At 72.2% G+C, this 56,339-nt stretch carries 50 protein-coding genes (1 of these 50 running past the window's edge); 22 read left to right on the top strand and 28 right to left on the bottom strand.

What is annotated here, in order from left to right:
* Positions 1-383, bottom strand: partial view of a hypothetical protein gene (locus tag ACFWI4_RS30165; protein ID WP_387202557.1) — the 5' portion only. 157 nt of this gene lie to the left of the window's left edge; only the first 383 of its 540 coding nucleotides appear in the window; its start codon is at positions 381-383; its stop codon lies beyond the left edge, outside the window.
* A gap of 458 nt (positions 384-841) precedes the next feature.
* On the opposite strand from ACFWI4_RS30165, the gene ACFWI4_RS30160 reads away from it, so the two are divergent.
* A complete protein-coding gene (locus ACFWI4_RS30160; RefSeq protein WP_385404578.1) occupies positions 842-1,492 on the top strand; it encodes a DUF4360 domain-containing protein in 651 nt (216 codons plus the stop codon).
* A gap of 89 nt (positions 1,493-1,581) precedes the next feature.
* Here the strand turns inward: ACFWI4_RS30160 and ACFWI4_RS30155 are convergent, their stop codons facing one another.
* Positions 1,582-1,788, bottom strand: a complete 207-nt coding sequence (locus ACFWI4_RS30155; protein WP_387202553.1) for a hypothetical protein — start codon at positions 1,786-1,788, stop codon at positions 1,582-1,584.
* A gap of 196 nt (positions 1,789-1,984) precedes the next feature.
* Between ACFWI4_RS30155 and ACFWI4_RS30150 the strand changes: the two genes are divergently transcribed.
* From ACFWI4_RS30150 to ACFWI4_RS30135, 4 genes are all read left to right on the top strand, one after another.
* Positions 1,985-2,221 carry a chaplin gene (locus ACFWI4_RS30150; protein ID WP_385404574.1) on the top strand — a complete coding sequence of 79 codons (237 nt, stop codon included), beginning with the start codon at positions 1,985-1,987 and terminating at the stop codon, positions 2,219-2,221.
* 301 nt (positions 2,222-2,522) lie between these two features.
* A complete protein-coding gene (locus ACFWI4_RS30145; protein ID WP_339127506.1) occupies positions 2,523-2,774 on the top strand; it encodes a hypothetical protein in 252 nt (83 codons plus the stop codon).
* 11 nt (positions 2,775-2,785) lie between these two features.
* A complete protein-coding gene (locus tag ACFWI4_RS30140) occupies positions 2,786-3,979 on the top strand; it encodes an SPFH domain-containing protein (RefSeq protein ID WP_385404571.1) in 1,194 nt (397 codons plus the stop codon).
* Positions 3,980-4,155: 176 nt separating this feature from the next.
* Positions 4,156-5,631 (top strand): FAD-binding protein, encoded by a 1,476-nt coding sequence (locus ACFWI4_RS30135; protein WP_387202549.1) that lies wholly within the window; start codon positions 4,156-4,158, stop codon positions 5,629-5,631.
* An 81-nt stretch (positions 5,632-5,712) separates the two neighbouring features.
* Here ACFWI4_RS30135 and ACFWI4_RS30130 read toward each other — a convergent pair whose 3' ends face one another.
* The 3 genes from ACFWI4_RS30130 to ACFWI4_RS30120 all read right to left on the bottom strand — a co-directional run bounded on the left by ACFWI4_RS30130 (position 5,713) and on the right by ACFWI4_RS30120 (position 7,823).
* Entirely contained in the window at positions 5,713-6,660 is a 948-nt protein-coding gene (locus ACFWI4_RS30130) for a TauD/TfdA dioxygenase family protein (RefSeq protein ID WP_387202546.1), read from the bottom strand.
* A gap of 318 nt (positions 6,661-6,978) precedes the next feature.
* A complete protein-coding gene (locus tag ACFWI4_RS30125) occupies positions 6,979-7,446 on the bottom strand; it encodes a peroxiredoxin (protein ID WP_387202544.1) in 468 nt (155 codons plus the stop codon).
* Positions 7,443-7,823, bottom strand: a complete 381-nt coding sequence (locus ACFWI4_RS30120) for a DoxX family protein (RefSeq protein WP_387202541.1) — start codon at positions 7,821-7,823, stop codon at positions 7,443-7,445. Before ACFWI4_RS30120 ends, ACFWI4_RS30125 begins: the two co-directional genes overlap by 4 nt.
* 214 nt (positions 7,824-8,037) lie before the next feature.
* Between ACFWI4_RS30120 and ACFWI4_RS30115 the strand changes: the two genes are divergently transcribed.
* Positions 8,038-8,493 carry an ATP-binding protein gene (locus tag ACFWI4_RS30115; protein WP_387202538.1) on the top strand — a complete coding sequence of 152 codons (456 nt, stop codon included), beginning with the start codon at positions 8,038-8,040 and terminating at the stop codon, positions 8,491-8,493.
* A gap of 63 nt (positions 8,494-8,556) precedes the next feature.
* On the opposite strand, the gene ACFWI4_RS30110 is transcribed toward ACFWI4_RS30115, so the two are convergent.
* From ACFWI4_RS30110 to ACFWI4_RS30095, 4 genes are all read right to left on the bottom strand, one after another.
* Positions 8,557-8,979, bottom strand: a complete 423-nt coding sequence (locus tag ACFWI4_RS30110; protein WP_387202590.1) for a hypothetical protein — start codon at positions 8,977-8,979, stop codon at positions 8,557-8,559.
* Between the two features lie 169 nt (positions 8,980-9,148).
* Positions 9,149-9,487, bottom strand: coding sequence for a hypothetical protein (locus ACFWI4_RS30105; protein ID WP_387202535.1), 339 nt, complete (start codon positions 9,485-9,487; stop codon positions 9,149-9,151).
* Positions 9,488-9,605: 118 nt separating this feature from the next.
* A complete protein-coding gene (locus tag ACFWI4_RS30100) occupies positions 9,606-10,040 on the bottom strand; it encodes an ATP-binding protein (protein ID WP_387202532.1) in 435 nt (144 codons plus the stop codon).
* 111 nt (positions 10,041-10,151) lie between these two features.
* Positions 10,152-10,412, bottom strand: coding sequence for a WhiB family transcriptional regulator (locus tag ACFWI4_RS30095; RefSeq protein ID WP_387202529.1), 261 nt, complete (start codon positions 10,410-10,412; stop codon positions 10,152-10,154).
* Between the two features lie 263 nt (positions 10,413-10,675).
* Here ACFWI4_RS30095 and ACFWI4_RS30090 point away from each other — a divergent pair, with 263 nt between their 5' ends.
* Entirely contained in the window at positions 10,676-11,380 is a 705-nt protein-coding gene (locus ACFWI4_RS30090) for a GAF and ANTAR domain-containing protein (RefSeq protein WP_387202526.1), read from the top strand.
* A 36-nt stretch (positions 11,381-11,416) separates the two neighbouring features.
* Here the strand turns inward: ACFWI4_RS30090 and ACFWI4_RS30085 are convergent, their stop codons facing one another.
* Entirely contained in the window at positions 11,417-12,631 is a 1,215-nt protein-coding gene (locus tag ACFWI4_RS30085) for a phosphatidylserine/phosphatidylglycerophosphate/cardiolipin synthase family protein (protein ID WP_387202523.1), read from the bottom strand.
* Positions 12,632-13,062: 431 nt separating this feature from the next.
* Here ACFWI4_RS30085 and ACFWI4_RS30080 point away from each other — a divergent pair, with 431 nt between their 5' ends.
* A complete protein-coding gene (locus tag ACFWI4_RS30080; RefSeq protein WP_385404546.1) occupies positions 13,063-13,473 on the top strand; it encodes an ATP-binding protein in 411 nt (136 codons plus the stop codon).
* A gap of 280 nt (positions 13,474-13,753) precedes the next feature.
* A complete protein-coding gene (locus ACFWI4_RS30075) occupies positions 13,754-14,221 on the top strand; it encodes a MarR family winged helix-turn-helix transcriptional regulator (protein WP_387202520.1) in 468 nt (155 codons plus the stop codon).
* 50 nt (positions 14,222-14,271) lie between these two features.
* Here ACFWI4_RS30075 and ACFWI4_RS30070 read toward each other — a convergent pair whose 3' ends face one another.
* The 6 genes from ACFWI4_RS30070 to ACFWI4_RS30045 form a co-directional block, all read right to left on the bottom strand.
* Positions 14,272-16,053, bottom strand: coding sequence for a PP2C family protein-serine/threonine phosphatase (locus tag ACFWI4_RS30070; protein WP_387202517.1), 1,782 nt, complete (start codon positions 16,051-16,053; stop codon positions 14,272-14,274).
* Complete coding sequence (locus ACFWI4_RS30065; protein WP_387202514.1) at positions 16,050-17,123, bottom strand: SpoIIE family protein phosphatase; 1,074 nt, start codon at positions 17,121-17,123, stop codon at positions 16,050-16,052. The genes ACFWI4_RS30070 and ACFWI4_RS30065 overlap by 4 nt, the downstream gene beginning before the upstream one ends.
* Positions 17,120-17,515 (bottom strand): anti-sigma regulatory factor, encoded by a 396-nt coding sequence (locus tag ACFWI4_RS30060; RefSeq protein WP_387202587.1) that lies wholly within the window; start codon positions 17,513-17,515, stop codon positions 17,120-17,122. Before ACFWI4_RS30060 ends, ACFWI4_RS30065 begins: the two co-directional genes overlap by 4 nt.
* A 47-nt stretch (positions 17,516-17,562) precedes the next feature.
* Positions 17,563-17,982 (bottom strand): STAS domain-containing protein, encoded by a 420-nt coding sequence (locus ACFWI4_RS30055; protein WP_387202512.1) that lies wholly within the window; start codon positions 17,980-17,982, stop codon positions 17,563-17,565.
* Positions 17,979-18,878 (bottom strand): STAS domain-containing protein, encoded by a 900-nt coding sequence (locus ACFWI4_RS30050; protein WP_387202509.1) that lies wholly within the window; start codon positions 18,876-18,878, stop codon positions 17,979-17,981. The genes ACFWI4_RS30055 and ACFWI4_RS30050 overlap by 4 nt, the downstream gene beginning before the upstream one ends.
* A 186-nt stretch (positions 18,879-19,064) precedes the next feature.
* The gene (locus ACFWI4_RS30045; RefSeq protein ID WP_387202506.1) at positions 19,065-20,234 is read right to left on the bottom strand and encodes a PP2C family protein-serine/threonine phosphatase; all 1,170 of its coding nucleotides are present in this window, start codon (positions 20,232-20,234) and stop codon (positions 19,065-19,067) included.
* Between the two features lie 198 nt (positions 20,235-20,432).
* Here ACFWI4_RS30045 and ACFWI4_RS30040 point away from each other — a divergent pair, with 198 nt between their 5' ends.
* Positions 20,433-20,864: a MarR family winged helix-turn-helix transcriptional regulator gene (locus tag ACFWI4_RS30040; protein ID WP_385404530.1), complete on the top strand. Its 432-nt coding sequence runs from the start codon at positions 20,433-20,435 to the stop codon at positions 20,862-20,864.
* A gap of 241 nt (positions 20,865-21,105) precedes the next feature.
* Here ACFWI4_RS30040 and ACFWI4_RS30035 read toward each other — a convergent pair whose 3' ends face one another.
* On the bottom strand, positions 21,106-21,483 hold the full coding sequence (locus tag ACFWI4_RS30035) for an STAS domain-containing protein (RefSeq protein ID WP_387202503.1): 378 nt from the start codon (positions 21,481-21,483) through the stop codon (positions 21,106-21,108).
* Between the two features lie 171 nt (positions 21,484-21,654).
* On the opposite strand from ACFWI4_RS30035, the gene ACFWI4_RS30030 reads away from it, so the two are divergent.
* The 3 genes from ACFWI4_RS30030 to ACFWI4_RS30020 are packed head-to-tail and all read left to right on the top strand — an operon-like array spanning position 21,655 to position 23,913.
* On the top strand, positions 21,655-22,116 hold the full coding sequence (locus ACFWI4_RS30030; RefSeq protein WP_387202501.1) for a MarR family winged helix-turn-helix transcriptional regulator: 462 nt from the start codon (positions 21,655-21,657) through the stop codon (positions 22,114-22,116).
* Positions 22,117-22,136: 20 nt separating this feature from the next.
* Positions 22,137-23,093: an ABC transporter ATP-binding protein gene (locus ACFWI4_RS30025; RefSeq protein ID WP_387202498.1), complete on the top strand. Its 957-nt coding sequence runs from the start codon at positions 22,137-22,139 to the stop codon at positions 23,091-23,093.
* Positions 23,053-23,913: an ABC transporter permease gene (locus tag ACFWI4_RS30020; protein WP_339127476.1), complete on the top strand. Its 861-nt coding sequence runs from the start codon at positions 23,053-23,055 to the stop codon at positions 23,911-23,913. The genes ACFWI4_RS30025 and ACFWI4_RS30020 overlap by 41 nt, the downstream gene beginning before the upstream one ends.
* 8 nt (positions 23,914-23,921) lie before the next feature.
* Here ACFWI4_RS30020 and ACFWI4_RS30015 read toward each other — a convergent pair whose 3' ends face one another.
* The gene (locus ACFWI4_RS30015) at positions 23,922-24,806 is read right to left on the bottom strand and encodes a hypothetical protein (protein WP_387202495.1); all 885 of its coding nucleotides are present in this window, start codon (positions 24,804-24,806) and stop codon (positions 23,922-23,924) included.
* Positions 24,807-24,937: 131 nt separating this feature from the next.
* On the opposite strand from ACFWI4_RS30015, the gene ACFWI4_RS30010 reads away from it, so the two are divergent.
* Positions 24,938-26,944 carry a trypsin-like serine protease gene (locus tag ACFWI4_RS30010; protein ID WP_387202492.1) on the top strand — a complete coding sequence of 669 codons (2,007 nt, stop codon included), beginning with the start codon at positions 24,938-24,940 and terminating at the stop codon, positions 26,942-26,944.
* Positions 26,945-27,072: 128 nt separating this feature from the next.
* Here ACFWI4_RS30010 and ACFWI4_RS30005 read toward each other — a convergent pair whose 3' ends face one another.
* Positions 27,073-27,642 carry a DinB family protein gene (locus ACFWI4_RS30005; protein WP_387202489.1) on the bottom strand — a complete coding sequence of 190 codons (570 nt, stop codon included), beginning with the start codon at positions 27,640-27,642 and terminating at the stop codon, positions 27,073-27,075.
* 269 nt (positions 27,643-27,911) lie between these two features.
* Here ACFWI4_RS30005 and ACFWI4_RS30000 point away from each other — a divergent pair, with 269 nt between their 5' ends.
* Entirely contained in the window at positions 27,912-29,537 is a 1,626-nt protein-coding gene (locus tag ACFWI4_RS30000) for an MFS transporter (RefSeq protein WP_387202486.1), read from the top strand.
* A gap of 83 nt (positions 29,538-29,620) precedes the next feature.
* Here ACFWI4_RS30000 and ACFWI4_RS29995 read toward each other — a convergent pair whose 3' ends face one another.
* Positions 29,621-32,353 (bottom strand): SpoIIE family protein phosphatase, encoded by a 2,733-nt coding sequence (locus ACFWI4_RS29995; RefSeq protein WP_387202483.1) that lies wholly within the window; start codon positions 32,351-32,353, stop codon positions 29,621-29,623.
* 214 nt (positions 32,354-32,567) lie between these two features.
* Between ACFWI4_RS29995 and ACFWI4_RS29990 the strand changes: the two genes are divergently transcribed.
* The gene (locus ACFWI4_RS29990) at positions 32,568-32,804 is read left to right on the top strand and encodes a DUF6296 family protein (RefSeq protein WP_385404509.1); all 237 of its coding nucleotides are present in this window, start codon (positions 32,568-32,570) and stop codon (positions 32,802-32,804) included.
* Here ACFWI4_RS29990 and ACFWI4_RS29985 read toward each other — a convergent pair.
* Together ACFWI4_RS29985 and ACFWI4_RS29980 are read right to left on the bottom strand one after the other, a co-directional pair.
* Positions 32,765-33,346, bottom strand: coding sequence for a GNAT family N-acetyltransferase (locus tag ACFWI4_RS29985; protein WP_387202480.1), 582 nt, complete (start codon positions 33,344-33,346; stop codon positions 32,765-32,767). The two genes, ACFWI4_RS29990 and ACFWI4_RS29985, sit on opposite strands and share 40 nt — an antisense overlap.
* Before the next feature lie 84 nt (positions 33,347-33,430).
* The gene (locus ACFWI4_RS29980; protein WP_387202477.1) at positions 33,431-35,674 is read right to left on the bottom strand and encodes an MMPL family transporter; all 2,244 of its coding nucleotides are present in this window, start codon (positions 35,672-35,674) and stop codon (positions 33,431-33,433) included.
* 764 nt (positions 35,675-36,438) lie between these two features.
* Between ACFWI4_RS29980 and ACFWI4_RS29975 the strand changes: the two genes are divergently transcribed.
* Complete coding sequence (locus ACFWI4_RS29975; RefSeq protein ID WP_387202584.1) at positions 36,439-38,793, top strand: M4 family metallopeptidase; 2,355 nt, start codon at positions 36,439-36,441, stop codon at positions 38,791-38,793.
* 68 nt (positions 38,794-38,861) lie between these two features.
* Here ACFWI4_RS29975 and ACFWI4_RS29970 read toward each other — a convergent pair whose 3' ends face one another.
* Both ACFWI4_RS29970 and ACFWI4_RS29965 read right to left on the bottom strand, forming a co-directional pair.
* Entirely contained in the window at positions 38,862-39,617 is a 756-nt protein-coding gene (locus ACFWI4_RS29970; RefSeq protein ID WP_387202474.1) for a dienelactone hydrolase family protein, read from the bottom strand.
* Positions 39,618-39,720: 103 nt separating this feature from the next.
* A complete protein-coding gene (locus ACFWI4_RS29965; protein ID WP_387202471.1) occupies positions 39,721-40,341 on the bottom strand; it encodes an L-threonylcarbamoyladenylate synthase in 621 nt (206 codons plus the stop codon).
* Positions 40,342-40,524: 183 nt separating this feature from the next.
* On the opposite strand from ACFWI4_RS29965, the gene ACFWI4_RS29960 reads away from it, so the two are divergent.
* Both ACFWI4_RS29960 and ACFWI4_RS29955 read left to right on the top strand, forming a co-directional pair.
* Positions 40,525-41,598 (top strand): dihydrodipicolinate reductase, encoded by a 1,074-nt coding sequence (locus tag ACFWI4_RS29960; protein WP_387202468.1) that lies wholly within the window; start codon positions 40,525-40,527, stop codon positions 41,596-41,598.
* A 9-nt stretch (positions 41,599-41,607) separates the two neighbouring features.
* The gene (locus ACFWI4_RS29955) at positions 41,608-42,087 is read left to right on the top strand and encodes a carboxymuconolactone decarboxylase family protein (RefSeq protein WP_385404602.1); all 480 of its coding nucleotides are present in this window, start codon (positions 41,608-41,610) and stop codon (positions 42,085-42,087) included.
* Positions 42,088-42,115: 28 nt separating this feature from the next.
* Here ACFWI4_RS29955 and ACFWI4_RS29950 read toward each other — a convergent pair whose 3' ends face one another.
* Positions 42,116-43,759, bottom strand: a complete 1,644-nt coding sequence (locus ACFWI4_RS29950) for a GMC oxidoreductase (RefSeq protein ID WP_387202465.1) — start codon at positions 43,757-43,759, stop codon at positions 42,116-42,118.
* 250 nt (positions 43,760-44,009) lie between these two features.
* Between ACFWI4_RS29950 and kstD the strand changes: the two genes are divergently transcribed.
* Positions 44,010-45,812, top strand: a complete 1,803-nt coding sequence (gene kstD, locus ACFWI4_RS29945) for a 3-oxosteroid 1-dehydrogenase (RefSeq protein ID WP_387202462.1) — start codon at positions 44,010-44,012, stop codon at positions 45,810-45,812.
* A 10-nt stretch (positions 45,813-45,822) separates the two neighbouring features.
* Here the strand turns inward: kstD and ACFWI4_RS29940 are convergent, their stop codons facing one another.
* Entirely contained in the window at positions 45,823-47,019 is a 1,197-nt protein-coding gene (locus ACFWI4_RS29940) for a PP2C family protein-serine/threonine phosphatase (RefSeq protein ID WP_387202459.1), read from the bottom strand.
* A 291-nt stretch (positions 47,020-47,310) separates the two neighbouring features.
* Between ACFWI4_RS29940 and ACFWI4_RS29935 the strand changes: the two genes are divergently transcribed.
* Entirely contained in the window at positions 47,311-48,168 is an 858-nt protein-coding gene (locus ACFWI4_RS29935; protein ID WP_387202456.1) for a DMT family transporter, read from the top strand.
* 60 nt (positions 48,169-48,228) lie between these two features.
* The gene (locus ACFWI4_RS29930; RefSeq protein ID WP_387202453.1) at positions 48,229-48,960 is read left to right on the top strand and encodes an HAD family hydrolase; all 732 of its coding nucleotides are present in this window, start codon (positions 48,229-48,231) and stop codon (positions 48,958-48,960) included.
* Positions 48,961-49,141: 181 nt separating this feature from the next.
* Here the strand turns inward: ACFWI4_RS29930 and ACFWI4_RS29925 are convergent, their stop codons facing one another.
* Both ACFWI4_RS29925 and ACFWI4_RS29920 read right to left on the bottom strand, forming a co-directional pair.
* Positions 49,142-51,559 carry a SpoIIE family protein phosphatase gene (locus ACFWI4_RS29925; RefSeq protein WP_387202450.1) on the bottom strand — a complete coding sequence of 806 codons (2,418 nt, stop codon included), beginning with the start codon at positions 51,557-51,559 and terminating at the stop codon, positions 49,142-49,144.
* Positions 51,560-51,652: 93 nt separating this feature from the next.
* Entirely contained in the window at positions 51,653-55,930 is a 4,278-nt protein-coding gene (locus ACFWI4_RS29920; RefSeq protein ID WP_387202447.1) for a HAMP domain-containing protein, read from the bottom strand.
* Between the last annotated feature and the right edge of the window lie 409 nt (positions 55,931-56,339).

Raw genomic sequence — 56,339 nt, 5'->3', positions numbered from 1 at the left:
GCCAGCGCGTCGGCCGCGAGGAGCCGCAGGTCCTCGGAGAGGTCGTCGTCCGCCGCGGCCCGGTACGCCTCCAGGCGCACGGCGGCGAGGGCGGAGGGCGAGGGGGCGGGCTGCGTCGGCTGGGCGTAGCCGCTCACCGCTATGACCACGCAGAAGGTGGCGACGTCCCGGCGGCTCTCCGACTGGCCCTTGGCGATGGCCGGCGCCAGCCAGTGGGGGGCCCGCCAGTGCGAGACCGCGGTGGCGAGGACGAGGGCAACGGCCAGCAGTGCGAAGGGGATCCAGCCACCGAAGAACCAGGCGATCGGCCCGAGGACCAGGAAACAGACAGCACCGCTCATCCATATCCGGCGGCGGCCGAGTCTCAGGTGTCGTGGATCCATGTGTCTCAGTGTCGCAGGGGTGTCCGGGACGCGCTGAGGGGGCGGGTGATTCGCACGGACCCGACGCCTCCCGGCCCGCCCGGGGGCAGGGGGAGGACCTCCCGGAGACACCCGGGTGCCCGCCTGTGGACGAGGGTCCGCAGTCGGCGTGAACCGTGGTGAACGGGGCCCGTGACCGGGGAGGCGGGTGTGAACGGCGCGTATCGAATGGCCGGAGATGGCCCTGTCCGCCGCGACCGCCGGTACGTACGATTTCGTCGCTCCCGGCCTTCACAGCTCATTCACAACCGGGAGCGGCTCGCGCTGCGCATTTGTCATGGGCATGTACAAGCGAGCCGCACGTGATCCACGCACAGGTCAGCGACGGTTCCCCGCCCGAGCGGGGAACCGCACCCCCCATTCACGGCGGCGCGCCCGTGTGCCGCCGCCGGAACACCGACGCAACGGATTGGAGCACCATGGCCGGTGGCCTGTTCATGGGCGGCGCGATCGCCGCTCTGTTCGCCACAGCGCTTCCCCTGTCGAGCCCGTCCTCCGGTATCCAGGACCCGCCCCCGGACAAGATCGTCATCAGTGTCGCCACGGTCAACGGGTCCGGCTGCCCCCAGGGCACCGCGGCCGTCGCCGTCTCCCCGGACAACACCGCCTTCACGGTCACCTACAGCGACTACCTCGCCCAGGTCGGCGGCAACGCCGACCCCACCGCGTTCCGCAAGAACTGCCAGCTCAACCTGATCGTGCATGTTCCGCAGGGCTTCACCTACGCCATCGCCCAGGCGGACTACCGGGGCTTCGCCTCGCTCCAGTCCGGCGCCACCAGCACCGAGAAGGCCTCGTACTACTTCCAGGGATCCTCGAACACGGCCGCCATCACCCACCCCTTCCGCGGCCCGTACGGCGACGACTGGCAGGCCACGGACACCACGGACTGGGCCCAACTGGTCTGGGCTCCCTGTGGTGTCCAGCGCAACTTCAACATCAACACCGAGCTCCGCGTCAACGCGGGCACCTCGGCGCCCGGCAGCTCCAGCTTCATGACCATGGACTCGACGGACGGTGACATCAGCACCGTCTACCACCTGGCATGGAAGGAGTGCCCCGCCTCCTGACCCGCCCCCTCGCGCGCAGGCCCCCGGGCCGGCTCCACCGCATCGGAGCCGGCCCGGGGGCCTTCCTGCCGCGGCGTCCCGGACAGGCCCTAGGGCAGCAGTTTGTCCACCGCCGCCGAGCCCTCGTCCTTGAGCTTGCGCTCGGCCCAGGCGAGATTCTGCGGTGTGACGTCGCGACCCGCGGCGAGAACCAGGTCCTCGGCCGTCACCGGGCCCTCGGTCCCGGTGTGCAGCAGTGTGTCGGGGGTCGCCCTGTCATCGGAGGGCACGGACGCGTCGGGCTGGCTCGTTGTCATGGTTTCTCCCTGTTCCACCGGGTCTGTATTCACGCTACGGGCATTCCGTACGCCCCGCGCGACGCGCCCCGGACCCGGCCCGCTCCCCGGGTGCCCCGGAGGGCGAACCCCCGTTCGGCTGCTCTGGAATGTCGTCATGTGTTCGCAAAGGTGATGGTGGAGGAGCTCGCACCACTGCGAATGAACGGAGCTTGGAATGCGTATTCGTCTGATGGCCGCCGCCGGACTTGCCAGCGTCGCCCTGCTGGCCACCGCCGGGACCGCCGCCGCCGACCCCGTACCGGTGGTCGGTGCAGCTGCGAACAGTCCCGGAGTCCTGTCCGGCAACGTCATCCAGATCCCCGTCACCATCCCCGTGAACCTGTGTGGCAACACGGTCAACGTGGTGGCGCTGCTGAACCCGACCGCCGGGAACACCTGCACCAACAACTGACGGTCGACGGTTCGCGGGTCCGGGCGGTCACCGCCCGGACCCCCGCGGCCCGCTCCGAGCCCGGCGGCACACTCACCCTCCCGAGTGATCCGCCGGGCTCACGCGTGTCACCGGACGGCAACGTTGTCGTCCCGGCCGGCGGCAAGACCTATCGCTTCACCCGTGTTGAGCCCACACTTCTCCTGAGACACCCGGCGCGCCCCCCTGTCGAGGGGCCGTCGAAGGACGGGGGGCGTACCTGCCCCGGAACGGCTGGGTCTAAGGTCAGAGGCAGATTCAGAGTGATGGGGGGTGGCCGGCTGTGGTGCAGGACGAAGCCGTGATCGGCTGCACGGGGGAACTGCTCATCGGCACCCGGGGAACCGCCGGTCCCGGCGAGATCCTGGTGCGTGTGAGAGGCGGATCCGAGACCTTCCACGCCTGGTCCCGGGAACCCCTGCCCAAGGGGGCGACCGTGCTGGTGATCGAGTCCAGGGGATGCCGTGAGGTCGACGTCATCGAGTGGGCCGATCCGCTGGACGCGCTCGACGGCGACGCCGTCGGCGCCGGTTGAGAAGGAGAAGCATGTTCGGTTATCGCGTACCCGCTCCCGATGAGGCGATGTTGATCTCGGGTGGCAGGCGGGGACTGGGGGGCGCGCCGTTCCGAGTGGTGACGGGGCACGGCAAGTTCGTGCTGCCCGTCTTCCGTAAGACCCGCTTCCTGACGCTGTCCATGTGCGAGGCGGAGGTCACCGAGACCTGTGTCACGAAGCAGGGCATCTCGCTGCACGTCCGTGCCGTGATCGCGTTCAAGGTCGGCAACGACACCGAGAGCATCATCAACGCGGGACAGCGCTTCCTGTCCGACCAGGACCAGATGTCGGTCTTGACGGGCCGGATCTTCGCCGGCCACCTGCGGTCCATCATCGGTTCGATGACGGTCGAGGAGATCGTCACCGAGCGGCAGAAGCTCGCCGCCGAGGTGCTCGACACCTCGAAGCTGGAGATGGCGAAGATCGGCCTGATAGTCGACTCGCTCCAGATCCAGTCGATCGACGACGGCGACACCGGCTACATCGACGCGATGTCCGCCCCGCACAAGGCGGCCATCCAGCGACAGGCCCAGATCGCCCAGGCGCAGGCCACGCAGGCCTCCGTCGAGGCGCAGCAGGTGGCGGCGCGCAACCAGGCCGAGTACGCCCGGCAGACGGCCATCGTGCAGGCGGAGTACTCGGCCGAGGTGGACCGCGCCCAGGCGCAGGCCGCCCAGGCGGGCCCGCTCGCCCAGGCCCACGCGCAGCAGGAGGTCCTCGCGGCGCAGACCGAACTCGCCCAGCGGGCGGCTCAGTTGCGTCAGCAGCAGCTGGTCGCCGAGGTCGTCAAGCCGGCCGAGGCCGAGGCCGCGCGGATCAAGGTCCTCGCCATCGCCGACGCCGAGCGCATGAAGATCCAGGCCGAGGCGGCCGCCTCGCACGACCGGGTCGCGCTCGACCGCATGCTGATCGACCAGCTGCCGCTGATCGTGAAGGAGGCGGCCGGCGGTCTCGCGGGCGCGAACGTCAACGTCCTCAACGGCGCCGACGGTCTCGGCGAGATCGCGGCCGGGCTGGTCGCGCAGGGTCTGACCATCCTCGACTCGGTCCGCCAGAACCTCGGCGGGCAGAACAGCGAGGGCGGCTCCGCGAAGGCGAACGCTCCGCTGGAGCTCTCGGGGTACAGCCGTACGCCGGTCGACGTCGACGGCGACGAGCCGAAGGGCGCGTCGACGGCCAACTGACCGTCCCCGGAAAGCGGTTCACCGCGTCCGCCGTCCCTCCCGGGGCGGCGGACGCGGCCGTTTCGGGGGGCAGTGGCGTCCCGGCACGCGCGTTCGGATCAACCGGCCCCGGGGACTCTCAAGTCCCTTACACTCGGCCCCAGTTGATCTCGAAGCGGCCGCACCTGGAGGAGCGCATGCCCCGGACACCCTCGCGACGTACCGCACTTCAGGGCCTGGCCGCCGCCGGCGCCGCGGTCGTCGGATTCGATCCCTTCACCCGCAGCTGGGCCGCCTCCACCACCGGCGCGAACGGCCGCCCGCTCGCCGGTCTCCCGCGGCTCGACGGCACCGTGCACACCGACGACGCCTCCCTCACCGCGGACGCCGACGACTTCGGCCACATCGTCCACCGGCGTCCGGCCGCGGTCCTGCGGCCCGGCTCGGTCCGCGACATCGTCGCCATGGTGCGCTTCTGCAACAAGCACGGGGTGTCCGTCGCACCGCGCGGCCAGGGCCACGCCACCCAGGGACAGGCACAGGTGGACGGTGGCCTGATCATCGAGACCGCGCCCCTCGCGTCCATAGGCCCGGTCGGACCGGACAGCACCACGGTCACCGTCGGCGCGGGGGCCCGCTGGAGCCAGGTCGCCCGGGCCGCCCTGGCCCACGGACTCACCCCGCCCACCTTCACCGACTATCTCGAACTCTCCGTCGGCGGCACCCTCTCGGTCGGCGGGATCGGCGGCCAGACCCACCGGCAGGGCGCCCAGGTCGACAACGTCACGGAACTCCAGGTCGTCACCGGCGCGGGCGACCTCGTCCGCTGCTCCCCGGACCGCCGCCCCGACCTGTTCCACGCCGTGCTCGCCGGACTCGGCCAGTGCGCGGTCATCGTCGGCGCCACCCTGCGCCTGGTCCCCGCGCCCGCGACCGTACGCCACTACCTCCTCCCGTACGACGACCTGCGCACCTTCCTCGACGACCAGCGCCTGCTCGTCGAGGAGGGCCGGTTCGGCTATGTCGAGGGCCAGGTGAGCGCCGACGCCGACGGGGCCTTCCGCGGCTATGTCATCGAGGCCGTCGCCTACGGACCGCCCGTCGGGCCCGCCCCCGACGACACGGCGCTGCTGCGCGGGCTGCGCCACGACCCCGCGGGCGCCCAGGTGAGCGACCTCGGCTACTACGACTTCCTCGACCGGCTCGCGGCCTCGGTCGCCGCCCTCCAGGAAGCGGGCCTGTGGGCCTTCGCGCACCCCTGGCTGAACCTGCTGCTGCCGGGCCGCTCCGCGGCGGCGCTGGCCGAATCGCTGCTGGCGGACCTCACCCCGGCCGACCTCGGGCCCGGTGTCGTGCTGCTGTACCCGGTGCTGCGCGCGAAGCTGCACGCCCCGCTGCTGCGCGTCCCCGACGACCGGGTGTCCTATCTGCTGGCCGTCCTGCGCACGACCCCGCCCGAGGACACCGCGACCGTCGACCGGCTCCTGGCGGCCAACCGGGCCGCCTACGACACCGTCCACGCGGCGGGCGGCACCCACTACCCGGTGGGCTCGGTGCCCTTCGACGCGGCGGACTGGCGCGAGCACTTCGGCCCCGCCTACCGGCGGCTCGCCGCCGCCCGGCACACCTACGACCCGCGGGGGATCCTGGTCCCCGGGCAGGGCGTCTTTTGACGGCGGCCCGCGCCCCGGGCACGTGCGGCCCGGCAGCGCGGAGACCGGGCCCATGGCGGTCCGGCCCCCCGGCGGCCGGGTTCACCAGCGGCCGGGCTCGCTGCCCGTGACCGGTGTCGACGGCTCACCGTCCACCCCGACCGGCACGTCGCCGGTCAGCATCACCCGGTGCATGATCCGGGGGTGGTCGAGGTGGGCGGTGTCGCTCGGTGCCAGATGGATGGTGGCCCGGTTGTCCCAGAAGGCCACACTGCCCGGCTCCCACCGGAAGCGGACCGTGTACTCGGGCCGGGTCGCCTGCTCCAGCAGCAGGTCGAGCAGCGCCCGGCTCTCCGGACGGGACACCTGGAGGATCTGCTCGACGTAGTAGCCGTTGACGAACAGGATCCGCTCGCCCGGCTCCGGGTGCACCCGCACCAGCGGGTGCTCGGTGGCGATCTGACGGTCCAGCAGATGACGGACGTACGCGTCCTCGCCCGGCCTGCTCTGGTATCCGACCCCGAGCCGGTGCTCGGCCCGCAGGGTGTCGGCGAAGGCCCGCACGGGCGCCGAGAGACCCGCGTAGGCGGCGGCCAGGTTCGACCAGGTCGTGTCCCCGCCGTACGGGGGGACGGTCTCGGCGCGCAGGATCGTCGCGGCCGGGGGATCGACCCGGGCGCCGTGGTCGCAGTGCCAGCCCCGCAGCAGCGAGTGGCGGCGCCTGCGCAGCCACTCCTCGTGGTCCATGCCGTAGCGGCCGCCCAGTTCGAGCCGGTCGGCCGTCGTCTCCACCTCGGGGAAGTCCCCGGGCGACGCGCCGCCCCGCGACCGGAGGCGGACCGGGGTCCCGAACCGGCGGGCGAAGGCGAGGTGCGAGGCGTGGTCGAGTCGCTGGCCGCGGAAGAACAGGACCTTCCAGCGCAGCAGCGCCGCCCGGATCGTGCCCACGGCCTCGTCCGTCAGCGGCTCCGCCAGGTCGACTCCCGTGACCTCGGCGCCGATGTGTCCCGCCGCCGGCTTCACTTCGAGGGATGCGACCTGGTCCGTCATGGGGCCTCCGTGGTCCGTGGGTCCGTCGTGTCGGCTCCAGCATGACCGTTCGGCCGGGTGCCCGACAGCCCGCCTCGCGGGCGCCGGCGGGGCCCCGCCGGGCGGGGGAGGGGCGCGTACGGGAGGGGGCGCACACGGGAGGCGCGCGGCGCGCACGGGGTGTGTCCGGTGTCCCCACGCCACCCGGTCGCACTCCCTGTCGGAGGGCGGGGACCGCGCCGAGAATGGGCGCAGTGAACGGGGCCCGCCCTCCATCCGCATAGGGGCGGGGCCCGTTCACTTCGTCGTGCGGGGCGTCCGCGAACACCCCCGGGCGTCTCAGCCCTTGTGCTCGCGCAGCGCGGCGAGGGCGCGGTCGGCGTGGGCGCTCATGCGCAGCTCGCTGCGGACCACTTCGAGTACGGTGCGGTCCTCCGCGATGACGAAGGTGACCCGCTTCGTGGGGGCCAGGCTGAAGCCCCGCTTCACCCCGAACCGCTCCCGGACGGTGCCGTCGGCGTCGGACAGCAGCGGGAAGCCGAGCGTGTGCCGGTCGGCGAACTCCTGCTGCCGGTCGACCGCGTCACCGCTGATCCCGACCGGGCGCGCGCCGGCGGCCGTGAACTCGGCGGCCAGATCCCGGAAGTGGCAGGCCTCGGCGGTGCAGCCGGCGGTGAGGGCCGCGGGGTAGAAGAAGAGCACCACCGGCCCCTCGGACAGCAGCTCCGACAGGCTCCGCGCCGTCCCGGTCTCGTCCGGCAGCGTGAAGTCCTCGACCTGGTCGCCCACGTTCACCTGAGATGTCATGACTGTCCCTTTCCGGACCGGGCGACTCCGCGCGCCCACAGTACGAGCGGCACCTGGAGCGGGAGCCGCGCGAGAGCCGCCGCCCTGAGCGGCGCCGGACGGCGGCGCCAGTCCACCGCCATCTGGACGTTGGCGGGGAAGACCCCGACGAAGAACGCGGCGGTGGTCAGGGCCGCGACCCGGCGTGTGCGGGGGAGCGCCACCCCCGCCGCCAGGGCGAGCTCGACGACACCGCTCGCGTACGTCCACGTCCGGGGTGCCCCCGGGAGAACGCGCGGGACGATGGCGTCGAACTGCCGCGGTGCGGCGAAGTGCGCGGCGCCCGCGGTGGCCAGCAGGCCTGCGAGCAGCAAGGGCGAACGTTCGGGCCGTGGCACGGTTCCTCCTCCGGGGACTGCCGCGGATATTACTTGACGGTAAGTGCCGTTGATACGGGCGGGACGCGTCGGACGGAGACGTTCGCGCGTTGTTCGTGTGCCGTCGACGGCCGGGACGGTGGTGGTGACGTCCGGTGGGTGCGCGAACGTCCAGGTTTGGGGGGACGCATCACGGTCAGCCGTAGAGACATCGGCCAGGAACGGAGCGTGGGGAATGTGCAGGCAGGGACACAGGTCCGCCGTCGACACGGTGGCGGACGCGGATCACGCGGTCCCGACGGGCCCCGGGAGTCCCGCGGACGTGCGGCAGGCCGTCAGGCGCGCCTTGGCGGGCCGGTCCGGCGGGCTCACCCGTGACGCCGAGGACGCGGCCGGTGACGTCCTGCTCGTGGCCTCCGAGCTGGTGACCAACGCGATGCTCCACGGGGGCGGGGTCACCGGGTTCGACGTGACCCGCACCGAGCGGGCGGTGCGGCTGTCCGTGAGCGACCGCAGCGACCGGCTGCCCGTGGCCGTCGACCAGTTCGACGAGGTCGGCCGGATGCGGGTGGGCGGCCGGGGATGGATGATCGTCTGCACCCTGGCCAGCGACGTCGTCGTCTCCCGGCTGCGGGCCGGGGGCAAGCGCATCACCGCGGAGGTGCCGCTCCTGCCCGGCCCGAGGGTCTGAGCCGGTACGGGGTGTCCGTCCTCCTGCCCCGCCCGGCCGCGCATCCGCCGGTCGCGGGTGGGATCAGGCCGTCAGGGCATGCCGGAACGGGAAGGCCTCCCTCACCTCGACCAGACGGCTCGCCCCGGTCCTGCCGGTGGCCTCGCCGCGCGCCGCGCCGCCCCGGTCGGCCGCCTCGGTCCGCCCGGTGACGGTCGTACGGGCCGCCGCCCGCACCGTGTACGTGGTCTTCGCGGGATCGACGAGCGGATCGCCGAGCACGATCAGGCCCGCCGCGTGCAGCGCGTCGCACTCGCCGGTGGGCAGCGCGACGTAACAGCCGCCGCGCCCGGTCGCCGGGTCCAGCGGAAGCCAGTAGCCGTACCGCCGACGGCCGTTCGCGTGCACGGTGAGACGGACGGGGAACCGGCGCTGGGTGATCAGACGCAGGACCTCGGCACCCTCGGTGCCGAGCGGGGCGCGCGTGCCCGACAGCGGCCGCAGCATGGTCACCGGCCTCCGATCGGCGCTCGCGGCACGGCACGGAGGTGCGAGGTCGGCGTCATGTGCGGGCGGCCTTTCGACGGACGGACGGAATCACACGCCACCGGTACGGTGCCGCTCTTGCTGATCAGCATTGTTCCGTAAAGCACTGACAATGCGGAGGGGTTGACGCTCAGTCGTGTCGCACCGATGTGCGTACGCGGTGGGAGCGGGCGGCCAGCTGGCCCTGGACGAAGGGGTCGGTCCCGGGGTCGTACGAGCCGGCGTGGTCGGCCAGGGCGTCGGTGATCCGCTGCCACTCGTCCGCCTCCGTCCGCGCGTCGCGCGCCTTCGTGCCGTCGGCCGGACCCTCCCCGGCCGCCTCCTCGCCCTCCGCCTCCCGCTCGGCCGCCTTCCGTGCCTCGCCGAGGGCGGCCTTCGCCCGGTGGTGGTTCATCCCGGTGGCGGCGCGCCGCACCCGGTCCCACACGGCGTGCTCGCGCTCGGTCGGTTCCCGCTCCTCCGGACTCAACGCTCCCCCTCGGTCGTGCGACGGCGTCACAACAGCTTCCTTCACCGCACCCGTGTGCCCGGGCAGGCGCGAACGACACCTCCACGTCCGTACGACGGCTCGGTGCCGGCGTGCGCCGTCACCAGGGCAGGAACGCGTGCACGTCCTTGCCGTCGGGCCGCACGATCACGCTGACCTGGTCGGACAGCGCGTGGATCAGATGCCAGCCGATGCCGCCCCCGCCCTGTGCGGGGCGGAAGCGGCGCGGCGCGGGCGCGGTGGTGCTGCTGTCGTGGAGCGTCACGTGCACACCGCCGGTGGTGGGGCGCATCTGGAGCTCGAAGGGGCCGGGGGCGTACTGGACCGTGTTCGCCGCGAGTTCGGTGACCACCAGCAGGATGTCGTCCCAGTGCTCGGGCGCCGAGGGCGGTGTCGCCCGCGCCAGGGCGCGCAGATAGCCGTCCGCGGCCAGCCGCGCGTCCGTGACGCTGCGCAGCTCGCCGCCGAACGCGCTGGTGAGCGCCCCCAGCGCCTCGTAGGACGATTTCCTGTTCCGGCTCGGATCGCTCTGCATCGTGCCCTTCGTTCGGGTCTGGGGGCGGGGATTTCTCCCGCGGTGTCCCGACCCGGTCAGCTGCGCCGAACCCGGCCCCTGGGCGAGGCCCGGTGCTGCCCGCCTCCCGCTCTAGGCGGGTGTGTTCCGGGACCGCTGGCGCGAGCGGCGACGCGTCAGCGCACGTCGTTCCGCCTCGCTCGTGCCGCCCCAGACGCCGACGGTCTGGCCCGTGTCCAGGGCCCAGCGCAGGCACTGCTCACGGACCGGACAGCCCGCGCAGACGGCCTTCGCCTCCTCGATCTGGAGCACCGCCGGGCCGGTGCTCCCGATGGGGAAGAACAGATCGGGGTCGACGGTGCGGCAGGACGCGCCTTCGCGCCAGTTCTCCATGTGAACCTCCTGATCGGGTCGGGCGTGTTCTCCGGAATCGGTCTCTTCCCGGGTCACCCTTGATCCGCCGGATGAAACGGGCGGCGCATGCAAAGATCCCGTGGATATGGGGTGCCCGCACGGGGTGGTCGCGTCGTTCGGCCGGATTTCCGGCGGCCCGGCGGACCCGTGTCACCCGGCCGCCCTCGGCGCGGCGGTCGCGGGTGGCAAAATGGAACCCCAGGTGAAGGCTGGTTTCGTTCCGACGGATGAACGGATGTCCCATGGCGCAGGAGTCGGGCGAGGTCTGGGAGAAGTTCGCGGTCGCTCTGGCGGACATGGCACGGGACCTGCTGGCCCAGGACTCGGTACAGGCCACCCTGGACCGGATCGTGGAGCACGCCACGGTGCTGATCAACGGCTGCGACGAGGCCGGCATCCTCACGGTCCGCCGCGGTGAGGTCAGCGCGCTGGCCGCGACCAGCGACGTCGTGCGCATGGCGGACCGGATCCAGCAGGACCTGCGGGAGGGCCCGTGCTTCGACGCGGTGACCGAGCGGGAACAGCTCTACGCCATCGAGGACCTGCGCAGGCCGCACCCGAAGTGGGCCCGCCTGGCGCCCGAGCTGAGGAAGCTGGGCATGGGCAGCATGATGGGCTTCCTGCTGTTCACCGACGACGACGAACTCGGCGCCCTGAACGTGTACTCGCGCCGGCCGAGCATGTTCGACGAGTCGGCCCGGAGCGCGGGCTGGGTGCTGGCCTCGCACGCCGCGGTGGCCCTGTCCTCGGCCCGTAAGCACCAGCAGCTCGGGCACGCCCTGGAGACCCGCCACGAGATCGGCGAGGCGATGGGCATCCTCATGGAGCGCCACGGTCTCGGCGAGGACGAGGCCTTCGCCGTGCTGAAGAAGGCCTCCCAGGACCACAACATCAAACTCCGGGACATCGCCCGCAAGGTCTGCGAGACCGGCGAGCGGCCCCGCTGACCGCGTCCCCGGACCCGTCCCGCCCCGTCCGCCGTCCTAGAGGAAGCGGCGTACGGGGGCGACGGCCAGTTCCTTGGCGCGCTGGAGCGGTGACCTGCGCCGCCAGCGGCCCGGATCGATGTCCACGGCGTTCTCCCGGTCCTCGTCGAAGTCCCGGTCGAGGGCCGCGGTGAACGACTCGTCGAGGACGGCCAGCATGACCTCCTCGTCGTGCTCCATGGAGCGGCGGTTGAAGTTGGTGGACCCGATGAGCGAAGCCACCCCGTCCACCGTCATGATCTTGGTGTGGAGCATGGTCGGCCGGTACTGGCGTATCTCGACACCGGCGGCCAGCAGCGCGCCGTAGTGGTTCTGGCCGGCCAGCTGACAGGCCCGCTGGTCGGTGTGCGGACCGGGCAGCAGGATCTCCACCCGGACACCGCGTCGCGCCGTCGCGCACAGCAGGTCCACGAAGTAGGTGTCCGGGGCGAAGTAGGCGGTCGCGAGCCGGAAGCGTTCCTCGGCCGAGGTGAGCATCACCCGGATCAGGGTCTGCATGTCCTGCCAGCCGAAACTGGCGGAGCCCCGCACCACCTGCACGGTCGCGGAACCCGGCCGGCCGTGCCCGGTGAAGCGGTCCCGGTCGTCGAAGAGCTCGTCGTGGCACTCGGCCCAGTTCTGCGCGAACGCCGCCGCGATGCCGTCCACGGCGGGGCCGCGCACCTGCACATGGGTGTCCCGCCACTCGGAGGGGCCGCGGGCGTCTCCGCACCACTCCTCGGCGATGCCCACGCCACCGGTGAACGCGGTGTGCTCGTCGACGACGAGCGCCTTGCGGTGACAGCGGTGGTTCTGCTTCAGGGGCGAGAGCCACAGCGGTTTGCGGAACCAGGCGACCTGTACGCCGGCGGTGGTCATGGACCGCAGCAGGTCCTCCTCGATCCGCTTCGCGCCGAAGCCGTCCAGCAGCAGGCGTACGCGGACACCCGCGCGGGCCCGCTCGGACAGGGCGGCCGCGAACTCACGGGCTATCTCCCCGCGCCAGTAGACGAACGTCATCATGTCGACGGTGTGCTCGGCCGAGCGCACCGCGGCGAGCATCGCGGCGAAGATCCGGTCGCCGTTGCGCAGGGGAACCAGTTCGTTCCCCTCGGTGGCCGCGATGCCGATGAGCCGCTCCAGGCGTCTGCGGAACCGCTGCTTGCGGCGCCGGGCCTCCTCCGGGTCCACCGTCCTGTCCGCCTCGACCCGTGCCGTGGTGGTTCGGGACATCCGTCGTCTCCTGTCGTCCGTGTCGGGTTCCGCCTGCTCGCCCCGGGCGGGGGAGGCGCTGCGCCGGGGTGGTGGTCCCGCCCGCCCCTGCCGGTCGAGGGCCACCACCCCGGCCGCTCGACCGCGGTGGTCCCGGGGTCGCCCGGCCCCGTACGACCACCGCGGGAGCGATGTCGCCGAACCACCCTGGGGCGTCCGGGACGCGTGCCTTGTGCCCCCGATCCACGGCGTCAGTCCCCCGCCGTCAGCACGGGTGCCGTGCCCACCCCGCCCGGTTCCCGTGTGACCACGGTGTGAAGGTGGGGAAACCCGTGACATGCGCCGGGACGCTCCGGGAAGAAGGGGGAACAGCCCGCCCGGCACACCGGATCGACACGGAGGGCGCCGCAGCGCGGCGTAGGGGCGGGACGTACGGCAAGGGAGGCGAAGGCATGACCACCGTCGAACCGCCCTGCGACCTCGGCCCGGGGCTCGGGGCGAGGCTGGAGAGGGATCCGCAGGCCGCAGTGAACGCCCGGCGCATGGTCAGAACGTTCCTCGGCGGGCTGCCGCGCACGGTGCCGCGGGAGGTGGCCGAGGCCGTCCTGATCGTGGTCTCGGAACTGGTGACGAACGTGGTGCGGCACGCGCGCGGCCGGCTGTGCCGCCTGGACCTGCGGGACATGGGCGATGGAGTCGGCATCTCGGTCTCCGACGACGATCCCGAGCCGCCGCGGCCCCGGCGGCTCGACCTGACCGGGCAGGGCGGCTTCGGCTGGCCGCTGGTGCGCAGGCTGTCCGCCGAACTCACCGTGCTGTCCCGCCCGGACGGCAAGACCGTCCGCGCCGTCGTGCTCTTCTGACGGCCGCCGCCGCGCGCTTCCCGCTCCCCACGACTCCGAGGAACGAGCATCATCCGCGACACACCCGCCACCCCAGGCCGCGACGGAACCCTCCGTCCGGACGGCAGGGTTCCTCGCCCGCCGGGACCGGGCCGTCCACCGAGCGGCGAAGCGCCCGGCCCGGACGAGGAGTCCGGCCTCGACGGAGCGCGTGGCCCGGACGGAGTGTCGGGCCCGGGCGCGGTTCGTGGAGAGCTGGGCCCCGGGGAACGCGTGATGACCCGTGGGGGATGAGGCCGACGTGGACCCCGTGGGGGCCGGACCTCCGCCCGAGGTGGTCGCCGGACGGCTCGCGGACGCCGTCGAGGAACTGGTGGACCTGTGGACCCCGGCCGTCCGGCCGGGCGGCACGAGGCTGTCCGCACAGCAGTTGAGGGCACTGAACGCCGTCGCGCGCCGTCCCGCGCCCACCCTCACCGACCTGGCCGAGAGCGTCGGCACCACCCTGCCGACCGCGAGCCGTCTCTGCGACCGGCTGGAGGCCGCCGGCCTGCTCCAGCGGATTCCGCACCCCCAGGACCGGCGTGCCCTGAGCCTGCTGCTCACGCCGACGGGCGGCCGGCTGCTCGCGGAGATCGGCGCGCGGCGGACCCTGGACCTGGCCGCGGTCCTCGCGGCGATGACCCCGCCCCAGCGGTCGTCCCTGGAGAACGGACTCCGAGCGTTCCAGGCGGCTCGGCAGGCCACCGCCCGCCGCACGGGGGAGTGACCGGCGCGGACGGAACCCGGCCGCGCGGCGGGGCGCCGGTCCGCCGCAGGTCAGGCGGACGTCCGCCCGGGGCCGCCGTCCGCGTCCGTGGCGCCGAGGTGGACGAGCAGCAGACACACGTCGTCGTCGCGCCGGGAGTCGCGCAGCAGCGGGTCGAGGATCCGGTCGGCGGCGCCCTCCAGATCATGGTCCAGACCGGCGGCGCGCTCGGCGGAGAGCGCCCCGGCCAGCCGCCGGATGCCCGGGTCGATGCCCTCCCTCCGCCGTTCCACGAGTCCGTCCGTGTACAGGGCGAGCGTGGATCCCGGCGGGATCAGCGCCGTGTGGTCGCGGATCTCCTGGTGCAGCGGAATGCCGAGCATCGCTCCGGGCCGGGCGTCCAGGACGCGCACCTCGCCGTCCGGGCCGCGCAGCACCGGCGGCGGATGTCCGGCGGCGGCCCAGGTGACCTCGGGCTCGTCCGGGTGGAACCGGGCGATGACCGCGGTGGCGTACAGATCGGGCTGGAGATGGTGCAGGAACGCGTGCAGGCGGGTGAGGAGCCGTCCGGGCGTGCCGCCGTCGACGGCGTACGCCCGCAGCGCGGTGCGCAGCTGGCTCATCATGACGGCAGCGCGCAGCCCGTGGCCGGTGACGTCGCCGACGACCGTGACCAGCGCCCCGTCGGGCTGACGGAACGCGTCGTACCAGTCGCCGCCGATGTTCAGCCCGTGGGTGGCGGGAAGGTAGCGCGCCGCCAGGTTCAGGCCGGGGGTGGCGGGGAGCTCGGTGAGCAGGGCGCGTTGCAGGGTCTCGGCGATGTCGCGGTTGTGCTCGAAGCGCTGCGCGTGGTCGATCGCGACGCCCGCCCTGCGCGCCAGTTCGACGAGCATCACCGCGTCGTCCGCGCTCCACCGCTCCCGCGGCGGCGTCAGGGTCACGACGCCGAGGGGCGTGTGCCGGCTCGGCAGCGGGATGCACAGCAGCGGCTGCCGCGGGTCGAGTGCGGAGGGCGGCAGGTCGTCGACTCCGGGCAGCCCGCCCGGATGGTCGGCGGCGTAGTGCGGGCGGCCGGTGCGGGCGGCGGCGACGGCTGCCGCCGGGCGGGCGGTGCGCCCGCGGGCCCTGTCGTCGGCGGCGAAGAGCCAGACGTCGACGCTCCGCGCGTAGTCCGGCACGAGGAGCCGGGGCAGATGGCCGAGGATCTCCTCGTGGTTGAGGGAGGCGGTCAGCGCCGCGCTGGCGTCGGCGAGGAAGGTCAGTCTGCGCCGGGCGCTCTCGGCCTCGGTACGGGCCCGGCGTTCGGCGTCGAAGAGCTCCCGCTGGACCCGGCCGGCCGTGTCGAGTTCGGCGTGCAGCGCGAGCACACCCTGGTTGGTCTGGTGGAGTTCCTCTCGATGGAAGGCGACCAGCCGTTCCTGCTCGGTCAGTTTGCCGAGGAGCCGGGAGGTGTCCTCGTCGGCGCCGAGCAGGGCGTCGGCCAGGGCCGCCCGGGTGTGCGGCACCCGTGCCGGTACGTTCCTGTCGCCGGTGCCGCCCCCGGTGCCGTCCCCGCCGGGACCGGCGGTGTCCAGGCCCGCCCGCCAACTCGGGCCGCCCTCCGCCCCGTTCGTCTCGGCGTCGAGGGAGACGGTCAGCCGTCCGCGGCCCGGCTCCCTCGTCGGCCCGGAGGTCCGCAGGGTCAGCCGCCAGCCGCCCCCTTTGAGAAGGCACTGCCGCAGCTGCGCGCTCAGGGCGGTGACGAGGCGGGTGCGTTCCACCGTGGAGGCGCCGTGCGCCGCCGCGGCGCGGGCCACGGCGATGCGGGCGCGGGCGGCGTCGTCGACGGTGGTGATCTGCCAGGTGCGGGTCATGGTCGCTGATCCTGCGGAGTGGGGGCCAGTACGGCCACGGTGGTGTCGTCCCGCGCCGGCCGGGCGGCGCTGCTGGAGTCGCGCGTGATCACGGCGGCGGTGACCGCGGGGTCCCAGCTGGTGAGACGGGAGAGGGGCGGGGGGACCCAGCGGCTGGGCAGGCCGTCGCTGTGGAGCACGAGCAGGCTGTCGCGGGTCCACGGCAGACTGCTCTGCGGCAGCCGCGCCGGGCGGTGGGCACCGACGATCCCGGGACGCGACAGCAAGGGGCGCCAGGTGTCGCCGGAGCACAGCCGCGCCCCGATGTTGCCGATCCCCGCGAAGTCGAGGCGCAGGGACACCAGGTCGAGCCGGGCCACCGCGACGGCGGCTCCCCGGGTGTCGTGCAGGGCCGGGTGCAGCGCGTCGAGCAGTTCGGCCGGCGGCAGATGCGCGAGTTCGCGCAGTCGCCCGACGGCGGCCCCGGACGCCTTCGCGGCCGCGGGGCCGTGGCCGAGACCGTCGGCGAGCAGCAGGGTGACCACGTCCCCGGAGCGGACGCACGCCCAGGCGTCGCCGGAGTGCTCGGCGGCCGCGAGCGGGATGTTGATTCCTCCCACGCGCACCGGGGCCCCGTCGTCGGGGGAGCGGTGTCCGGGCCGGTCCCGGCGGGCCGCGTGGATCCGGGCCAGGGCGACGGTGCCGCGGCCCGGCACGGTGTGCACCTCGAAGTGGTCCGAGACGCGCCGGCAGGTGCCGAGGCCGGCGCCGAGCGAGGCCGTGGTCGAGAACCCGTCGAGCGAGGCGGCCGCGAGGTCGGCGATTCCCGGGCCGTGGTCGATCGCGGCCAGCTGGAGGGCGGGGCCGCGCCCGGTGCCGGGGGGCCCGAGGTCGTCGTGCACGGTCTCGACGAGCATCCGGCCGCCGCCGCCGTGCTTGAGCAGGTTGGTGGCCAGTTCGGTGGCGACGAGCGTGGCCGCGGCGCCGCGGTCGCGGCCGAGGCCCGTGTGCTCGGCGGCGGCCTCGGCCGCGACCCGGACGTCCCGGACGCGGGTCGAGTCGTGGACGGGTACGTCCCAGACGCGTGTCATCGGCTCTCCTCGCGCGGCCGCGGAGGGCCCGCGGTCCAGCAGACGACGGTCACGGCCGTGCCCTCGCCCGGGCGGGAGTCGATCGAGAACTCGTGCACCAGACGGCGCGCTCCGCCCAGGCCGAGACCCAGACCGCCGCCGGAGGTGTAGCCGTCGCCGAGGGCCCGTTCGACGTCAGGGATGCCGGGACCCCCGTCGGAGAACGTCAGACGCAGCCCGGGGGCGGCCCCTGCCCCGAGGACGGTGGACTCCATCAGGCCGCCTCCGCCGTGCACCAGCGTGTTGCGCGCGAGTTCGCTGGCCGCGGTGACGAGCTTGGTCTGGTCCACGAGTCCGAATCCGAGTCCGGCGGCCGCCTGGCGCACATGCTGGCGCACCCATGCGAGATCCATGTCGGTACGGATCGGCAGAGAGGTGGTGACACTGCCGGAGGTGTCCGTCACGGGCTCTCCTGGCGTACGGGGCTCTGGTGGAGGGGAGTGGACGCGGGGGCGAGCAGCCGCAGCGCCTCGTCGGTGTCGAGCGCGGTGCGCAGCCCGGGCAGTGTGAGGCCCAGTTCGACCAGGGTGATGGCGACGGCGGGGCGCATGCCCGCGACGACCGTCTCCGCGGCGAGCAGCTTCGCGTGCGCGGCCACCTCGGCGAACACCCGTCCCAGGAAGGAGTCGACGATCTCGACCCCGGAGATGTCGATGACCACACCCCCGGCCGAACTCGCCGCGATGGCCTCGCCGATGTCGCGCTGCAACTCCTCGGCGGCCTCGTCGTGCAGGTCGCCGTGCAGCGTGACCAGGAGGATGTCACCGATCCTCAGGACGGGGACTCGCGGGCCGGAGGAGCCGGGGACCGGGCCGCTCACCGTGCGCTCTGGCCGGTACGGTCCCGGTCGACGACGGAGATGCCCTGCCGGTGCAGCGCGTACTCGAGGGCGTCGGCGAGGCTGGCGCGGGTGACCACGGATCCCAGGTCGATGCCGAGGTGGACGATGGTCTGCGCGATCGCGGGCCGGATGCCGGAGACGACGCACTCCGCTCCCATCAGACGGGCCGCGGCCACGGTCTTCATCAGATGCTGGGCGACCAGGGAGTCGACGGTCGGCACACCGGTGATGTCCAGGATGGCGAACCGCGCCTGCTGGCTGACGACGGCGTCGAGCAGGCTCTCCATCACCACCTGGCTGCGCGCGCTGTCGAGGGTGCCGATCAGCGGGACGGCGACCACGCCGGTCCACAGCTTGATCACGGGCGTGGCCACTTCGAGGAGCTGGAGGCGCTGCCGGTCGATGAGTTCCTGTCCGGCGCTGAGCGCGGTCTCCAGGACGACCAGGCGGAGGGTTCCCAGCAGCGCGGTGAGCGTGACCGCGCAGGCCTCGGCGAAGGAGCGGGGGACGTCGGCGAGGTCGGCGCCCAGCAGCTCGTAGGCCGCCGGGCGCAGCGCCGCCACCTCGTCGGCTATCTGGGCGGAGGTGGCACCCGTGCGCGCCCGGGAGGCGGCCATGCGCCCCAGCTGTTCACGCACGGTGGCGAATCCGGCCGCCCCCAGGTCCTCGGTCCGGTCCGCGGCCGCGACCGCGGCCAGCGCCTCCACGACGGCCCGGCCCGCCTCCACGGCCTCGTCCCGCGAGATCGTGAACACGGTACGGAACAGCGCCTCGTCGGCCCAGCGCTGGGCGATCTGTTCGCGGCGCCGCAGCAGGAACGCGCCGACCTCCTGCGCAGGCGACGCCTGCTGTGCCGCTGTCTGTCGGTCCGCCACGTGTGCTTCTCCTCGGTCCGTGCGTCCGTGCGTCCATGCGGGTCCGCCGCACGGCACGGTTTCTTGTCGTACGACAACTGTAGTCATGGTCCTGGGACGCGCGGCACCCGCTCTCCGCGCGGAGGCCGTCACGCGGAACCGGCCCGGACGTCCCGGGCACCCCGGGGGCGGTCGGTTCCGCTGCGGTCACTCGGCCGACGGGCCGTGCCAGTCCAGGCACACCACCAGGGCGTCGTCCTCGGGCCTGGGCCTGCCCCGGTGGCCGGTGAGCTCGCGCAGCACGGCGCGGGGCACCTCCGTCGCCGGCAGCAACCGCGTCGAGGTGATCGCCATGGCCAGGGCCTTCTCCCCGTACGTCTCCCCGCCCGGCCCGGCGACGGCGTGCACGCCGTCGCTCACGAAGAGGAGGCGGTCGCCGGGTTCCACCCGGAACTCCTGGACGAGGTAGTCGGTCTCCTCGAACATGCCGAGCGGCAGCTGGGCCTCGAAGTCCACGCGCTCGACCGTCCGGCCCCGCAGGCGCAGCATCTGGGGCGACCCCGCGTCGATCACCTGCATCCGGCCGGTGGCCAGCTCGAAGTCGAGCATGAGCACGGACAGATAGGACTCGCCCCGGTACTGGGCGTAGATCGCCTGGTCGGCCAGCGCCGCCTGGTCGTGCAGGGGGATCCCGGCCCGGCGCGCGTTGCGCAGGGCGTTGATGCCGAGATTCGTCAGCAGGGAGGCCTCGATGCCCTCGCCCATGCCGTTCGTCACGTAGAGGGACAGCCGGGAGGCGTCGGCCGACCAGTCGAAGTTGTCGCCGAAGATGGCGTAGGCGGGCTCCAGCTGGGCGCCGAGCTCGTACTCGGGCCGGGAGCAGGAGCGTCCGGGCAGCAGCTGCCACTGCATCTCGGCGGCCAGCGTCAGCCGGTCCTTGCGGCGCGCCTGGAGATAGAGGTCGGTGTCCCGTTCGGCCACGAGCACCTCGTGACCGAGGACCTCCGCGATGTCGGCGAGCTCGGTGAGCGTCTCGCCGTCGCAGGCCGCCGAGGGCAGCGTCACGGACAGGACGCCGAGCCGGTCGCCGCGCACGGTCACCGGGAGATGGGCGCGTACGACCCCTTCGCCCGGTTCCTCGACGAACGGCTCCTGCGCCCCGAAGGCGCGGCCCTCGGGGCTGGTGTGCACCGGAATGGGCTCCAGGGTGTGCGGCAGCACCGAGACGGGCTGGAGCACCGTGAGTCCGTAGTCGGCCATGAAGAGCTCGACGGAGTCGGCGGCGTAGTGATCGCACAGCACGTCACGTACGGCGTCTAGCAACTGGTGGGGTGCCGCGGTGCGCAGGGCGCGCTCCGCGACCACGAATCTGTTCACGATGTCGGGTAGGCCATTCTTCGACTAGTACGATTCCGGATCCACCCTCCGGGTGGGCCGGTCCGTCGTACGTGGGTGCTGGTATCTATTCTTGTGTCCCTGTTGTCGCTTCCGCAGGCTGACAGCGCCAGAGAAGACTGGGAGAGTTAGACGGTGACTTCTTCCGGCCCGCGTCCGCACCCCAGCGAGGTGGCTCGGGTGACCGCCGAGGCGGCCGAGCTGCTGGAGATCCTCTGGGGGCGCGCCTCGACGGCGCCCGTCTCCGCCTCCCAGCTGCGGGTCATGTTCATCCTGGAACACGACGAGGGGATCAACCTGCGGACCCTCGCCGACGCGCTCGGCTCCACGCCTCCCTCGACCAGCCGGCTCTGTGACCGGCTCCAGGCCGTCGGGTACGTCGAGCGGACGCCGAGCGACGTCAGCCGCCGGGAGCTCCGGCTGTTCCTCAGCCCGAGGGGCCGCACGTTCCTCACGGAGCTGCGCGAGCGCCGCGAACGCGCCGTGGAGGCGGTCCTCGACCAGATGCCGGCCGCCGGGCGGGCGGCGCTGGTGGAGGGGCTGTCGGCCTTCTGCGCGGCCGCGGCCGCGCAGCTCCACGAGGGCGACACGGTCGACGTCCGCTCGGCCTGACCCGCGCGGCGGCCCCGACCGGGAACCGGTCGTCGCGGGGGCGTGCGGCGCGGTCGCCCCGCGGGGGCGGCCGGTCCGGTCCTGTACGTCATCCCGGCTCCCTTCCGTGGTCCTGGGCGATCACCCTCCTTGTCCGAGGCGATCACTCTGTTGTCTCACGCTTATAGTTGTCAAATGGCAACTGTCACTCCTGCGCTCCCGGACCGGGTCCCCGTTCGTGGGGGTGCCGGGTGCGGGCGCCCTAGTGCCGGGCCGCCTTCCCTCCTATCAGGGCCAGCGCCGTGCCGACGTCGTCCGTGGACGGGATGGCGAGGCTGACGCCGGTGATGTCCAGCACGCGCCGGACGGCCTGGGCCGGGGACACCAGGCACACACCGCCTCCGGCGCGCCCCGCGACGTCGTGCGCCTTGAGCAGCGCGTTGATGCCGGAGGAGTCCATGAAGGGGACCGCGGACAGATCGAGCAGCAGGTGCCGCCGGCCCCCGCGGACCTGGTCGGCCAGTCGGTCCTTCAGCTCGGGGGCTGTCTCGACGTCCAGTTCCCCGGCGACGGTGACCAGGGCGATGCCCTCGCCGTACGCCGTCGCGTCGATGGACACAGGAGCCTCTTCGGCCGGCACGGTTACCTCCACGTTGGAACTGACCCGCAGGGATCCACCCGGCGCCGGGCGCGCCGGTGAGCAGGTCAACGGTTACCCGCCGAACCGGGACGCACACCTTCGGTCCAGGCGGGCCGGTCTCTTGACCTTCCCTTTCCTGAATTACCTCTGACACAGAGGTAATCTCGAAGGGTGAAGGCGGATCCGGAGAACTTCCCCGAGAGCCTGGCGGACGCCCTGGCCGGGCTCCAGCGGCTGATCAGACGGCGGCTGCGCGCGGGCACGACGGGACCGAGCCTGCGCGGTGCCGAGGTCGACCTGCTGCGGCTGGTCGTCGACCGGCCGGGCATCCGTGTCTCGGAGGCGGCCAAGGAGCTCTACCTGGCGGGCAATTCGGTCTCGACGCTGGTCAACCGGCTGGCGGGGGAGGGCTTTCTGATCCGCGAGACGGACCCGGCCGACCGGCGCGCCGCGCGACTGCTGTCCACGCCCGCGGCGGACGCCCGGCTGCGCGACTGGCGGCAGCGGCGCGGGGTGCTCGTACGCGGCCAGGTGGCCCGTCTCGACGCGGCCGACCGTGCCGCGCTGGAGGCGGCCCTGCCGGCCCTGCGCAAACTGGCGGCGAACCTGCACGAGGAGGCCGAGGACTCATGACACGGCACGGGAGGGGACGCATGGAACCCGCACGGCAGGAGAGTCCCGGACCTGGAGCCGGAGCCGGAGGCGAACCCGGTTCGGCACCAGGACGCGAACGCGGACCGGAACATGAGCCGGGACCGGACCCCGTCCTCAAGGACGACGGGCCCGTCGCGGCCGTGTCCTGTGCCGGACTCGTCTACACCTTCGGCGAGATGACCGCCGTCGACGGTCTGGACCTCTCGGTCCGCGACGGCGAGGTGTTCGGCCTGCTCGGCCCCAACGGCGCCGGGAAGACGACGGCACTGAGGTGCATCACCACGCTGCTGCCGGTCCCTTCGGGCAAGGTCCGTGTCTTCGGGCACGACGCCACCCGTGAACGCATGGCCGTGCGACGCCTGTTGGGCTACGTGCCCCAGCAACTGTCCGCCGACTCCGGACTCACCGGCCGGGAGAACGTGGCCCTGTTCGCCCGCGTCTTCGACGTGTCCCGGCGCGAACGCGCCGCCCGTGTCGCCCAGGCGCTCGACGCGGTCGGCCTCGGCGACGCCGCCGACCGGCTCGCCAAGACGTACTCCGGAGGAATGGTCCGCCGGCTGGAACTCGCGCAGGCACTGGTCAGCGCTCCCCGGCTGCTGATCCTGGACGAGCCGACCATCGGCCTCGACCCGATCGCCCGCACCAGCGTGTGGGAGCACATCAACGCCGTACGGGCCGTCACCGGCATGACCGTCCTCGTGACGACCCACTACATGGACGAGGCCGACCAGTACTGCGACCGGGTCGCCCTGATGCACCGCGGACGCGTCCGCGCGCTCGGCACGCCGGACGAGCTCAGGGCGGGCCTCGGTGAGCGCCGCGGGATCACCGGCGGCGGAGAACCGCCCACCCTGGAGGACGTCTTCCGCGACGTGGCCGGCAGTGGACTCGACGACCGATCAGGAGACTTCAGCGATGTCCGAAGCACCCGCCGTACCGCTTCCCGCGTCGGCTGAGCACGTCCGCCCCGGGAGTCTCGACCTGCTCGTGATCCCGCCGAAGGCCCGCACGGGCTGGCGCGTGCTGCCCGCCCGGGTGGCCGCGATGTGCGCGGTCGAGCTCCAGAAGCTCCGCCACGACCGCACCGAGCTGTACACCCGCGCGGTCCAGCCCGCGCTCTGGCTGCTGATCTTCGGTGAGACGTTCACCCGGATCCACGCCATCCCGACCGGCGGAATCCCCTACCTCGACTATCTGGCGCCCGGCATCATCGCCCAGTCCGCCATGTTCATCGCCATCTTCTACGGCATCATGATCATTTGGGAGCGGGACGCGGGGATCCTCACCAAGCTCCTGGTCACCCCCACGCCCCGCTCGGCGCTGATCACCGGCAAGGCGTTCGCCGCCGGGGTGAAGGCGCTGATCCAGGCCGTGGTGGTCGTCGTCATCGCCGCGCTGCTCGGGGTGGCGATGACCTGGAACCCGCTGCGGCTCCTCGGCGTGGCCGTGGCCGTCGTGCTCGGTTCGGCGTTCTTCTCCTGCCTGTCCATGACGATCGCGGGCATCGTGCTCACCCGGGACCGCCTGATGGGCATCGGGCAGGCCATCACCATGCCGCTGTTCTTCGGCTCCAACGCCCTCTACCCGGTGGCGATCATGCCCGGCTGGCTCCAGGCCGTCAGTCTGGTCAATCCGCTCAGCTACCAAGTCGACGCCCTGCGCGGCCTGTTGCTCGGCACGCCCGCGCATCTGCCCCTCGACTACGGCGTCCTGGCCGTCGCCGCCGCCCTCGGCATCTGGTCCGCTTCCTCGCTCCTGGGCCGACTGGCGAGGTGAGAGCGCGCTCAGGCGGAGCGTGCGCGGCGGGAGTTGGCCCACCGAAGCAGTCCGGCGGCGGCCGCGGCGGCGAGGAGTACGCCACCGGCGGCCCAGGCCACCACGTCGGTACGGGATGCGGCGGCTGAGTCCTTGGCGGCCTGCTGATCGGCGCAGGCCCTTCCGTGTCCGGCGGGGGTGATCCGCAGCCTGGCCCATGGTTCGCCGGGGCCGGTCCGGTCCGCGTCGTGCCGGTAGACGACGTAGATGCCGGGTGCGGAGTCGCAGGTCAGGGTGGTGGTCGCGGTCAGGACGGCTTTGGCGCCGCGCAGGACGGGGCGGCCGGTGAAGGCGCGGGAGACGAGGGTGATGTCTCCGTCCGATCCCTCGTCGTCGTTGTCCGTGATCGTGATGCGGCTGCCGGCCCGGAAGGTCCGCACGTCCCATGCCGACTGGGGCCACGTCCTGTCCGGAGCCCAGCGCTCCTCCAGCCTGGGCGGTGCCAGTTTCCCGACCTTGCTCCGGCAGGCGCCGCGTGCCGCCGCGTCGGCGGGTTCCACGCGCACCCGTGCCCATCTGAACGGATGCTCGTCCGGGCCCTCGTCTCCGGCGCCGCGTCGCGTCACCGGGTAGGTGCCGGGCCGGGCGTCGCAGGCGATGGTGACGGTGGTGGTCAGCACCGGATCCATCATGCGCAGCTTCCCCGCCGCGACGAACGCGGGGGAGTTGATCGTCGCGAGATACGTGGCATCACTGGCGGCGGTTTCGACCGTCAGCGTGTCGCCGGGATGCACCGAGCGGACACTTCCGAACGGGAGCGAGGGCCCGGGCGGTGAGGCCGAGGCCGGCGCTGCCGCCGCGAAGGAGAGCAGGAGAGGGAGTGTCGCCCACGCGGTCCTGCGGAGTCGGGTCATCGCCTCGCTCGTCTCTTATTTGGCGATATGTCAGTTAATGATCGATAGTACTGTGCCATTGAACCCGTGTACGACAAAGGGGAGTTCGGGGCTCGCTCACCGTACGACCCCTTGCAAGACGGAAAGGCACCTTGTTGCGTTCCAGACACAGATGGATCCGCGTCCTGGCGCTGGGCGTGGGCGTCGGCGTTCTCGGTACCGGGACGGCATCCGCCGCGACGGGCCGTCCGGCGCCCGCGTCCTCCGCGCCGCCGACGGTCTCCACCGCACCGGCGGCTCCCGGCATCGGACATCGGGCACTGCCGAAGCCGCCGCCTCCCTCGGCGCCGTCGACGGTCGCGGGGGCCGTCGAGCCGACCGACTCCGCCACGCCCTCGGCGCCGTCCGCCGAGCCGACCTCTTCCCCCTTCCCTTCGGACGGGCCGAGTCTGAGCGAGGAGGAGAAGTACTGGACGGCGGACCGCATGGACAACGCGGTCCCCCTCGACTCCCCGCCGGTCCCCGCTTCCGCCGCGGCGAAGCACGGGATCAGGGCAGGCGCCGCCGCGCACCGGCCGCCGCCGGCGGGCACTCCCGCCCCTGAGCACTTCCTCGGCCACCCGATGGTGGGCACGTTCTTCTTCGACGGTCAGCCGCTCGGCGGCCCGAAGACGTACTGCACCGGCAGCGTCGTGCACACGGCCGCCAAGGACATCGTCCTGACCGCCGGACACTGCGGGCTCGGCCTGAAGTCGGCCACCCACCGCATCTTCGTGCCGCGCTACCGCACCGGCCGGCCCGCCGCCGGGCAACCGGACGGCGTGTTCCCTGTGTCCCAGCTCTACATCGACCCGCGCTACGAGCGGAACAGCAAGAAGGCGGTCTCCGACCTCGACCTGGCCTTCGCGCAGGTCGGCCCCAACGGCCGGGGCAAGGTGGAGGATGTCACGGGAGCCCTGACCTTCACGCCCACCAGCGGCTACCGCCACAAGGTCACCGTCATCGGCTATCCCGGCGACGCCGGGGTCAACCCCGACCACGTGCCGGTCCGCTGCCCCGTCAGCACCTCCCAACTGCCGGGCTTCCGGCAGATGCGCATGACCTGCACCGGCTTCTACGGTGGTGTCTCCGGCGGTCCCTGGATCGAGGACTACAACAGCACCGACGGCACCGGCAAGGTGATCGGCAACACCGGCGGGTACAACGGCGGCGGCAACGACGCCAACGACGACTGGGTGACCTACGCGCCGGTCTACGGCAAGGACGCCCAGGACCTGTTCGCCGACGCCGCCGCGCACCGGAAGGTGGCGGACGACAAGCCGCCGTACCGGCCGTCCGGGGACCCCTGGCTCCCCGGCACCGCCGCCACCTGGAAGAACGCCGGTTTGATGGCTTCGGGCGACTTCCGCCGGACCGGTCACAGCGACATGATCGTGGTCTGGTCCGACGGCGAGGTCACGCTGTATCCCGGCGACGGACACGGCGGCTACGATCCCGAACGGCAACTGCTGCCCGGCAACTCCACGTGGAAGAACGCCAAGACCATCACGGCGGGCGACTTCACCGGTTCCGACCAGTTCGACCTGCTGGTCCGCTGGGTCGACGGCGAGGTGACCCTGTACGGAGACGTGGGCTCCAACGGACTGGACCGGCCCGGAACCCAGATGATCAAGCCCAACGACCTCTGGAAGAACGCGACGCAGATCGTCGCGGGCCGCTTCGCCGCCGCGCGGTACGTCACCGACCTCGTCGTGCGCTGGTCCGACGGTGAGCTGACCCTCTACACGGGCGTCGGCGCGGGCACCTTCGGGCAGGAGCACCAGCTCAAGCCGAAGAACGACACCTGGCGGAACGCCACACTCCTGACGGCCGGTGAGTTCTCCGGCGACCAGAAATGGGACCTCATGGTGCGCTGGGTCGACGGCGAGCTCGACGACTACGCCGGTACGACGACCTCGGGACTCGGCGGCGAGCATCGGATCCTGGACCCCAACGGGCTCTGGAAGCACGACGCGGCCATGACGACCGGCGACTTCACCGGCAACGGCCGCACCGACGACCTCGTCATCCGCTGGTCGGACGGCGAGACCACCATGTACACCGACACCCTCGCCGACCAGCTGGGAGCCGAACACACGCTCGTCGCCCCGACCTCCTGAGCAACTCACCGGTGACATCAGCACGAAGCCCCGGGCCAACACGCCCGGGGCTTCGTGCTGCCGCGCACCTTGGAGGTCGACCCTGCCCCGAGGCCGGAGCGGACGCCGAACGCTGGGGGCGCCGTCCGCTAGCCCATCGTCTTCGCGCCGTCCAGGGATTCGCGGACGATGTCGGCGTGGCCCGCGTGCTGCGTGGTTTCGGCGATGATGTGCAGCAGCACCCGGCGGGCCGACCAGCGTCCGCCCGGTTCCGACCACGGGGCCTCCGGGAGCGGTCGTGTGGCGTCCAGGTCGGGCAGGGTCGCGACCAACTCGTCGGTCCGGACGGCTGCTTCGGCGTAGTCGGCCAGCACGCCGGCAAGCGTCTCGCCGGGCAGCATCCGGAATTCGTCGGCCCGTCGGGCCCAGTCGGCCTCGGTCATCCTGGTGAAGTCGGGCATCGCCGACGGGCCGTCCAGGATGAACCGCACCCAGTTCCGCTCGACCGCGGTGACGTGCTTGATCAGGCCGCCCAGACACAGCTCGCCCGCGGTGGTCCGCTGCCCGGCCTGCTCGTCGGTGAGGTCGCGGGTGGTGAAACGCAGGAAGCCCCGGTGCTTGGCCAGCACCTCCAGCAGGTCGGCCCGCTCGCCGGTGACACTCGGCCCGTCGGCCGGGTCGTGGGTCGTCGGTTCGCCGGCCGTGACGGTCTCGCTCATGGTCGCTGCCCTCCGTGGTTCGTGCTCCGCCGGACAGGAACGACGCTAGACGCCATCTAGGACAGATCCTGACCTAGGGGCCAAGGGTGCGGAGGAGGCCGATCCCCGTGGTTCGAACCATGTGCGTGACCGTCGGAGCCGTGCCGTCGCGGGCCTCTCGGCCGACGACCGGCGCCCGGTCTCGAATGGTGGGGCGACGCGGGCAGGCTTAACGTCGATGGAGTGAGCATCCACGTTCACCGCCGACCCGCGATGCAGGGCCCTCCCCGATGACGGCCGATCACGTGACATCCCCGGAGTCTGCCGATTCCCCGCAGCGGGGACGAGGCAGTGGTATTGCGCTCCTCGTCATCGCCTCGTGCCAGTTGATGGTGGTCCTCGACATCACCATCGTGAACATCGCGCTGCCGCACATCCAGACCTCGCTCGGCTTCTCGACCGAGAACCTGTCCTGGGTGATCAACGCCTACACGCTGACCTTCGGAGGTCTGCTGCTGCTCGGCGGACGGTCCGGGGACATCCTCGGCAGACGCCGGATGTTCATCTTCGGCGTGCTGCTCTTCGTGTTCGCCTCGCTGCTCGGCGGACTCTCCCAGGAATCCTGGCAGTTGCTCGCCGCGCGCTCGCTCCAGGGCGTCGGCGGGGCCATCGCCTCACCCACGGCCCTGTCGCTGATCACCACCACGTTCCGCGAAGGACCCGAGCGCAACAGGGCGTTCGGGGTGTTCGCGGCCGTCTCCGCGGGCGGCAGCGCCATCGGTCTGCTCGCCGGCGGTGTGCTCGTCGAATGGCTCGACTGGCGCTGGGTCTTCTTCGTGAACGTCCCCATCGGCCTGCTGATCGTGCTCGCGACCCCGCGCTACATCAAGGAGTCCGAACGCCATCCGGGCCACTTCGACCTCGTCGGCGCCCTCACCTCCACGCTCGGCATGGTGCTGCTGGTCTACGGCTTCATCCGGGCCTCGGAGAAGGGCTGGAGCAACCCCCTCACCCTGGCGTCCTTCGGCGCCGCGCTGGTGTTCCTGATCGCCTTCATCGCGGTCGAGCGCCGGTCGAGACAGCCCATCACGCCCCTGTGGATGTTCCGCGACCGCAACCGCTCGGGCGTCTACGCGATGATGCTGAGCCTGTCCGCCGCCATCTTCGGGATGTTCTTCTTCCTGACGCTGTTCGTGCAGAACATCCTCGGGTTCAGCCCGCTGAAGGCGGGGTTCGCCTTCCTCCCGGTCAGCGTGATCATCGCGATCGGCGCGGGCGTCGCCTCGAACCTGCTGCCCAAGTTCGGGCCCAAGCCCTTCATGGCGGTGGGCGCGATCCTGGCCGCGCTGGGCCTCGGCTGGCTGACGCTCACCGACGTCAACAGCACCTATCTCGGCAGCATCCTCGGACCCACCCTGGTCTTCGGCTTCGGCATGGGCCTCCAGTTCGTGTCGCTGACGCTGATGGCGGTGTCCGGAGTGCAGCCCAAGGACACGGGCGCCGCCTCCGGCATCCTCAACGCCACCCAGCAGGTCGGCGGGTCACTCGGCCTGTCCGTGCTGGTCACGGTGTTCGGCACGGCGAGCCGCAACGAGGCCACGAACCAGGTCGCGAACTTCCTGTCGACCGCGACCCCGGCGCAGAAGCTCCAGTTCCGCAGGACGGGACAGCTGCCGGCGCCCTGGAGCGGGCAGGTGCTGACGTCCGGCATCACGGGGGCGTTCGTCGCCGCCGCGATCTTCGCGGTCGTCGCCGCCCTGGTGGCGCTGATCGTCATCCAGGTGCGCCCCTCCGACCTGGAGCGGCTCCAGGGAGGCGCCGCCGCCATGACACCCGTGGACGGGGCGGGCGCGTCGGCCGGTGCGACCCCGAGGGGCGAGCCGGACACCGGGGACGGCCCCTCCGGTCCAGGCTGACGTGCCCTGGGCCGAGGCCATCGCCCCGTCGCCCCGCCCCGGGCCGACACCATCGCCCCCTGCCGCTCGGGCCTGCTTCCGCCTCAGGGCAGGGGCTGTTCGGCCCAGATGACCTTGCCCTCGGGCGTGTAGCGGGTTCCCCAGCGCTCCGTGAGCTGGGCGACCAGGAACAGCCCGCGTCCGCCCTCGTCCGTCGTCGCCGCGTACCGCAGATGCGGTGAGGTGCTGCTGCCGTCGAACACCTCGCAGATCAGCGTGCGGTCCAGCAGCAGACGGACCCCGATGGGCCCGTTGCCGTAGCGGATCGCGTTCGTCACCAGCTCGCTGAGGATCAGCTCGGTGGTGAACGTCAGCTCCTGGAGCCCCCAGCGCTCCAGCTGCCTGCTGGCCGAGGCGCGTGCCTCGCCCACGGCGGCCGGTTCGGACGGCACCTCCCACGAGACGATCCGGTCCGTGGGGAGGGCGTGGGTGCGCGCCACGATCAGGGCGATGTCGTCGCTCGGCCTGGCCGGGAGCAGTGCGCTCAGCACGGCCTGGCAGGTCTCCTCCGGCGAGCGGTCGGCCCCGGCCAGCGCCGTGCGCAGCAGTTCGAGCCCGACGTCGATGTCCCGTTCCCGGTCCTCGACCAGGCCGTCCGTGTACAGGACCAGCCGGCTGCCCTCCTCCAGCTCCAGCTCGGCCGTCTCGAACGGCAGACCGCCCAGGCCGAGCGGCGGACCGGCCGGGACCTCGGGGAACTCGACGCTGCCGTCCGGACGGATCACCGCGGGCGGCGGATGACCCGCGCGGGCGACGGTGCAGCGCCGGGTCGTCGGGTCGTAGACGGCGTACACGCAGGTGGCGCCGGTGACGACGGCCGCGCTGTCCTCCGGGATCTCGTCCTGGTCGATCCGGCCGACCAGCTCGTCCAGCAGTCCGAGGAGTTCGTCGGGCGGCAGATCGAGCGCGGAGAAGTTGTGGACCGCCGTACGCAGCCGGCCCATGGTCGCCGCGGCCAGCAGCCCATGGCCGACGACGTCGCCGACGACGACCGCGACCCGCGCGCCGGACAGCGGCAGCACGTCGAACCAGTCGCCGCCGACCCCGGCCTGCGCCGGCAGATAGCGGTAGGCGAGGTCGAGGGCGCTCTGGTCGGGCAGGGTGCGCGGCAGCAGGCTGCGCTGAAGGGTCACGGCCATCGTGTGCTCGCGCGTGTAGCGGCGCGCGTTGTCGATGGAGACCGCCGCACGGGCGACCAGCTCCTCGGCGAGGGCGAGCTCGTCCACGTCGAAGGGGTCGGGCTTCTCGGAGCGCCAGAAGTTGACCACGCCCATGACCAGGGGGCCGACGCGCAGGGGGACGGTGATCAGGGAGTGGATCCCGTAGTCGACGACCTGCGCCGTGCGCTTGGGATCCTGGGCCAGCCAGCCCGGGGCGCCGCTCAGGTCGGGCTCGACCACGGCCTCCCCGGTGCGCAGACTGTGGGCCTGGGGCGAGGACGGCACGAAGCCGATGTGCTCGCCGACCGGGTAGAGCGGCGCGTCCTCGCGGATGCCGCCGGAGGCGGTGCGGCGCAGCCCGGTGCCGGCGTCCGGCTCCTGCCCGTTCAGGACGGCGTCGGCCAGGTCCACGGTGACGAAGTCGGCGAAGCGGGGGACGGCGACCGACGTCAGTTCCTCGGCCGTCCGGGTGACGTCCAGGCTCGTGCCGATGCGTACACCGGCGTCGTAGAGGAGTTTGAGCCGTTCGCGGGCGATCTCCGCCCGGCCCGAGAGCGCCCGCAGCTCCGTGGAGTCACGGAGCGTGGCGACGCTGCCGGCCGGGCCGCCGCGCAGATGCGTGGGCCGCTGGTTGACGGCCAGGAGCTGGTCCCCGACGAGGTGCACCTCGTCGGTGGCCACCCGCCCGGAGGCCAGCAGCTCGGCGGTGCCGGCGTCCAGGCCGAGTCGCTGGACGTGCTGTCCCTCGGCGTCCGGGGGCAGGTCCAGCAGCCGGCTGGCCTCGTCGTTGGCGAGCAGCAGCTGTCCCTCCGCGCCGACGATGATCACTCCTTCCCGGACGGAGTGCAGCACGGCGTCGTGGTGCTCGTACATCCGGGTCATCTCGTACGGGCCGAGGCCGTGGGTCTGGCGCAGCAGGCGCCTGCTGACCAGCGCGGTGCTCGCGGTCGCGAGGGCCAGGGCGACGGCGGCGGCGCCGAGCAGGAGCGGCAGCTGGTGGTCGGCGGCACCGCCCACGTTGTCCGTGGTGATCCCGGCCGAGACCATGCCGACCACCTTGCCGTCGGGCGCCTCGACGGGGACCGTGGCCTGCACCAGCGGGCCGAGCGTTCCGTCGACCTGCTCGACGACGGTGTGGCCGGCCAGCACCGGTGCGGTGGTGCCGATGAACTTCTTGCCGATCCGGTCGGGCTTGGGATGCGTGTAACGGATCGCGTGGGTGTTCAGTACGACGATGAAGTCCACGTCCGACGCCTTGCGGGCGGCCTCCGCGCTGGGCTGGAGCAGGGCCGTGGGGTCGGGGGCGCTCAGCGCCGCGCGGGTGCCCGGCGCGTTGGCGAAGGTCTCGGCGACGGCGAGTGAGCGGTTGCGGGCCTCCTGGGTGCTGTCGTGGCGCACCTGGAGCACCAGTGCCACCACCGCTGCGACGACCAGGAGCAGCACGATGACCACTTGCAGGACGAAGACCTGTCCGGCGACGCTGCGCCCGCCGAGGGCGTAACGCAGCCCGTCGGACGGGCCGTGCCCGTGCTTGCCGTCGTGCGGCCCGCGTTCGCGGTGCGCTGTACTGGGGCGGCGGGGCGACTGAGCCCGGGTTCGACCCAATAGTCCGACCATGAGCTATGTCTACACTGCCCGGCGCCCCGTGGCGAGGGGCGTCACGCACGGTGACCGGCCGCGGTCCCGGTGACAGGGGTGGCGGGCGGGGCGGCCGGGCGCGGGCAAGGCGGTCCCCGGGTGCCTGGACGCATGATGGAGACGTAGTCCTTCTCGTATCGCTTTGTCCTTTTGTCCTTGCATCCGATTTGTCGCTTCGGCGCGGAGGCCCTGAATGAAGACCGTGGACCGCTACCGGCTGACCTTCACCCACCCCGGACCCGACGCGCGCATGGTGACGGACGAGGTGGTCGTCGAGCGCACGAGTGCCAAGGGGCCGGGCGGCCACCCGGTGTACAGCGATGCCACCGGCATCCTCCGCGCCGAGATCAGCCCGTCGGGCGAGGTCCGCATGCTGGCCAGCGGCGCCTATCAGTCGCCGATCAACCCGGCCGTCGAACCGCTCTCCTGACCGTCCGCGCGGCGGTCCGGGACCACGGTCGCGCCGCCCGCCGGCCGTGCGCTCCCGGCGGGCGGCAGCTCCCGCTCGAAGCGCAGGGCCGGGCGCCCGTTCAGCTCGGTGTCGCCGACGACGAGGAACCCGTTGCGGGCGAGCACCGTCCGGGAGCCGGCGTTGTCGGTGGTCGCGGCGGCCCGCAGCGCGTTCAGCCCGTACGCGCTCGCGGCCAGCGCGCACAGTTCCCGTACGGCGGCCGTGGCCAGCCCCTGCCCCGCGGCCCGCTCGGCGACGCGGTAGCCGAGCACGGCCGAACCGTCCGCCACGTCGAACAGGTTGAAGCGGGCCAGCACCGCGCCCGCGCCGTCCACGACGACATGGAGATGGGCCTGGCGCGCGGCCTGTTCGGCCAGGATCTCGCGCAGGAAGGCGTCGAACCGTTCGAAGAAGACGTCGCCGCGGTCGGGGATCGACGCGGCGAAGTAGGCGCGGTTCTCCCGCTCGAAGGCGAGCAGGGCGGGTGCGTGGTCGAGGCGGAGCCGTTCCATCCTGGGCATCACGTCATGCTAGGTATCCGCGCGGTCCCGGGCACCCGGATTTCCCGTGCGCCCTGGACCCCACCGCCGGGCCGGGTCCGGGCCCTAGGGCTCCTCGCCCTCCGGGTCGATGTGCGGGAGGATCCTGTCCAGCCAGCGCGGGGTCCACCACGCGCGGGCGCCGAGCAGCGTCATGACCGCCGGGACCATCAGGAGCCGTACGACCGTCGCGTCGATCAGCACGCTGACGGCGAGTCCGAGGCCGAGCATCTTGACCACGATGTTGTCGCTCAGGATGAACGCGGCGAAGACGCTCATCATGATCAGGGCGGCGCAGGTGATGACCCGGGCGGTGATCTCCAGCGCGTGCGCGACGCTGTCCTTCGCGTCCCCGGTGCGCAGCCAGAACTCGTGCACGCGGGAGAGCAGGAAGATCTCGTAGTCCATGCTGAGCCCGAAGATGATCGCGAACATCATCATCGGCACGTAGCTCTCGATGGGCACCTTGCCCGAGACCCCGAGCGCCGGCCCGCCCCAGCCCCACTGGAAGACGGCGACGACGACACCGTAGGACGCGGCGATGGAGAGCACGTTGAGGATCGCCGCCTTCAGGGCGACGAGCAGCCCGCGGAAGACGATCAGGATGATGATGAAGGCGAGCGCCACCACCACGAGGATGATGAGCGGCAGCCGGCTCGCGACGATGTTGCGGAAGTCGACCTGGGCCGCGGTCGTCCCCGTGACGTAGCCCTTGGCGTCGTACCCGGACACGGCCTTCGGCAGGGTGTCGTCCACCAGACGGTTCGTCAGGGCCGTGGTGTCCTTGTTCTGCGGGGACACCTTGGAGTAGACGGTGCCCACCAGCACGTCCCCGTCCTTGGTGGCTGTCAGCGGGGTGACCGCGGCCGCCCCCGACACGCCGCTGACCGTCTTCTGGGCCTGCGAGGCCAGCGCGGACCGCTTGTCGGACGGCACGTTCGTCTGGTCGATGACCACGGTCAGCGGGCCGTTGGAGCCGGGACCGAAGGAGTCCGACATGATGTCGAACGCCCGCCGGTCGGTGAAGGACGTGGGGTCGGCGCCGTCACCGATGTGCCCGAGCTGGATGGTGAACACGGGGATGGCCAGCACGAGCACCGTGAACAGGCCGCCGGCCAGGTACCGCCAGGGGCGCCGCTCGACGCGCTGCGCGTAGCGGTGCCAGGTGCCGGTGACGGGCGCGCCGGGCTCGGCGTTGGTCTCCGCGATCGGCGTGCGCACGTGATACCGGTCGATGCGCTTGCCGATGAGACCGAGCAGAGCGGGTACGAGGGTCAGCGCGCCGGCCACCGCCGAGACCACCGTGACGGCCGCCGCGAGGCCGAGCTTGCTGATGAACGAGACGCCGGAGACCGACAGTCCGGCCAGGGCGATGATGACGGTGCAGCCCGAGACCAGGACCGCGCGCCCGCTGGTCGTGGTGGCGCGGCCCGCCGCCCGCACCGGATCGGCGCCGTTGATGAGGTTCTGTCGGTGACGGGTGAGCAGGAACAGGGCGTAGTCGATGCCGACGCCGAGTCCGATCATGGTGGCGAGCGTCGGTGAGACGGTCGCGAAGTCGGTCGCGGCGGCCAGCAGGCCGAGGATGGCGAGGCCGCCCACCACGCTGACCAGGGCGGTCACCAGCGGCAGCACCGCGCCGATGACACTGCCGAACCCGACGAGCAGGACGACGATCGCCACCGCGAACCCGATCAGTTCGCTGATCTTGTCGTTCGGCGCGGGCCGGGCCAGCTCGCCCAGGGGGCCGCCGTACTCGACGTCGACTCCCGCGGACCGCAGCGGCTGGACGGCGCTGTCCACCCCGTTGAGGTACTCGTCGCCGAGCGTCGAGGGCTGCACGTCGAAGCGGACCGTGATGTAGCCGGTCTTCCCGTCGCTGGAGAGGGGGCCGACGTTCGGCTGCTGGGACTGTCCCGAGGGCGGCGTGGACCCGGGCGGCGGCAGCGGGTTCTGGGCCGACAGGACGTGCGGCAGCTTCTCCAGGGAGCTGACGGTCTGGCTCATCTGGGAACTCAGGTCGGTCAGCGGCTTCTGCGTGTCCCGCATCACGACCTGGCTGCTGTAGCCGCCCGCGGCCGGATCGTGTGCCTTGAGGACGTCGAGGCCCTCGGTGGACTGCACTCCCGGGAGCTGGAAGTTGTCCGAGTACTGTCCGCCGAACGAGTGGTTCAGCCCCTGGAGCACGCCGAGCGCGACGAGCCACGCCACGATGACGATCACGAAATGGCGGGCGCACCACTCGCCCAGCCGCTGAAGCACTCCGGGCCTGGTGCGCCCGCTGGCTGAAGGGGCTTGTGTCGCCGACATGCGCAGCTCCTGCTCCGGGACGACTCCTCCGACTCCGTCATTAAACGACGCGACGATCACCACGGCCCGCCGAGATCACGACGGCGGAGGCGCCCGCTTCCCGTCCGCCTACACCGACCGCACGCCCGCTTCCGATCCGGGCCGCCCACCGGACTGCCGCTTGCGGTAAGCGCGCGCCTGCGGGCCGCCGGTAGCTGGCCGCGCAGTTCCCCGCGCCCCTGAACGGCCGCCCTGGCGGGCGCCCGCCAGGGCGCTCGTCCAGGGGCGCGAGGAACTGCGCGAGCAACCACGATGCACCCGTCCGCCCGGGAACAAGGCCCACCCCTACGGCGAAACCGGCTCGGCACGCGAGCGCCGGCTCAGGGGTGCGGGGAACTGCGCGAGCAACCACGACGTACCCGTCCGCCCGGGAACAAGGCCCACCCCCGCGGCGAAGACGGCTCGGTACCCGCGGCCCGGCGGCCTCAACGCACGGCGACTTCACGCCGGTTCCGGGCGCCAGGGGTTTCGTGGCGGGGGCGTAGGGATAACCCTCGATCGTCACCAAGCCCATGTCATGGCTAGGTCAAAAGTGCCATCCTCTTCCACACCTGTCGGACAGGTCGTCCATGGCCTGCCCACAGCCGCGTTCCCGCGCGCCCTGGCTCAGCTCTTCCCGGGCAGCACATCCCGTCTGCCCGGTCTGTCACCGGCCGCCGACCGCGGCCGAAGCAGTAGGAGTACGAGTGAGACGTTTCCCCCGTCAGGCGACCGCGGCCGGAGCCATGGTGGCCACCGCCGCGTTCCTGGCCGTCGGCATACAGACGGTCCCGGCAGTCGCCAAGCCGGCCCCCCACACAACTCCCCTGCGCACCGGGGGACTTGAGGCGAAGCTCACCCCGGCCCAGCACGCGGCGCTGCTGACGAAGGCGTCGAAGCAGACCGCCGCGACCGCAGGAACCCTGGGCCTCGGCTCCAAGGAGAAGCTGGTCGTCAAGGATGTCGTCAAGGACAACGACGGCACCGTGCACACCCGTTACGAGCGCACGTACGCCGGACTCCCGGTCCTCGGCGGCGACATCGTGGTCCACACCCCGCCCGCCTCGCAGGCCACCGGCACGGTGAGCACGACCTTCAACAACAAGCACGCCATCAAGGTCGCGAGCACCACCGCCACCGTCACCAAGGCCGCCGCGGGAGCCCAGGCCCTCAAGACGGCCAAGTCGCTCAAGGCGGAGAAGCCCTCCACCCAGAGCGCCCGCAAGGTCATCTGGGCCGGCACCGGCACCCCCCGGCTCGCCTGGGAGACCGTGATCAGCGGGTTCCAGGACGACGGCACGCCGAGCAGGCTGCACGTGGTCACCGACGCCACGACCGGCAAGGAACTCACCCGGTACGAGGGCATCGAGACCGGCACCGGCAACACCCAGTACAGCGGCTCGGTCACGCTGAACACCACGCTGTCGGGATCGACGTACCAGCTCACGGACTCGACGCGCGGCGGGCACAAGACCTACTCGCTGAACAACGGCACCTCCGGCACCGGCACGCTGATGACGGACGCCGACGACGTCTGGGGCACCGGCTCGGGTTCCAACACCCAGACCGCCGGCGCCGACGCGGCCTACGGCGCCCAGATGACCTGGGACTTCTACAAGAACACCTTCGGGCGCAGCGGCATCAAGAACGACGGCGTCGCCGCCTACTCGCGCGTCCACTACAGCACGGCGTACGTCAACGCCTTCTGGGACGACAGCTGCTTCTGCATGACCTACGGCGACGGCACCAGCAGCACCCACGCGCTGACCTCGCTGGACGTCGCGGGCCACGAGATGAGCCACGGCGTCACCTCCAACACCGCGGGCCTGAACTACACCGGTGAGTCCGGCGGCCTCAACGAGGCCACCTCCGACATCTTCGGCACCGGTGTCGAGTTCTACGCCAACAACTCGACCGACGTGGGCGACTACCTCATCGGCGAGAAGATCAACATCAACGGCGACGGCACCCCGCTGCGCTACATGGACAAGCCCAGCAAGGACGGGAGTTCGGCGGACAGCTGGTACTCCGGCGTCGGCAACCTGGACGTCCACTACTCCTCGGGCCCGGCGAACCACATGTTCTACCTGCTCTCCGAGGGCAGCGGCACCAAGACCATCAACGGTGTCACGTACAACAGCACGACCTCCGACGGTGTCGCCGTCGCGGGCATCGGCCGCGCCGCCGCCCTGCAGATCTGGTACAAGGCGCTGACGACGTACATGACGTCCAGCACCAACTACGCGGGCGCCCGTACCGCCGCGCTGAACGCCGCGACCGCCCTGTACGGCGCGAACTCCACGCAGTACGCGGGTGTGGCGAACGCCTTCGCGGGCATCGCCGTCGGCAGCCACGTCACCCCGCCGAGCAGCGGTGTGACCGTCACCAACCCGGGCAGCCAGTCCTCGACCGTCGGCACCGCGGTGAGCCTCCAGGTCTCGGCCAGCAGCACCAACAGCGGCGCCCTGACGTACTCCGCGAGCGGACTGCCCACCGGCCTGTCGATCAACAGCTCCACCGGCGCGATCACCGGTACCCCGACCACGGCCGGGACGTACAGCACCACGGTGACCGTCACCGACAGCACCGGAGCCACCGGCACCGCGTCGTTCACCTGGCCCGTCAGCACCTCCGGTGGCGGCGGCACCTGCACCTCGGCGCAGCTGCTCGGGAACCCCGGATTCGAGTCCGGCAACACCACGTGGACCGCGAGCAGCGGTGTCATCACCACCGACACGGGTGAGGCGGCCCACGGCGGCTCGTACAAGGCCTGGCTGGACGGCTACGGCTCCACGCACACCGACACGCTCTCGCAGTCGGTGACCATCCCCGCCGGCTGCAAGGCCTCGTTCACCTTCTACCTGCACGTCGACAGCGCGGAGACCACCACCAGCACGCAGTACGACAAGCTGACGGTCACCGCCGGTTCGACCACGCTGGCGACCTACTCGAACCTCAACAAGGCCACCGGCTACACGCAGAAGACGTTCGACCTGTCCTCCTTCGCCGGCTCCACCGTGAGCCTGAAGTTCAGCGGCGTCGAGGACTCCTCGCTCCAGACCAGCTTCGTCGTGGACGACACCGCCGTGACGACCAGCTGACCGCTCATCGCACCAGCGACGTCCCGCACGCCTCCCGGGCGTGCGGGACGTCCGCGTCGCAGGACCGGTCAGAGAGTGCGCGACAGCAGATCGAGCAGCGCCTCCCAGTGCCGCTCGTCGCCCTCCTTCTGGTACGAGGCGGTGTCGGCCTGGGTGTACCCGTGCGGCGCCTCCGGGTAGACCTCGCAGCGGTGCCGGACACCGGCGGCGGTCAGTGCCGCCTCCAGCCTCTCGATCTGCTCCCCGGGCAGCGACGGGTCGTTGTCGGCGTGGCCGAAGTACAGCTCGGCGCGGACGTGTTCGGCGACCAGGTGCGGGCTGTCCGGGTCCTCGGTGGCGAGCCGTCCTCCGTGGAAGCCGGCCGCGGCGGCGACCCGCTCCGGGAAGGCACCGGCGGTGCGCAGCGCCAGCCGGGCGCCCATGCAGTAGCCGGTGACCGCGACGGGCCCGTCGGCCACCAGCGGGCTGTCCTTGAACCACCCCAGGTAGGCGCCCGCGTCGCCGTCCGACAGTTCCGGCGTCAGCGACTGCATGACCGGGCCGATCCGGGTCCAGAGGTCGGGGAGCGCCTCGGGGCCGATGAACTCGGGCAGATCGAAGACGGGGGCCCGTCCGTGCCGGTAGAACACGTTGGGCACCAGGACCGTGTAACCCGCGGCGGCCAGCCGGTCCGCCATCGACCGCAGGTGCGGGCGCAGACCGTAGGCGTCCTGGTAGAGCAGGACGCCCGGGTGGGGGAGTCCGTCCGCGGGACGGGCGAGGTAGGCATCGGCGGTGCCGTCCTCGGTCGGGATGTCCACTGCTGTTCCCTGTACGGAGGTCATGGGGGCTGCCTCTCAGCGCGGTCGACGGCGAGCAACTCGACGGCCCGGCGGTGCGGGCCGTCGATCATGCTGCCACGCGCCGGTCCGGCCGCCGCAGCCGGTGTCACTCGAACCGAGTGACGTCACCGGCCCCCTGCCGTACGATCTCCGCCTCGCCGCCGGAGAAGTCGATGACGGTCGTCGGCTCGGTGCCGCAGTCGCCGGAGTCGATGACGGCGTCCACCACGTGGTCGAGGAGGTCCTTGATCTCCCAGCCCTGGGTCAGCGGCTTGTCCTCGTCGGGCAGCAGCAGGGTGCTCGACAGCAGCGGCTCGCCCAGTTCGGCGAGGATCGCCTGCGCGACGACGTGGTCGGGAATCCGCACCCCGACGGTCTTCTTCTTCGGGTGCAGCAGCCTGCGCGGAGCCTCCTTCGTCGCCGGCAGGACGAAGGTGTAACTGCCGGGTGTCGCCGCCTTGACCGAGCGGAAGACCGCGTTGTCGATCCGTACGAAGTGCCCCAGCTGGGCGAAGTCCTCGCACATCAGCGTGAAGTGGTGACGCTCGTCGAGCTGGCGGATCGAGCGGATGCGGTCGATGCCCTCCCGGTTGCCGAGCGCGCAGCCGAGTGCGAAGCAGGAGTCCGTCGGGTAGACGATCAGCCCGCCGGCCCGGACGATCTCCACCACCTGGCCGATGATGCGCCGCTGCGGGTTCTCCGGGTGAACGTCGAAGTACTTGGCCATGGTTCGAGCCTAAGGGGTGTCCCCGGCGGGGGCCGCCGGGCCGCACCCGGCGCCGCCTCGCGGCGGCCGCGCGAGGCTCGGCGGCGCCGTCGTCCGCACGGCGACGGGGCCCGCGGGCGCGCGCCGGAATTCTCCCGGTCACGGCTATAGGAACCTGGAGGCCGTCTCGCTACCCTCCGCCGCATGATTTCCACGGTGGTCTGGGGTACCGGCAACGTCGGCCGCGCGGCCATCCGCGCCGTCGAGGCCCACCCGAAACTCGAACTCGTGGCCGTCCTCGTCCACGACCCCGCCAAGGTGGGCCGTGACGCGGGCGAGCTTGCCGGCCTCGGACACGGCCTCGGTGTCGCGGCGAGCGACGACATCGGGGCGGTCCTGGCCTCGGGACCGGGAGCGGTGGTCTACGCGGCCACCGGCGACATCCGTCCCGACGAGGCGCTCGACGACATCGGCAGGGCGGTCCGGGCCGGCGCGGTGGTCGTCACGCCCGCCCTGTATCCGCTCTACGACCAGCGCAACGCCCCGCCGGAGTTCCGGGACCCCGTGCTCGCGGCCGTCGCCGACGGCGGCGGCTCCCTGTTCGTCTCCGGGGTGGATCCCGGCTGGGGCAACGACGTCCTGCCGTTGCTGGTCAGCGGTCTGGGCAGCACCGTGGACGCCATCCGCTGCCAGGAGATCTTCGACTACTCGACGTACGAACAGGAGGAGTCCGTACGGTACCTGGTCGGGATGGGGCAGCCGATGGACTACGAGCCGCTGATGCTCGCCCCGTCGATCCCGACCATGGTGTGGGGCGGCCAGATACGGCTCATGGCGCGGGCCCTGGACGTCGAACTCGACGACATCCGCGAGACGTTGGAGCGGCGCCCGCTGAACGACACCGTGCACACCCGGACGATGGGCACGTTCGAGGCCGGTACCCAGGGCGCCGTCCGCTTCGAGGTGCAGGGGATCGTCGGGGGAGAGCCCCGGATCGTCATCGAGCACATCACCCGTATCCACGCCTCCTGCGCACCGGACTGGCCGTCGCCTCCGGACGGCGACGGCGCCCACCGGGTGATCGTCGAGGGGCGCCCGCGCATCGAGGTCACCGTCACGGCCACCGACGAGGGCGAGAACCGCTCCGCCGGGGGGAACGCCACCGCGGTCGGCCGTCTGGTCGGCGCCATCGACTGGCTGGTGGAAGCGGAACCAGGGCTCTACGACGCACTCGACGTCCCGCTGCGTCCCGCGGCCGGCCGACTCGGAAGGAAGTGACCCATGACCCTGCGCATCGACATCCCCGAGGGACAGGAACCGATCGGATACGTCTGGGGCGAGCTGGTGCCCGGCATCGGCATGGCCGCGGCGAACTTCTCCCTGTCGGTGTACGAGCACACGACGCTCGGCCTGCGCGAGTTCGAGGCCGCCCGGCTGCGCATCGCCCAGATCAACGGATGCCTGTTCTGTCTCGACTGGCGCACGGAGCGGGACGGCGACAAGGTCGAGGAGGGCTTCGCGGAGGCGGTGACCCAGTGGCGTACCACCGACGCGTTCGACGACCGGACACGGCTGGCCGCCGAGTACGCCGAGCGGTACGCACTGGATCACCACGGCCTCGACGAGGAGTTCTGGACCCGGATGACGGCGCTGTACAGCCAGCGGGAGATCGTGGAGCTGACCATGAGCGTCGGCTCCTGGCTGGCGTTCGGCAGGCTCAACCACGTACTGGGCCTGGACGCCGTGTGCGTGCTGCCGGCCCATTGAGCGGGTCCGGCCCCGGGCCGTGTCCGGACTAGAGGTCCACGGCGATGATGTTCTCGATGTTCCGTTCGGCGAGGGCGGTGATGGTGACGAAGGGATTGACGCTGGTGTTGCCGGGGATCAGCGCGCCGTCGATGACGTACAGGCCCGAATAGCCCTGGAGGCGGCCGTAGTTGTCGGTGGCCTTGTTCAGCACGGCGCCGCCGAGCGGGTGGTAGGTGAGATGGTCGCCCCAGATCTTGTACACGCCGAACAGATCGGTCCGGTAGATCGTCCCCTCCTTCGCGTTGATCTTGTCGAAGATCGTCTTCGCCATGTCGATGGCGGGCTGCTTCCAGGCGGTCTGCCAGTTGAGGTCGACGGAGCCGGTGGAGGCGTTCCAGGTGAACCGGGCGCGGTTCGGGTTCTTGGTGATGGACAGGTAGAACGAGGCCCAGGTCTCGATGCCGGTGGGCAGCGGGGCGACCTCGGCGAACGCGCCGCCCGCCGTCCAGTTGTCGATGCCTCCGCAGGGGATGCTGGCCTGGAGCGAGCCGGTCGGATCCCAGATCTGGTTCGCCCGGCCGCACATGACGTTGCCGTTGTCGCCCCAGCCCTGGCCGATCTCGCCGTTGAGCGCGGGCAGGGCGCCGGTGGCCTTCAGCTTGACCAGGAGTTTGCTGGTGCCGACGCTCCCGGCGGCGAAGAACACCCGGTCCGCGGTCACGGTCTTGGTGGCCGTGGTGTCACCGTTGGTGTTGATCTGGTCGATCAGGACCGTGTAGCCGCCGCCGGCCGCGGGCGCGACCGACGTGACCTTGTGCAGCGGTGAGACGGTGACCCGGCCGGTGGCCGCGGCCTGGGCGAGATAGGTCTTCTGGAGCGACTTCTTGCCGTAGTTGTTGCCGTAGAGGATCTCCCCGGCGAGGGCCGACTTGGGGACGGTGCCCGCCGCCTCCTGCTTCATGTAGTCCCAGTCGTACACGTCGGGCACGAAGACGAACGGGAAGCCGGAGCGCTGGGCCTGCTTACGGCCGACCCGCGCGTACTGGTAGCAGTCGGTGGTGTCGAACCACGCCGGGTCGATCAGGCCCGTGCCGAGCGTGGCGTTGGCGCGCGGGTAGTAGGTCGCGTACATCTCGTCGGCGTTCACCGACGGGAGGATGGCGCCGAAGTTCTCCCGCTTCGGGGTGACCGCCATGCCTCCGTTGACCAGGGAGCCGCCGCCGACGCCGCGGCCCTGGTACACGATGATCTGGCCCATCTCCTCGGCGTCCAGGACTCCGGTGTAGCGGGGGATGTCCTTGTCGATCGGGAAGCCGAGAAAGTTGCTCAGGGGCTGCTTGGTCCTGGTCCGCAGCCAGTACGAACGCTGGTCCGGGCTGGTCGTGTTGGCGAAGATCTTGCCGTCCGAACCCGGTGTGTCCCAGGCCATGCCCATCTCGACCATCTGCACGTCGACGCCCGCCTGGGCGAGCCGCAGCGCGGCGACGGACCCGCCGTACCCGGTGCCGATCACCAGGACGGGGACATGTGCTCCGGAAGGGATAGATGTGGCCGTCGCGGTGATCCCGGCGGGGGCCGCCACAGCGCGGCCGGCCAGACTGACCGCTCCAAGAATAGAACCTGTTCCAGCTATGAATCGTCGGCGCGAGACACCTCTGGAATCCTTTTCGTGCTGGTTGATGTCACCCACGTGACACTCCTCACTCTAGATGAGTGGGAACAGGTTCTACTGTTACCGGCTTGTCAAGTCACTACATACCGGTTGGTAACTTCTGTCCGATCTCAGGGTGATCGGCACGCTCTGGCCGACTTGCCCTTGACTTCACAAGACCCTCGCGCGACATTCCTGACGCCGCATCAGAACGCGTACGGCGGGGGCCGGAGGGTTCCCGGAGCAACGGAACGCCTCCCCTTCCCCCGCCCCGCTGGAGCGCCCTGCCATGTCCCCGAGCGCCGACCCCCTCGGACCCGACGACCCCACCCCCGCCACCGGCCCCTCACGCCGCAGCGTGCTGGGCACGGCCACCGGCGCCGCGCTCGCCCTCGCCGCGGGCGCCACCGGGACGGCCGGCTCCGCGGCGGCGGCCGACCTGCCCCTGCTCGGCACGTACGACGTCGTGGTCGTCGGCTCGGGAGCCGCGGGGATGACCGCGGCGCTCACCGCCGCGCACCAGGGACTGAGCTGCGTCGTCCTGGAGAAGGCGCCCACCTTCGGAGGCTCCGCCGCCCGTTCGGGCGCGGGCGTCTGGATCCCCTGCAACCCGGTGATCCTCGCCGCGGGGGTCCCCGACACCCCGGCGAAGGCCGCCGCCTACCTCGCCGCCGTCGTCGGGCCGGACGTCCCGGCCGACCGGCAGCAGGCCTTCCTCCGCCAGGGACCGGCCATGATCTCCTTCGTCATGGCCAACAGCCCGCTGCGCTTCCGCTGGATGGAGGGCTACAGCGACTACTACCCGGAACTGCCCGGCGGCCTCCCCGGCGGACGCTCCATGGAACCCGACCAGCTCGACGGCACCATCCTGGGAGCCGAACTCGCCCGTCTGAACCCGCCGTACATGGCCGTCCCGGCCGGCATGGTCGTCTTCAGCGCCGACTACAAATGGCTCACCCTCGCCGCCGTGAACGCGAAGGGCGCGGCCGTCGCCACCGAGTGCCTGGCGCGCGGCACCAAGGCGGCGCTGCTCGGCCAGAAGCCCCTGACCATGGGCCAGTCGCTCGCCGCCGGGCTGCGCGCGGGCCTGCTCGCCGCCCAGGTCCCGGTGTGGCTGAACACCCCGCTGACCGACCTGTTCACGGAGAACGGCACGGTCACCGGCGCGGTCGTCACCCGGGACGGCGCCGCCGGCCTGGTCAGGGCCCGGCGCGGGGTGATCGTCGGCTCCGGCGGCTTCGAGCACAACGCGGCCCTGCGCGCCGAGTTCCAGCGGCAGCCCATCGGGACCGCCTGGACCGTGGGCGCCAAGGAGAACACCGGCGACGGCATCCAGGCGGGCCGCCGTGCCGGGGCGGCGCTCGACCTGATGGACGACGCCTGGTGGGGCCCGGCCGTCCCGCTGCCCGACGAGCCCTACTTCTGCCTCGCCGAACGCACCCTGCCCGGCGGCCTGCTGGTCAACGCCGCCGGCGCCCGCTTCGTCAACGAGGCCGGGCCCTACAGCGACGTCGTGCACACCATGTACGACCGTGACCCGAGCGCTCCCGACATCCCGGCGTGGCTGGTCGTCGACCAGAACTACCGCAACCGCTACCTGTTCAAGGACGTCGCGCCCACCCTCCCGTTCCCCGACTCCTGGTACACCTCGGGAGCCGCGTACAAGGAGTGGACCCTGGACGCCCTCGCCGGCCGGATCGGCGTCCCCGCCGTCGCCCTGCGCACCACCGTCAGCCGCTTCAACGGCCTGGCCCTCGGCGGCAAGGACACCGACTTCCACCGCGGCGACAGCGCCTACGACCACTACTACACGGACCCGGCGGTCCTCCCGGACTCCTGCCTAGCCCCGCTGTGGCTGCCCCCGTTCCACGCCTTCCGGATCGTCCCCGGCGACCTCGGCACCAAGGGCGGCCTGCGCACCGACGCCCGCGCCCGCGTCCTGCGCCCGGACGGCACGGTGATCCCCGGCCTGTACGCGGCGGGCAACGCCAGCGCGGCCGTGATGGGCCACAGCTACGCGGGGGCGGGCTCGACGATCGGTCCCGCGATGACGTTCGGGTACATCGCGGCCCTCGACCTCGCGACGGCCTGACGGAGGCCGCTCAGCCGCCGCTGCCGGCGTCCGGCCCCGCCTCCCCGCCTGCGCCCGCGCCCCGGCCGTCCGGGCCGTCCCCGTCGCCCCGGCGGTCACCGCCGTCCCGGTCCTCCCGGACCTGCGGTGACAGCACCAGGATCGAGACGTCGTCGTTGATCGAGGCGGAGAAGCGGACGAGGTCCTCCCACACACGGTCGATCAGCACGTCCGAGGACTCCCCGGCGAACACGGCCAGCCGGTCGGGCAGCGGATAGAAGGCGCCGCCGGCGTCCCGGCTCTCGCTCACCCCGTCGGACGCCACGAACAGCCGGTCGCCCGGTTCCAGTTCGACCGTGCGTCCCTTCGGCGGGGACAGCTCGAAGAACCCAAGTCCCAGCGGGGACCCCGGCTCGGTGTCGAGTTCGACGGCCTTCGTGCCGCGCAGGAGCAGCGGCGCGGGGTGCCCGCAGGACACCAGCCGCACCGTACCGCTGCCGGGCGCGAACTCCAGGAGCAGCGCGGTGGCGAACAGCTCGGCGTGATCGACCGAGGCGGAGTCGACCACCAGCCTGCGGTCCAGCCGGGCCGCCGCGTCCTCCAGATCCCGCTGGTCGAGCACCGTCTCCCGGAACGCCCCGAGCAGCGAGGCGACCGTCCCCACGGCGGACAGCCCGTGGCCCTGGACGTCGCCCATCAGGGCCCGGACCCCGAAGGGCCCGTCACGCACGTCGAAGAAGTCGCCGCCGACCAGCGTCTCCTGCTGCGCGGGCTGGTACAGCCCGATGCAGCGGACCGAGCCCACCCGGTCGGGCAGCGGGGGCAGCACGGCGAGCTGGGCGGCCTCGGCCACCGAGCGCACGGTCACCAGATGGGCGTCCCTGCGGCTGCGGACGAGGGCCACGAACACGCTGAGGACGGCGATGAAGCTGATGGTCAGCAGGTCCGCGTTGCCCGGATGGTTCAGCCCGAGCGCGGGGATGTTCAGCAGGACCACGACGACCACGCCGAACCCGGCCGTCGCCAGGGGACCGTAGGAGAGCACGGCCAGGGACGGGATGGCGCCCAGCAGGAAGCCGATGTCGAGCGGCTCGCTGCTCACGAGCTCGCCCACGCACACGCCCACCAGCAGGACGGGCGGGAGCAGCCGCACCCAGCGCGGAGGGGGCGAGCCGCGCAGCCACCCCAGGCGGTCGTCCCGCTGACCTGGCGCGGCCTTCGTGCCCATGGCACTCCTCCCTTCGCCACCACGCTCCTCCCTTCCCCGCCGTCGCGCACGTTGATCGGCCGCGGGACGGGGCGGGGCGGGCGCGGGCACGGCGAAGCCCCGTCATCACGGGGATGGGATGACGGGGCTCCACCGGTCGGGTGCCCCGTCGCCCGTGTTTCATCCCGCCCGCGTTTCGTCCCTCCGGTGTTCAAGGCCGCCGTCGTACCGTCCGGCCGGCGGTTCGTCCGGCCGGCGGTTCGCCCGCGGCCCGGGGAGGCCCGGACCCGCGTCCCGGGGCATGGTGGAGGGGTGACCGGACTGGCCGTGCTGTTCGCCCTCCTCGGGGCCGCGAGCAACGCGGCGGGCACCGCGTTCCAGCGCAAGGCGGCCCGCCGTCTCACCGAAGGCGGTGGCCTGCGGCTCATCGTCCGGCTGGCCCGCCAGCCCGCCTGGCTCATCGGGATCGGCGGAGTGATCGGCGCGGCGCTCTTCCAGGCCCTCGCGCTGGCGAACGGGCCGCTGTCGCTGGTGCAGCCCCTGTTCATCCTGGAGCTGCCCTTCGCCCTGATGATCGCCGTCCCGCTGCTGCACCGCCGTCTGTCGCGCGCTGCGTGGCAGGCCGTCGCCGGAGTCGTGGCCGGCCTCGGTCTTGTCCTGCTGTCGGCCGCTCCCTCGGGAGCACGGTCCGAGGCCCCCATGGAGCGCTGGATCCCGGCCCTGATCGTGTGCCTGGGGGCCGTGGCCGTCGCGGTCGCCGTGGCCCGCCCCGGGCGCCCCCCGCTCTTCCGTGCCGCGGTCCTCGGCGCGGCCTCGGCGATCAGCAACGCGCTGACGGCCGCCCTGCTCAAGTCGGCCGTGGGCACGCTCCAGAACGAGGGGTTCACCGCCTTCCTCGGCGTGTGGCAGACGTACGGATTCGCCCTGACCGGGATCGCCGCGGTCCTGCTGCTGGAGAACGCCCTCCAGGCCGGCCCGCTGGCCGCCTCGCAGCCCGCGCTGACCATCGGCGACGCCACCCTCAGCCTGGTGCTCGGCGTCACGCTGTTCGGCGAGACCGTCCGCACCGGCTGGTGGCTGCTCCCCGAGCTGGTCGGCGCCGGACTCGTCCTGTGGGGCGTCCTGCGGCTGACCCGGGTGGTGCCGCACCTCGCCGACATGGCCCACTGACGGCCGACGGACGACTGGCCGACACTCGCTCGATTGGTGACTGCCGGGACTGGACAGACCATGGTGGTGACGAGTCGGATCGAGAACGTTCGGGAACTGGTCGCGCGGACGCGGTACGTCGTGTTCGGCTTCGACGGTCCGATCTGTCAGCTGTTCTCCGGCCCCTCGGCGACGGCCGTCGCGCGAGCCCGCCAGGACCGGCTGACGGAGCAGGCCCTGCGCGCCCCGCTCACCGGGGCACAGCGCGGTCCCACGGATCCCGGCCCCGCCCTGGCCGGGGCGGCCGGCCGGCATCCCGGCGCCGAGGCCGCCGCCGGGTTCGAGGAGTGGCTCACCCGGGCCGAGCTGGAGGCGGTGCGCACCGCGATGCCGACCGCGTACGCGGACCCGCTGATCCACACCTGGGCGGCGGTCGGGGCGAGGCTCGCCGTGGCGACGGGCACCTCGGCCCGGGCCGTCACCGCGTACCTGGACGGGCGGGGGCTCACCGCCCGCTTCGGCCCGTACATATATGGCCGTACGACGGACCCGGGAACGCCCGTGCCCCGCGCGGCGGCCCTGGAGCGGACCCTGGATCTGGCCCTGGGCGCCATGGGCGCGGAACCGGACGCCTCGCTGATGATCGGGGCCACGCCCGCCGACCACACCGCCGCCCACCGCTCCGGGATCCGCTTCCTCGGATACGCCCGCCGTCCCGCCCGGGCCCGGGCCCTGGAGGAGGCGGGCGTCCCCGCGCGGTGCGTCACGGACTCCCTGGAGCCCCTGCTGCGTGCCCTGCGCGAACGCCCCTGAGCCGGCCGCTCCGCCATACGAGCGGAAAACCGGCCGGAAACCCGTGTGCATGCTTCCGTGAACCCGGGGCACCAGCATCCTGGGACAGCTCGGGAAGCTACCCCCCTGGCGAAACCCGAGCTGTACGGCCCCGCAGGCAGTCACTCCCCCCGGCTGCCCGCGGGGCCGCATCCGTTCCGCCCTACTCCACCCGGATCCCGACGATGCAGGTGTCGTCGTCGGTGTCGGACCTGCTGTAGGTCAGCAGCCGGTCGAGCTGGTGGTCCAGCGTCCCCGACGTCGTCCGGGCCGCGGTGAGCAGCTGGCGCAGCGACACCTCCATCGTGCGGTCACGCCGCTCGACCAGACCGTCGGTGTACATCAGCAGCGTGTCGGAGACCTCCAGCTGCACCTCGTCCTCCTCGAACACCGCCTCGGGGACGGCGCCGAGCAGGATGCCCTTGAGGAGCGGCAGCGGGGTGGAGTCCCCGTCCCGGACCAGGACCGGCGGCAGATGCCCGGCCCGCGCCCAGCGCAGCACCCGGCGGCGCGGATCGTAGATCCCGCAGACCGCGGTGGCGGTGATCCCGCCCGTCAGATGGTGCGCCACGATGTTCAGCCAGGTCAGCAGCTGCCCGGGCCCCGCGCCCGTCACGGCCAGTCCGCGCAGCGCGTTGCGCAGCACCACCATGCTGGTCGCCGCCTCGATCCCGTGACCCGCCACGTCGCCGACACACAGCAGCACCAGGCCCGACGACAGCACGACGGCGTCGTACCAGTCGCCCCCGACGAGCTGCTCGGTCTCCGCCGGCCGGTAGCGCACCGCCACGTCGAGGCCCGGGGCCCGCAGCGGCGCCTGCGCCGGCGGCATGATCGCGTGCTGGAGCTGGAGGGTGAGCCGGTTCCGCTCGTGCGCCTGCTGCTCGGTGTGCGCCAGCTGGTCGCGGGTGACGGCCAGCGCCACCTCGGTCCAGTGCTGAGCCGAGATGTCCTGATAGGCCCCGCGGACCGTGAGCAGCCGCTCGTCGGCGTCCAGCACCGGCTCGGCCACCACCCGGATGTGCCGGGTCACCCCGTCGGGACGCTGGAGCCGGAACGCGGCCGTGGCCGGCCGGCGATGGTGCAGCACGGTCCGCAGGAAGCGGCCGATGGTCACGGCGTCGTCCGGGTGGGCGTGCGCGGCCAGTTCCTCCAGCGGGACGGGAGCACCCGAGGGGGAGCGCCCGTACAGATCGAAGAGCGTCTCGTTCCAGATGGTCTCGCCGGTCAGCAGGTTCTCCTCGAACCCGCCGATCCTGCCGAGCCGCTGGGCGTGCTGGAGCAGACTCGCCAGCCGTGCCGTCTCGTCCTCTATGCGCCAGATGAGCAGCACGGTCCCGCCGTGCCGGCTGACGCTGATGTCGGCCACGGCCGACAGCCGCACCTGGTCGACCAGCGCCGTCAGGTCCATCCGCCGGGCCCGGAACGGCTCCCCGGTGGCGTAGACGCGCTCCACGCACGGGAACAGGCCGCTGTCCCCGGCGGCCAGCGGATAGGCCTCCAGCAGCAGCGCGCCCTGGACCGTTCCGCGTGGCCGGCCGGCCGGATCCTGGAAGCGCCCGTTCACATGGCGGATGCGGAAGTCGGCGAGCTGCCCCTGGGCGTCGAGCTGGGGCACCAGGACCAGGGCCGGATCGTGCAGCCCGTCCACCAGGCCGATCAGCTCGCACTCGTCCGCCGTGCCCCGTACGTCCGCGCAGTCGCCCGGCAGCGCGTGCGTCTCCAGCGTGTGCGAGCACAGCTCGGCCAGCGCCTCGACCTGACGGACCACCTGCGGTGACTGGGGGGCGAGGGCGGAGGGCCAGGCGATCTCCAGGACACCGTGGATCCGCCCCCCGGACCCGGCCGGTACCGCGACCCGGCCGCCGTCCGGATGCTCCGCGTGCCCGATGGACGGCAGCCCGGTGCCCGAAAGCGAGCCCGCCCAGTGCGCCGTACGGTCGGACAGCGCGCGGCGGGCCATCGTCGCCACGCCCGGCGGGACGTAACGCCAGCGCCGGGCCTCGGCCGCGGAGAACCCCGCGCTGCCCGCGAGGGAGAGCGAACCGTCCGCGTCCGCGGCCCAGATCGCCACCGCGACCGCGCCGAGCGGGGTCAGCGCGTGCTGGAGCAGGGAGTCGGCCACCGCCTGGGTGTCGCCGGCCGCCAGCGCGCCGCTCTCGGCCGCGCGCAGCCGCACGGCGGGAGCGTCGTCCCGCGGCGGACGCTCCGCCGTGGCGGAGAGGAGGGTGCTCGTCACCTCCGACAGCCGGTCGTGGGCCGCCTGGTTGATGATCTCGACAGCGAGCTGGAGCTGCGGCACCGTGGACTGCTCGGCCAGCTCGGTGAGCTGGCGGGCGGCCTGCGCCGGTCCGCAGCCCAGTCGCTCGACCAGGATGCCCTTGGCCAGCTCGATCAGGGCCCGCCCGTCCGCCTCGGCCTGCGCGGCCCGCACCTCGCGGCGCAGCCGCTCGACGGTGGCCGCGAGACGGCCCACCGGAGACGTCGGGGCCACGCCCGGGCGGTCGCCGGTCCGCCCGGCGCCGGTGACGCCGTCCGTGGAGCCGGGGACGTCCGGGCCGGTCGCGTCGGGAGTGTTCATCGTGCGGCCGCTCCTCGGCGGCGGCCCCGGGCAGGGCGGGGGAGGGGCGGATGCCCGGCCGGACGGCCGCGGCGGAGGGACCGGGGTCTCATGTCACTCCCCGAGCCAGCGTCGGACGCACGCGATCAGGTCGTCGGTGTCGACCGGCTTGGTGACGTGGTCGCTGGCACCCGACAGCAGGCTCTTCTCCCGGTCGCCGGGCATGGCCTTCGCGGTCACCGCGATGATCGGCAGGTCCGCGTACCGGGGCATCTTGCGGATCTCGGCGGTCGCGGTGTACCCGTCCATCTCGGGCATCATCACGTCCATCAGGATCAGCGCGACCTCGGGCCGGCTCAGCAGCGTCTCGATGCCCTTCCTGCCGTTCTCCGCGTGCAGCACCTGGAACCCGTGCAGCTCCAGGATCCCGCTCAGCGCGAAGAGGTTGCGGGCGTCGTCGTCGACGACGAGCACCGTACGGCCCTCGAAGGCGCTGTCGATCGGGCGGGCGGGCCTGCTCCTGGCCTCCTCGGCCCGGACCAGCGGCACCACGTCGCCCGGCTGGTCCGCGGACAGGTGCAGCGCGATCCGCTCGCGCAACTCGTCCAGACTGGACAGGAATTCCAGCGACCGGGCGCCCGAGCGGGTCTGGAGCGCCTGCTCCTGGGCCAGGTCGACACGGCTGCCGTTGTGGATGAGGACCGGCACCGTCGCGAGCGCCGAGTCGCCCTCCACCGCTTCGAGGAACCGGGCCGACTCGCCGTCGGGCATGCCGAGTTCCAGGACGACGCAGTGCCAGGGCTCCGCGGCCAGGGCACTCGCCGCCTCCTGTGCCCCGACGACGGTGACGACGTCGACGCTGTCCCGCGCGTCGCCCTCGTCACGGCTGCGGGCCACGTCCCCGACCGCGCTCTCGGCCACCAGCGTCAGCAGCCCCCGCGGCCGCTCCTCGACGACCAGCAGCCTCCTCCGCCGGCGGCGGGGCAGGCCGGTCTGACCGGCGCCGCCCTGCCGCGGCTCGGTGTGCGCCGCCGTGCCCTCGTCCGGCGCCGGCTCGGCGGCGCGGCCGCCGGCCAGCAGCTCCTCGAACTCGGGCCGGGCGACGGGGAGGAAGAGCGTGAACGTACTGCCCTGACCCGGGGTGCTGTCCACGGTGACCGCCCCGCCGAGGAGATGGGCGATCTCCCGGGTGATGGACAGCCCGAGCCCGGTGCCGCCGTACTTGCGGCTCGTGGTGCCGTCGGCCTGCTGGAAGGCCCCGAAGATCGTCTCCAGCTGCTGTTCCGGGATGCCGATACCGGTGTCCTTGACCCGGAAGGCCGCGACCGTGCCGCCGCGCCGGACACCCGCGGGGATCTCCTGGTCGGCCGCCGGTTCGATACGCAGCTCGACCCGGCCCCGCTCGGTGAACTTCACCGCGTTCGACAGCAGGTTGCGCAGCACCTGCCGCAGCCGGGAGTCGTCCGTGAGCAGGTCCACCGGGGCACCGGGAGCCGTGCTGACCGTGAACTCCAGGCTCTTCTGCGAGGTCATGGGACGGAAGGTGGCCTCGACGTACTCCAGCAGCTGCCGCAGCGGGACCCGTTCGGGGGTCACGTCCATCTTGCCGGCCTCGACCTTGGACAGATCGAGGATGTCGTTGATCAGCTGGAGCAGGTCGGAGCCCGCGGAGTGGATGATGCCCGCGTACTCGACCTGCTTCGCGGTGAGGTTGCGCGAGGGGTTCTGCGCGAGCAGCTGGGCCAGGATGAGCAGGCTGTTGAGCGGGGTCCGCAGTTCATGGCTCATGTTGGCCAGGAACTCGGACTTGTACTTGGACGCCAGCGACAACTGCTGCGCCCGCGCCTCCAGTTCCTGCCGGGCCTGCTCGATCTGGAGGTTCTTCGCCTCGATGTCACGGTTCTGGGTCGCGAGCAGGGACGCCTTGTCCTCCAGCTCGGCGTTGGAGCGCTGGAGTTCGTCCTGCTGGACCTGCAACTCCTCCGAGCGTGCCTGGAGTTCGGCGGTCAGCCGCTGAGACTCGCCCAGCAGCTCGTCGGTACGGGCGTTGGCGACGATGGTGCTGACGTTGACGCCGATGGTCTCCATCAGCTGTTCAAGGAAGGTCCGGTGGCTCTGCTTGAACCGCGTCACGGAGGCGAGCTCGATGACGCCGAGCACCTGCTCCTCCACGACGATGGGCAGCACCACCAGGGCCGTGGGCGCGGTCCGTCCGAGTCCCGAGGAGATGGTGACGTAGCCGGGCGGCACCTCGTCCACGGTGATCGCCCGGCGGCTGCGGGCGGCCTGTCCGACGAGCGAGCGGCCCAGCGGGATGCGGGTGGGACGGCCGTCCTCGTCGGGATAGCCGTACGACCCGACCAGCCGCAGCTCCGTGCCCTTCGCGGTCTCCTCGGCGAGGTAGAAGGCACCGTACTGGGCGGCGACCAGCGGGGTGAGCTCGTCCATGATGAGGTCGGCCACCACGTCCAGGTCGCGGTACCCCTGCATCAGACCGGAGATCCGGGCCAGGTTGGTCTTGAGCCAGTCCTGCTCCTGGTTGGCGCGCGTGGTCTCGCGCAGCGACTCCACCATGGTGTTGATGTTGTCCTTCAGGTCGGCGACCTCGCCCGAGGCCTCGACCGTGATGGACCGGGTCAGGTCGCCCTCGGCCACGGCGCCGGTGACCTCGGCGATCGCGCGGACCTGGCGCGTGAGGTTGCCGGCCAGTTCGTTCACGTTCTCGGTCAGCCGCTTCCAGGTGCCCGAGACGCCCTCCACCTCGGCCTGGCCGCCGAGCCGGCCCTCGCTGCCGACCTCGCGGGCGACGCGGGTGACCTCGGCGGCGAAGGCGGAGAGCTGGTCGACCATGGTGTTGATGGTCGTCTTGAGTTCGAGGATCTCGCCGCGGGCGTCGACGTCGATCTTCTTGGACAGGTCGCCCCTGGCCACGGCCGTCGTCACCAGGGCGATGTTGCGGACCTGGCCGGTGAGGTTGTTGGCCATCGAGTTGACGTTGTCGGTGAGGTCCTTCCAGGTGCCCGCCACGTTGGGCACGTGCGCCTGGCCGCCGAGCCGTCCCTCGGTGCCGACCTCGCGGGCGACGCGGGTGACCTCGTCGGCGAACGCGGACAGCGTGTCGACCATGGTGTTGATGACGTCGGCCAGGGCCGCGACCTCGCCCTTCGCCTCCACGGTGATCTTCTGCGAGAGGTCGCCGCGGGCCACCGCGGTCGCCACCTGGGCGATGGAGCGGACCTGACCGGTCAGGTTCGACGCCATCACGTTGACGTTGTCGGTGAGGTCCTTCCAGGTGCCCGAGACACCCCGCACCGTGGCCTGCCCGCCGAGGTTGCCCGCGGTGCCGACCTCGCGGGCGACACGGGTGACCTCGTCGGCGAACGCCGAGAGCTGCTCGACCATCGTGTTGATGGTCTCCTTCAGCTCCAGGATCTCGCCCCGGGCGTCCACGGTGATCTTCTGCGAGAGGTCGCCCTTGGCCACGGCCGTGGCCACCTGGGCGATCGAGCGGACCTGGGCGGTGAGGTTGCCCGCCATGAAGTTCACCGAGTCGGTGAGGTCGCGCCAGGTGCCCTTGACGCCCTTCACGTCCGCCTGGCCGCCGAGTCGTCCGTCGGTGCCGACCTCGCGGGCGACGCGGGTGACCTCGTCGGCGAAGGCGGAGAGCTGGTCGACCATCGTGTTGATGGTGTTCTTCAGCTCCAGGATCTCGCCCCGGGCGTCGACGGTGATCTTCTGGGACAGATCGCCCTGGGCCACCGCCGTGGTCACCTGGGCCACGTTGCGGACCTGGGCGGTGAGGTTGCCCGCCATGAAGTTCACCGAGTCGGTGAGATCACGCCAGACGCCGCCGACCCCGGGAACCTGGGCCTGGCCGCCCAGGCGTCCGTCGGTGCCGACCTCGCGGGCGACGCGGGTGACCTCGTCGGCGAACGCGGACAGCTGGTCGACCATCGTGTTGACGGTCTCCTTCAGCTGGAGGATCTCGCCGCGCGCGGGCACGTCGATCTTCTGCGAGAGATCGCCCTTGGCGACCGCCGTGGCCACCTGCGCGATGTCACGGACCTGGGTGGTGAGATTTCCCGCCATGGCGTTGACGGAGTCGGTGAGGTCGGCCCAGGTGCCCGAGACGCCCGGCACCTCCGCCTGGCCGCCGAGCGTGCCCTCCGTGCCCACCTCGCGGGCCACCCGGGTCACCTCGGAGGTGAACACCGACAGCTGGTCGACCATGCCGTTGAAGACCGTGGCGATGTCGCCCAGCAGACCGCCGGCCTCGTCGGGGAGCCGGGTGCCGAAGTCGCCGTCGCGGACGGCGGTGAGGCCGGCCAGCAGCTGCCGCAACTCCTGCTCGCCCGGGGTCCGTACGGACGTCCCGCTCGCTGCCCTGCTCATGGCCACCCTCGTTCCGCTCCCCTGGAGTCCCGTGACACGGAACTCGGAACCGCGCCGGGCCCACGGACGGTCCCCCGCCTGCCCGTGGGATTCCCGCAGATCACGGGTCATCCCGTCATGAAAATACGCCGCAGGCTAACCCAGACAAGCAGGACGGAACAAAGTGCGGGAAGGAATTCTCCGGCGGCCGGAAAATGTGGCCGGAGACAGGAATGACCCGGAGTGAAGTGGATACACAGGACCCTCTCGGTCCGGGCCGCACCGGCCCCGTACGCGAAATCCCGTCGGCCCCCACCCGGAGCGGAGTCCGGGGCGGGCCGACGGGTTAGGCGCGGGGCGGTGACGTGGGGGGGCGCGGGGGGTCAGGCGACCCCGGGATCGAGCAGCCCGGCGCGCCGCCGCATGATGA

Source organism: Streptomyces sp. NPDC127038 (assembly GCF_042725875.1).
Lineage (GTDB): Bacteria > Actinomycetota > Actinomycetes > Streptomycetales > Streptomycetaceae > Streptomyces.
Note: the sequence above shows the minus strand (reverse complement) of the source record. Positions and strands in the feature narration are given on the sequence as shown.

Excerpts from the sequence above, each read along its gene's own strand:
- ACFWI4_RS30130 (WP_387202546.1), bottom strand. The coding sequence starts at position 6,660 with ATGACGGACCAGGTCGCATCCCTCGAAGTGAAGCCGGCGGCGGGACAC.
- ACFWI4_RS30115 (WP_387202538.1), top strand. The coding sequence starts at position 8,038 with ATGTGCAGGCAGGGACACAGGTCCGCCGTCGACACGGTGGCGGACGCG.
- ACFWI4_RS30085 (WP_387202523.1), bottom strand. The coding sequence starts at position 12,631 with ATGTCCCGAACCACCACGGCACGGGTCGAGGCGGACAGGACGGTGGAC.
- ACFWI4_RS30150 (WP_385404574.1), top strand. The coding sequence starts at position 1,985 with ATGCGTATTCGTCTGATGGCCGCCGCCGGACTTGCCAGCGTCGCCCTG.
- ACFWI4_RS29920 (WP_387202447.1), bottom strand. The coding sequence starts at position 55,930 with ATGAGCAGGGCAGCGAGCGGGACGTCCGTACGGACCCCGGGCGAGCAG.
- ACFWI4_RS30090 (WP_387202526.1), top strand. The coding sequence starts at position 10,676 with ATGGCGCAGGAGTCGGGCGAGGTCTGGGAGAAGTTCGCGGTCGCTCTG.
- ACFWI4_RS30070 (WP_387202517.1), bottom strand. The coding sequence starts at position 16,053 with ATGACCCGCACCTGGCAGATCACCACCGTCGACGACGCCGCCCGCGCC.
- ACFWI4_RS30100 (WP_387202532.1), bottom strand. The coding sequence starts at position 10,040 with ATGCAGAGCGATCCGAGCCGGAACAGGAAATCGTCCTACGAGGCGCTG.
- ACFWI4_RS30125 (WP_387202544.1), bottom strand. The coding sequence starts at position 7,446 with ATGACATCTCAGGTGAACGTGGGCGACCAGGTCGAGGACTTCACGCTG.
- ACFWI4_RS29925 (WP_387202450.1), bottom strand. The coding sequence starts at position 51,559 with ATGAACACTCCCGACGCGACCGGCCCGGACGTCCCCGGCTCCACGGAC.
- ACFWI4_RS30160 (WP_385404578.1), top strand. The coding sequence starts at position 842 with ATGGCCGGTGGCCTGTTCATGGGCGGCGCGATCGCCGCTCTGTTCGCC.
- ACFWI4_RS30140 (WP_385404571.1), top strand. The coding sequence starts at position 2,786 with ATGTTCGGTTATCGCGTACCCGCTCCCGATGAGGCGATGTTGATCTCG.
- ACFWI4_RS29985 (WP_387202480.1), bottom strand. The coding sequence starts at position 33,346 with ATGCCCAGGATGGAACGGCTCCGCCTCGACCACGCACCCGCCCTGCTC.
- ACFWI4_RS29965 (WP_387202471.1), bottom strand. The coding sequence starts at position 40,341 with ATGGCCAAGTACTTCGACGTTCACCCGGAGAACCCGCAGCGGCGCATC.
- ACFWI4_RS30015 (WP_387202495.1), bottom strand. The coding sequence starts at position 24,806 with ATGACCCGACTCCGCAGGACCGCGTGGGCGACACTCCCTCTCCTGCTC.
- ACFWI4_RS30005 (WP_387202489.1), bottom strand. The coding sequence starts at position 27,642 with ATGAGCGAGACCGTCACGGCCGGCGAACCGACGACCCACGACCCGGCC.
- ACFWI4_RS29995 (WP_387202483.1), bottom strand. The coding sequence starts at position 32,353 with ATGGTCGGACTATTGGGTCGAACCCGGGCTCAGTCGCCCCGCCGCCCC.
- ACFWI4_RS29940 (WP_387202459.1), bottom strand. The coding sequence starts at position 47,019 with ATGGGCACGAAGGCCGCGCCAGGTCAGCGGGACGACCGCCTGGGGTGG.
- ACFWI4_RS29975 (WP_387202584.1), top strand. The coding sequence starts at position 36,439 with ATGGTGGCCACCGCCGCGTTCCTGGCCGTCGGCATACAGACGGTCCCG.
- ACFWI4_RS29970 (WP_387202474.1), bottom strand. The coding sequence starts at position 39,617 with ATGACCTCCGTACAGGGAACAGCAGTGGACATCCCGACCGAGGACGGC.
- ACFWI4_RS30095 (WP_387202529.1), bottom strand. The coding sequence starts at position 10,412 with ATGGAGAACTGGCGCGAAGGCGCGTCCTGCCGCACCGTCGACCCCGAT.
- ACFWI4_RS29930 (WP_387202453.1), top strand. The coding sequence starts at position 48,229 with ATGGTGGTGACGAGTCGGATCGAGAACGTTCGGGAACTGGTCGCGCGG.
- ACFWI4_RS30025 (WP_387202498.1), top strand. The coding sequence starts at position 22,137 with ATGGAACCCGCACGGCAGGAGAGTCCCGGACCTGGAGCCGGAGCCGGA.
- ACFWI4_RS30135 (WP_387202549.1), top strand. The coding sequence starts at position 4,156 with ATGCCCCGGACACCCTCGCGACGTACCGCACTTCAGGGCCTGGCCGCC.
- kstD (WP_387202462.1), top strand. The coding sequence starts at position 44,010 with ATGTCCCCGAGCGCCGACCCCCTCGGACCCGACGACCCCACCCCCGCC.
- ACFWI4_RS30110 (WP_387202590.1), bottom strand. The coding sequence starts at position 8,979 with ATGCTGCGGCCGCTGTCGGGCACGCGCGCCCCGCTCGGCACCGAGGGT.
- ACFWI4_RS30155 (WP_387202553.1), bottom strand. The coding sequence starts at position 1,788 with ATGACAACGAGCCAGCCCGACGCGTCCGTGCCCTCCGATGACAGGGCG.
- ACFWI4_RS30080 (WP_385404546.1), top strand. The coding sequence starts at position 13,063 with ATGACCACCGTCGAACCGCCCTGCGACCTCGGCCCGGGGCTCGGGGCG.
- ACFWI4_RS30000 (WP_387202486.1), top strand. The coding sequence starts at position 27,912 with ATGACGGCCGATCACGTGACATCCCCGGAGTCTGCCGATTCCCCGCAG.
- ACFWI4_RS30060 (WP_387202587.1), bottom strand. The coding sequence starts at position 17,515 with ATGGATCTCGCATGGGTGCGCCAGCATGTGCGCCAGGCGGCCGCCGGA.
- ACFWI4_RS29960 (WP_387202468.1), top strand. The coding sequence starts at position 40,525 with ATGATTTCCACGGTGGTCTGGGGTACCGGCAACGTCGGCCGCGCGGCC.
- ACFWI4_RS30020 (WP_339127476.1), top strand. The coding sequence starts at position 23,053 with ATGTCCGAAGCACCCGCCGTACCGCTTCCCGCGTCGGCTGAGCACGTC.
- ACFWI4_RS29990 (WP_385404509.1), top strand. The coding sequence starts at position 32,568 with ATGAAGACCGTGGACCGCTACCGGCTGACCTTCACCCACCCCGGACCC.
- ACFWI4_RS29980 (WP_387202477.1), bottom strand. The coding sequence starts at position 35,674 with ATGTCGGCGACACAAGCCCCTTCAGCCAGCGGGCGCACCAGGCCCGGA.
- ACFWI4_RS30065 (WP_387202514.1), bottom strand. The coding sequence starts at position 17,123 with ATGACACGCGTCTGGGACGTACCCGTCCACGACTCGACCCGCGTCCGG.